The sequence below is a fragment of the Streptomyces sp. NPDC047000 genome (genome assembly GCF_040644295.1).
GTDB lineage: Bacteria > Actinomycetota > Actinomycetes > Streptomycetales > Streptomycetaceae > Streptomyces.
In genome coordinates this window covers 1-45,997 of record NZ_JBEYWE010000010.1, presented here as the reverse complement: position 1 = coordinate 45,997, position 45,997 = coordinate 1, and the positions used below count along the sequence as shown (strand labels likewise).

Annotated in this window: 42 protein-coding genes; 16 read left to right on the top strand and 26 right to left on the bottom strand. The window is 73.0% G+C overall.

Annotated features, from left to right (window positions below):
• Positions 1 to 111: 111 nt before the first annotated feature.
• The 8 genes from ABZ862_RS17895 to ABZ862_RS17860 all read right to left on the bottom strand — a co-directional run bounded on the left by ABZ862_RS17895 (position 112) and on the right by ABZ862_RS17860 (position 8,827).
• Positions 112 to 1,224: a low temperature requirement protein A gene (locus ABZ862_RS17895; RefSeq protein ID WP_360958947.1), complete on the bottom strand. Its 1,113-nt coding sequence runs from the start codon at positions 1,222 to 1,224 to the stop codon at positions 112 to 114.
• Positions 1,221 to 2,117 carry an AraC family transcriptional regulator gene (locus tag ABZ862_RS17890; protein WP_360958944.1) on the bottom strand — a complete coding sequence of 299 codons (897 nt, stop codon included), beginning with the start codon at positions 2,115 to 2,117 and terminating at the stop codon, positions 1,221 to 1,223. The genes ABZ862_RS17895 and ABZ862_RS17890 overlap by 4 nt, the downstream gene beginning before the upstream one ends.
• Before the next feature lie 406 nt (positions 2,118 to 2,523).
• Positions 2,524 to 3,498: an XdhC family protein gene (locus ABZ862_RS17885; protein WP_360958941.1), complete on the bottom strand. Its 975-nt coding sequence runs from the start codon at positions 3,496 to 3,498 to the stop codon at positions 2,524 to 2,526.
• The gene (locus ABZ862_RS17880) at positions 3,492 to 5,660 is read right to left on the bottom strand and encodes a xanthine dehydrogenase family protein molybdopterin-binding subunit (RefSeq protein WP_360958939.1); all 2,169 of its coding nucleotides are present in this window, start codon (positions 5,658 to 5,660) and stop codon (positions 3,492 to 3,494) included. The genes ABZ862_RS17885 and ABZ862_RS17880 overlap by 7 nt, the downstream gene beginning before the upstream one ends.
• Positions 5,657 to 6,640 (bottom strand): FAD binding domain-containing protein, encoded by a 984-nt coding sequence (locus ABZ862_RS17875; protein ID WP_360958936.1) that lies wholly within the window; start codon positions 6,638 to 6,640, stop codon positions 5,657 to 5,659. Before ABZ862_RS17875 ends, ABZ862_RS17880 begins: the two co-directional genes overlap by 4 nt.
• Complete coding sequence (locus tag ABZ862_RS17870; RefSeq protein WP_360958934.1) at positions 6,637 to 7,101, bottom strand: (2Fe-2S)-binding protein; 465 nt, start codon at positions 7,099 to 7,101, stop codon at positions 6,637 to 6,639. Before ABZ862_RS17870 ends, ABZ862_RS17875 begins: the two co-directional genes overlap by 4 nt.
• A gap of 140 nt (positions 7,102 to 7,241) precedes the next feature.
• Entirely contained in the window at positions 7,242 to 7,805 is a 564-nt protein-coding gene (locus ABZ862_RS17865) for a hypothetical protein (RefSeq protein WP_360958932.1), read from the bottom strand.
• 257 nt (positions 7,806 to 8,062) lie between these two features.
• On the bottom strand, positions 8,063 to 8,827 hold the full coding sequence (locus ABZ862_RS17860) for a DUF4239 domain-containing protein (RefSeq protein ID WP_360958928.1): 765 nt from the start codon (positions 8,825 to 8,827) through the stop codon (positions 8,063 to 8,065).
• Positions 8,828 to 9,864: 1,037 nt separating this feature from the next.
• On the opposite strand from ABZ862_RS17860, the gene ABZ862_RS17855 reads away from it, so the two are divergent.
• The 3 genes from ABZ862_RS17855 (at position 9,865) to ABZ862_RS17845 (ending at position 14,232) form a co-directional block, all read left to right on the top strand.
• A complete protein-coding gene (locus ABZ862_RS17855) occupies positions 9,865 to 10,818 on the top strand; it encodes an SCO0930 family lipoprotein (RefSeq protein WP_360958925.1) in 954 nt (317 codons plus the stop codon).
• 466 nt (positions 10,819 to 11,284) lie between these two features.
• Positions 11,285 to 12,097, top strand: coding sequence for an SAM-dependent methyltransferase (locus tag ABZ862_RS17850; protein ID WP_360958922.1), 813 nt, complete (start codon positions 11,285 to 11,287; stop codon positions 12,095 to 12,097).
• Positions 12,094 to 14,232, top strand: coding sequence for an EAL domain-containing protein (locus ABZ862_RS17845; RefSeq protein ID WP_360958919.1), 2,139 nt, complete (start codon positions 12,094 to 12,096; stop codon positions 14,230 to 14,232). The genes ABZ862_RS17850 and ABZ862_RS17845 overlap by 4 nt, the downstream gene beginning before the upstream one ends.
• Before the next feature lie 121 nt (positions 14,233 to 14,353).
• Here ABZ862_RS17845 and ABZ862_RS17840 read toward each other — a convergent pair whose 3' ends face one another.
• Complete coding sequence (locus ABZ862_RS17840; RefSeq protein WP_360958916.1) at positions 14,354 to 15,247, bottom strand: LysR substrate-binding domain-containing protein; 894 nt, start codon at positions 15,245 to 15,247, stop codon at positions 14,354 to 14,356.
• Positions 15,248 to 15,367: 120 nt separating this feature from the next.
• Here ABZ862_RS17840 and ABZ862_RS17835 point away from each other — a divergent pair, with 120 nt between their 5' ends.
• The 5 genes from ABZ862_RS17835 to ABZ862_RS17815 all read left to right on the top strand — a co-directional run bounded on the left by ABZ862_RS17835 (position 15,368) and on the right by ABZ862_RS17815 (position 21,112).
• The gene (locus ABZ862_RS17835) at positions 15,368 to 16,039 is read left to right on the top strand and encodes a succinate dehydrogenase (protein WP_360959364.1); all 672 of its coding nucleotides are present in this window, start codon (positions 15,368 to 15,370) and stop codon (positions 16,037 to 16,039) included.
• 86 nt (positions 16,040 to 16,125) lie between these two features.
• Positions 16,126 to 18,066: a fumarate reductase/succinate dehydrogenase flavoprotein subunit gene (locus ABZ862_RS17830; protein WP_360959362.1), complete on the top strand. Its 1,941-nt coding sequence runs from the start codon at positions 16,126 to 16,128 to the stop codon at positions 18,064 to 18,066.
• The gene (locus tag ABZ862_RS17825) at positions 18,063 to 18,812 is read left to right on the top strand and encodes a succinate dehydrogenase/fumarate reductase iron-sulfur subunit (protein ID WP_360958913.1); all 750 of its coding nucleotides are present in this window, start codon (positions 18,063 to 18,065) and stop codon (positions 18,810 to 18,812) included. The genes ABZ862_RS17830 and ABZ862_RS17825 overlap by 4 nt, the downstream gene beginning before the upstream one ends.
• A gap of 516 nt (positions 18,813 to 19,328) precedes the next feature.
• Complete coding sequence (locus ABZ862_RS17820) at positions 19,329 to 20,105, top strand: GNAT family N-acyltransferase (protein ID WP_360958910.1); 777 nt, start codon at positions 19,329 to 19,331, stop codon at positions 20,103 to 20,105.
• Positions 20,105 to 21,112, top strand: coding sequence for a lysophospholipid acyltransferase family protein (locus tag ABZ862_RS17815; protein ID WP_360958907.1), 1,008 nt, complete (start codon positions 20,105 to 20,107; stop codon positions 21,110 to 21,112). Before ABZ862_RS17820 ends, ABZ862_RS17815 begins: the two co-directional genes overlap by 1 nt.
• Here the strand turns inward: ABZ862_RS17815 and ABZ862_RS17810 are convergent.
• The 4 genes from ABZ862_RS17810 to ABZ862_RS17795 all read right to left on the bottom strand — a co-directional run bounded on the left by ABZ862_RS17810 (position 21,064) and on the right by ABZ862_RS17795 (position 24,276).
• Entirely contained in the window at positions 21,064 to 22,077 is a 1,014-nt protein-coding gene (locus tag ABZ862_RS17810) for an LLM class flavin-dependent oxidoreductase (RefSeq protein ID WP_360958904.1), read from the bottom strand. The two genes, ABZ862_RS17815 and ABZ862_RS17810, sit on opposite strands and share 49 nt — an antisense overlap.
• Positions 22,078 to 22,127: 50 nt before the next feature.
• A complete protein-coding gene (locus ABZ862_RS17805; RefSeq protein WP_360958901.1) occupies positions 22,128 to 22,601 on the bottom strand; it encodes a DsrE/DsrF/DrsH-like family protein in 474 nt (157 codons plus the stop codon).
• A 64-nt stretch (positions 22,602 to 22,665) separates the two neighbouring features.
• Entirely contained in the window at positions 22,666 to 22,983 is a 318-nt protein-coding gene (locus tag ABZ862_RS17800; RefSeq protein WP_360958898.1) for a TusE/DsrC/DsvC family sulfur relay protein, read from the bottom strand.
• Between the two features lie 51 nt (positions 22,984 to 23,034).
• The gene (locus ABZ862_RS17795; protein ID WP_360958895.1) at positions 23,035 to 24,276 is read right to left on the bottom strand and encodes an FAD/NAD(P)-binding oxidoreductase; all 1,242 of its coding nucleotides are present in this window, start codon (positions 24,274 to 24,276) and stop codon (positions 23,035 to 23,037) included.
• A gap of 323 nt (positions 24,277 to 24,599) precedes the next feature.
• Between ABZ862_RS17795 and ABZ862_RS17790 the strand changes: the two genes are divergently transcribed.
• Positions 24,600 to 25,010: a DUF302 domain-containing protein gene (locus tag ABZ862_RS17790; RefSeq protein WP_360958892.1), complete on the top strand. Its 411-nt coding sequence runs from the start codon at positions 24,600 to 24,602 to the stop codon at positions 25,008 to 25,010.
• Between the two features lie 6 nt (positions 25,011 to 25,016).
• Here the strand turns inward: ABZ862_RS17790 and ABZ862_RS17785 are convergent, their stop codons facing one another.
• Positions 25,017 to 25,718: a nucleotidyl transferase AbiEii/AbiGii toxin family protein gene (locus ABZ862_RS17785; protein WP_360958890.1), complete on the bottom strand. Its 702-nt coding sequence runs from the start codon at positions 25,716 to 25,718 to the stop codon at positions 25,017 to 25,019.
• 276 nt (positions 25,719 to 25,994) lie between these two features.
• Here ABZ862_RS17785 and ABZ862_RS17780 point away from each other — a divergent pair, with 276 nt between their 5' ends.
• Both ABZ862_RS17780 and ABZ862_RS17775 read left to right on the top strand, forming a co-directional pair.
• Positions 25,995 to 26,327, top strand: coding sequence for an SHOCT domain-containing protein (locus ABZ862_RS17780; protein ID WP_360958887.1), 333 nt, complete (start codon positions 25,995 to 25,997; stop codon positions 26,325 to 26,327).
• A gap of 113 nt (positions 26,328 to 26,440) precedes the next feature.
• Positions 26,441 to 26,704 carry a hypothetical protein gene (locus ABZ862_RS17775; protein ID WP_360958884.1) on the top strand — a complete coding sequence of 88 codons (264 nt, stop codon included), beginning with the start codon at positions 26,441 to 26,443 and terminating at the stop codon, positions 26,702 to 26,704.
• A gap of 27 nt (positions 26,705 to 26,731) precedes the next feature.
• On the opposite strand, the gene ABZ862_RS17770 is transcribed toward ABZ862_RS17775, so the two are convergent.
• The 3 genes from ABZ862_RS17770 to ABZ862_RS17760 all read right to left on the bottom strand — a co-directional run bounded on the left by ABZ862_RS17770 (position 26,732) and on the right by ABZ862_RS17760 (position 30,467).
• On the bottom strand, positions 26,732 to 26,947 hold the full coding sequence (locus tag ABZ862_RS17770; protein ID WP_360958881.1) for a dodecin: 216 nt from the start codon (positions 26,945 to 26,947) through the stop codon (positions 26,732 to 26,734).
• Between the two features lie 180 nt (positions 26,948 to 27,127).
• Positions 27,128 to 29,362 (bottom strand): glycoside hydrolase family 3 C-terminal domain-containing protein, encoded by a 2,235-nt coding sequence (locus ABZ862_RS17765; protein ID WP_360958877.1) that lies wholly within the window; start codon positions 29,360 to 29,362, stop codon positions 27,128 to 27,130.
• 163 nt (positions 29,363 to 29,525) lie between these two features.
• A complete protein-coding gene (locus ABZ862_RS17760) occupies positions 29,526 to 30,467 on the bottom strand; it encodes an AraC family transcriptional regulator (protein ID WP_360958874.1) in 942 nt (313 codons plus the stop codon).
• 328 nt (positions 30,468 to 30,795) lie between these two features.
• On the opposite strand from ABZ862_RS17760, the gene ABZ862_RS17755 reads away from it, so the two are divergent.
• Complete coding sequence (locus ABZ862_RS17755; protein WP_360958871.1) at positions 30,796 to 31,872, top strand: LacI family DNA-binding transcriptional regulator; 1,077 nt, start codon at positions 30,796 to 30,798, stop codon at positions 31,870 to 31,872.
• 39 nt (positions 31,873 to 31,911) lie between these two features.
• Here the strand turns inward: ABZ862_RS17755 and egtD are convergent, their stop codons facing one another.
• The 9 genes from egtD to ABZ862_RS17710 form a co-directional block, all read right to left on the bottom strand.
• A complete protein-coding gene (gene egtD, locus ABZ862_RS17750; RefSeq protein ID WP_360958869.1) occupies positions 31,912 to 32,874 on the bottom strand; it encodes an L-histidine N(alpha)-methyltransferase in 963 nt (320 codons plus the stop codon).
• Positions 32,871 to 33,749 (bottom strand): ergothioneine biosynthesis protein EgtC, encoded by an 879-nt coding sequence (egtC, locus tag ABZ862_RS17745; protein ID WP_360958866.1) that lies wholly within the window; start codon positions 33,747 to 33,749, stop codon positions 32,871 to 32,873. Before egtC ends, egtD begins: the two co-directional genes overlap by 4 nt.
• A complete protein-coding gene (gene egtB, locus ABZ862_RS17740) occupies positions 33,749 to 35,197 on the bottom strand; it encodes an ergothioneine biosynthesis protein EgtB (protein WP_360958863.1) in 1,449 nt (482 codons plus the stop codon). Before egtB ends, egtC begins: the two co-directional genes overlap by 1 nt.
• A complete protein-coding gene (gene egtA / locus ABZ862_RS17735) occupies positions 35,194 to 36,576 on the bottom strand; it encodes an ergothioneine biosynthesis glutamate--cysteine ligase EgtA (protein ID WP_360958860.1) in 1,383 nt (460 codons plus the stop codon). The genes egtB and egtA overlap by 4 nt, the downstream gene beginning before the upstream one ends.
• Positions 36,577 to 36,980: 404 nt before the next feature.
• Positions 36,981 to 37,436, bottom strand: a complete 456-nt coding sequence (locus ABZ862_RS17730) for a type II toxin-antitoxin system PemK/MazF family toxin (protein WP_360958858.1) — start codon at positions 37,434 to 37,436, stop codon at positions 36,981 to 36,983.
• A gap of 478 nt (positions 37,437 to 37,914) precedes the next feature.
• Positions 37,915 to 39,405 (bottom strand): SPFH domain-containing protein, encoded by a 1,491-nt coding sequence (locus ABZ862_RS17725; protein ID WP_360958856.1) that lies wholly within the window; start codon positions 39,403 to 39,405, stop codon positions 37,915 to 37,917.
• A 140-nt stretch (positions 39,406 to 39,545) separates the two neighbouring features.
• Entirely contained in the window at positions 39,546 to 39,764 is a 219-nt protein-coding gene (locus ABZ862_RS17720) for a hypothetical protein (protein ID WP_360958853.1), read from the bottom strand.
• Between the two features lie 2 nt (positions 39,765 to 39,766).
• The gene (locus tag ABZ862_RS17715) at positions 39,767 to 39,904 is read right to left on the bottom strand and encodes a hypothetical protein (RefSeq protein WP_360958850.1); all 138 of its coding nucleotides are present in this window, start codon (positions 39,902 to 39,904) and stop codon (positions 39,767 to 39,769) included.
• Positions 39,905 to 39,959: 55 nt separating this feature from the next.
• Positions 39,960 to 40,403, bottom strand: a complete 444-nt coding sequence (locus tag ABZ862_RS17710; RefSeq protein WP_360958848.1) for an ATP-binding protein — start codon at positions 40,401 to 40,403, stop codon at positions 39,960 to 39,962.
• A gap of 501 nt (positions 40,404 to 40,904) precedes the next feature.
• Here ABZ862_RS17710 and ABZ862_RS17705 point away from each other — a divergent pair.
• The 4 genes from ABZ862_RS17705 to ABZ862_RS17690 all read left to right on the top strand — a co-directional run.
• Positions 40,905 to 41,780: a helix-turn-helix transcriptional regulator gene (locus tag ABZ862_RS17705; protein WP_360958845.1), complete on the top strand. Its 876-nt coding sequence runs from the start codon at positions 40,905 to 40,907 to the stop codon at positions 41,778 to 41,780.
• 145 nt (positions 41,781 to 41,925) lie between these two features.
• Positions 41,926 to 42,741 (top strand): SAM-dependent methyltransferase, encoded by an 816-nt coding sequence (locus ABZ862_RS17700; protein WP_360958843.1) that lies wholly within the window; start codon positions 41,926 to 41,928, stop codon positions 42,739 to 42,741.
• A gap of 237 nt (positions 42,742 to 42,978) precedes the next feature.
• Positions 42,979 to 45,441 carry a GH92 family glycosyl hydrolase gene (locus ABZ862_RS17695; RefSeq protein WP_360958840.1) on the top strand — a complete coding sequence of 821 codons (2,463 nt, stop codon included), beginning with the start codon at positions 42,979 to 42,981 and terminating at the stop codon, positions 45,439 to 45,441.
• Between the two features lie 65 nt (positions 45,442 to 45,506).
• A partial coding sequence (locus tag ABZ862_RS17690; RefSeq protein WP_360958838.1) for a permease occupies positions 45,507 to 45,997 on the top strand: 491 nt, incomplete at its 3' end.

Below are 45,997 nucleotides of genomic sequence, written 5' to 3'. Positions count from 1 at the left end.
TCGGCCACACCGGTACCGCCGTCGCCGACGAACTCGCCCGCACCGCCGACCTGGTGATCGGCGTCGCCCGGATCCGGGCCGACGGCCTGTCACAGCGGCGTCGGCGGGGAGTCACCCGCCGAGCGCGTCGATTCCGGTATGGCCGGCACGCCGCGCCCGGGGCAGATCCTCGGCCATCGCCATCGCCGCCATGACCACCGGAAGAGCGACGAGCTGGGCGATCGCCGTCAGCGGGCCGAGCGCCGCCGTGGCCGTCACCAGCACCGCCGCGCCGAATCGGTACGGCGCGCCCGGCAGCCGGAACACCCTCAGGAGCACGCCGTGCCCGGCCAGGAAGAGCGCGGCGCCGACCGCCAGGGCGCCGGCGTCCGCCCGGGGCAACGGCTCGAACGGGTGCCCCACGGCCCGGTGCAGGCCGGCCGCCACCAGCACGATGCCGAACAGCAGGGGCAGATGGGCGAAACCGTAACCGGTCAACGCCAGCCGGGCCTGCCGGCCCGGGGCCGCGTCGGACAGCTCGCGCCGGACCCGCTCGTCGGAGCCGGAGAAATAGCACCACCACAGGTAGTAGGCGATGGCCAGGCCCAGCAGCGCGGCTCCGATCTCGCCGGGGCCCGGATGCGTGCCGGTCAGGCCGAGGCCGACGGCCACGACCGACTCGCCGAGCGCCACGATGACGATGACGCCGTGCCGTTCGGCGAAGTGGCCTGGCGCGATCGAATGCGGCCGGGCGCGGCGGCTGAACCCGGCCAGCAGGTGCAGCGGCAGAGCGGCGAGCCAGCACAGGGGCCGCCACGGGCCGGACAGGAAGCCCCCGGCGAGCACCGGCACCGCCGCCGCGAGGTTGAGCAAGGTGACCGTACGCATGGCCTCGACCCGGAACAGAGCCGCGTGCACCACCGCGACCACCGAGTAGCCCACGCCGAACAGCCGGCCGTCCTCGCCGAACGCTTCCGGGACCGCGACCGCCATCAGCAGGAAGCCCGCCATACCGGCGAGCAGCAGGGTACGGCTGCCGGTGCTGTTCGGCGGGATCGCGTTGGTCAGCCACGCGTATCCGGCGTACATCCACCAGACCAGGGCCAGGATCAGGGCGGCCCGGGCGATCTCGCCGGGTCGCAGGTCCTCGTGCAGGTGGTCCGACAGCTGGGCGACCGTGAGGACGAACACCACGTCGAGGAAGAGTTCCAGGGCCGAGACCCGGAAGTCTCCGACGAGCCTCATCGAGGGTCCGCCGGTCCGGGCGGTGACGCCGAAAGGCGCGCGTTGCGGGCGTCCTCGCCGGGCGGGACACCGAACAGGCGGCGGTATTCGCGACTGAACTGGGACAGGCTCTCGTACCCTACGGAATGGCCGGCCTCGGCGACGTCGTCGGGGGCGGCGATGAGGCGGATCCGGGCCCGTTGCAGGCGCAGTTGCTTCTGGTACTGCACCGGGCTCATCGTGGTGACCTCCCGGAAGTACCGGTTGAGGGTGGGCACGCTCACGCCGACGTGCTGGGCCAGGTCCTCCACCCGCATGGGCCGGTCGAAGTGGTCGTCGATCCAGCGGGCGGCGCGCCGGGCGGTCATGTAGCGGGTGTCGCTGCGGCCGACCTGGCGGACGAGGCCGCCGAGCGGGCCGGTCAGCAACAGCCAATGCAGTTCCCGCTCGATCCCGGCCGCCAGGATCGCGAAGTCGCGGGGCCTGTTGTTCAGGCGCAGCAGCCGCAACATCGCGCCGAGCAGGTCCCGGTCCGCCGGGGCCTGCCCGAGACCGAGACCGGACCCCGCGGGCACGGACAGATCCGGGGCCTCCAGCAGCAGTTCGGCGATCAGTTCGGGGCGCAGCAGCACACCGACGGCGATGAACGGGTCGGCGCGGGTGACCTGGGCCGTGACCATCAGCTCCAGGGAGTAGACGAGGTAGTCGCCGGGGCCGCAGACGAACTCGCGGCCCGGCAGCATGGTGCGCTTCTCGCCCGCGATCACCAGGGCGACCATCGGGTCGAACTCCGAGCAGTACGGCCTGCTCTCCTCGTTGCTCGTCACCACGATCGAGCCGGGCAACCGGCTGCCCGGCAAAGTCTCCTTGCACAGCCGGGGGACCAGGTCACGCAAATCGTCGAGGACATCCACGGCGCAGAGTGTGCCATGGTGATCGCGTCATTCTGACATGATGAGCGGATTCGGCATCCGGATGATCGAATCGGTCTGAGGCCGGGCCCCGTGGCGGGGCCAGGACCGCCCGCAGGACGGAAACCGGGCACGGGGTCGGGCCGCGACGGTCCTCACCGGGGCTCGGCAGCACCGAGGTGGTGCGCTCGGCGACCAGGGCCGCGCGGCGGACCACCTCGACCAGCGACGGACCGATGTCGCCGCCCGGCCCGGCGACCACCCCAACCGGCTGCCGAGGTGAAGCGCCGGACCAGGTGGTCCTCGATCTTTCCGGGCCGGGGGAACGTTGCGGTGGTCACCCGCGGGCCGGCGTATCCGTGCGAGACCACCCCGGGACACTGAGCCCCTGGACGAGCTCGACGCACGGTCAGGTCGTGTACCTGGCAGCCGTTCGGAGCGTCTGGCGGATCGGGGAACGGCTGTCGCGCAGTCTGCCACCGGGTCGACCGTGGACGACGGCCACGATCTCGGCGATCATGGACAGTGCCGTCTCGGCCAGGCTCGCCCCGCCCAGGTCCAGCCCCGCGGGCCCGGCAAGCCGCTCGTCCCGCACCGGTGCGAGGCGGCGCAGACGGGCCTCGTGAGTGGCGCGGCTGCCGAGCGCGCCCACGTATCCGGCCGCGCCGGTGAGGGCGGCGCGGATCGCGGGGTCGTCGATGCGGGGGTCGTGGCTGATCACCAGCACGGCGTCGGCGGCGGTGAGCGGGTTCGCGGCGAGCCACCGCTGCGGCCAGGCCATGACGACTTCGGCGTGCGGGACGCGTTCGGGGCGGGCGTAGTCGGGACGGGGGTCGAGCACGAGCACCCGCCGGCCGAGTGGCCGGGCCATCGCGGCCGTGACCGCGGCGAGGTCGGTGGCGCCGATGAGCACCAGCCGCGGGCGGGGTGTCAGCTCCTCGACGAACAGCGGCCCGTACAGCGTCGCGGGGTCGGTGGACCAGCGGTGCGGTGATTCGAGCTCGCACCCGACGGTCAGAGCCGTACCGCGGGTCAGCGCCTGCCCGATCCGGACGGCCACCTCGCCGCGCGGGGCCGGTGTGATGAGAATGCGCAGCGCGGACGAGCAGGCGGGGGCGGGTTCCCAGGGCAGCAGTTCGTCCCCGGGACGGACCGTGGTCAGGTGCGGTGGCTCGCCGTCGAGCACCTCCCGGGCCGCGCTCAGCAGAATCCCCTCCACACAGCCGCCGGACACCGAACCCGTCCAGTCGCCGTTCACGGCGACCGCCATGGTGGCGCCGAGCGGCCGTGACCCGGGGCCGTCGCGGTCCACGAGCCGGGCGAGGACCACGCGCTCGCCCGCGCCGTGGTGAGCTTCGACGAACGGCCATACCTCGTTCAGCACGCGAGCAGCTTGTCGAGGGTGACGGGCAGGGAACGCACCCGGATGCCGGTCGCGTGGAACACGGCGTTGGCGACAGCGGCGGCCACACCGACGACGCCGATCTCGCCGAGGCCCTTCACCCCGCCCGGGTTGAGCGGGTCGGGTGCACCGACGAACAGCACCTCGTGGTCGGGCACGTCGGCGTTGACCGGAACCAGGTAGTCGCCGAGTGTGCCGTTGGCCAGCCGCCCGGTGTCCCGGTCGTACGCGAGGTCCTCCAGCAGCGCCATGCCCAGGCCCATCACCACGCCGCCCTGGATCTGCGAGCGGGCGGTCTTCTCGTTCAGCAGCCGGCCCGCGTCGGCAGCGGTCACGAGCCGGCTGACCCGCACGGTGCCGAGCTGCTCGTCCACGCGCACCTCGGCGAAGTGCGCGGCGTAGGGGCCTGACGGAGTCAGCCCGCGGTCGGCGAGACCCGAGGCGGGGTCGCTGGCCGCCTCGACCGTCAGCTCCTCGAGGTCATGCCGGGCAAGAAGCTCCTGGTACGTCTCACCGACGCCCTTGCGCCACAGACCGCCGTCCGCGGCGACCAGGTCCTCGCGATCCTGCCCGTACAGCGGAGAACGCTCGTCGGTGACGGCCAGGTCGGCCAGTTTGTCCATCAGTTCGTCCGCCGCCGCGTCGACCGCGCCCGTCACCGACATCGCCAGGCCCGACCCGCCGGCCGGGGGAGACGCCGGCAGGTCGGAATCGCCCAGCAGGACCCGGATCCGCTCGGCCGGCAGGCCGAGCCGCTGTGCCGCCAGCACGGTCACGACGGTGGCGGTGCCCGTGCCGAGGTCGGGGGCGACGCTCGCGACGGTGGCGCAGCCCTGCGCGTCGAGGGTGATGCGGGCCGCGCACGGGCCCGCGAACCAGACGAAGCTGGCGCCGGCCATGCCCCACCCGACCAGGGTGTCGCCGTCACGGGTGGAACGCGGCCGGGGATCGCGGGCCCGCCAGCCGAACCGGTCGGCGCCGGCCCGGTAGCAGTCCCGCAACGCGTTGCTCGCCCACGGCAGGCCGGTGACCGGGTGCGCGGACCTGAAGTTGCGCAACCGCAGTTCGATCGGATCGAGCCCGAGCCGGTGCGCGAGCTCGTCCATCGCGGACTCGACGGCGAAGTTGAGCTCGGCGTGCCCCGGCGCACGAACCGGTCCGGGGTTGGGAATGCTCAGGCGCACCTGCCGGTCGTGGGTGGCGACATTCGGGCAGTCGTAGGCGTCTGCGGTGCCGGTGACGATGAAGCTCATGTTCGCCTCGTCGACACCGACGGTGGTGGTCACCCGGTGCTCGATGCCGGACAACCGGCCGTCGCGGCCGGCGGCGATCCGCAACCGCTGCCGGGACGCCGCGCGATGACCGAGGGAGGCGAACATCTGCGGCCGGTCCAGCACGATCCGGACCGGCCGGCCCACCGTCCGGGCGGCGAGAACGGCGAGCACGGTGTGCGGCCAGACCCGCAGACCGGCCCCGAACCCGCCGCCGAGATACCGGCAGTGCACGCGTACGTCCGACTCGGGCACCCCGAAGGCCGTGCTCAGCGCCGTACGCACAAAGAGCGGCCACTGGGTCGAATCGTGCACGGTCAGCCGGTCGCCGTCCCACCGCGCGACGGTGGCGAACAAACCCATCGGGCTGGGAGCCTGCGGGGCGGTGCCGTAGGTCTCGTCGAGCACCACCTCGGCAGTCGCGAACGCTTCCGCCACGTCACCGAGCGTGGACTCGAGGCCGAACGGGTTCGTCAGCACCTCCGCGTCCGGGTCGTCGAGGCCGACCACGGGACGGCCGGGCTCGTAGGCGATCTCCAGCAGGCGTCCCGCGTCGGCGGCCTGACGGCGGGTACCGGCTACCACCACGGCGACGTACTGGCCGTGATGCCGGACGGTCGCGTCCGCGAGAGGATTCCGGGGGGACGGGCCGAACGCGTACGGCGGAAGGTCGTTGATCTCCGGGGCGTTCTCGTGGGTGATCACGGCCAGCACGCCGGGGGCCCGGAGCGCGGCGGAGGTGTCGATGCCGGTGATGCGCCCGACCGGGACGGCCGCGGGCACGAGGACGGCGTGCACCAGGCCGGGGTGGGTCTCGTCGGCCGGGTAGCGGGCCGTGCCGCTGACCTTGGCGGGAGCGTCGACGCGGTTCAACGTGCCTCCTCGGCGGCGGTGCGCAGGGCGCGGACCAGGGTGCGCTTGGCGAGTTCCACCTTGAACCCGGTGCCGGGTGTGGTGAACGGATCGGCGACCGCGAGTTCGGCGGCGGCGCGGAAGGTCTCGGCGGTGGGTTCGCGGCCGATCAGGCTCGTCTCGGCCTCGGCGGACCACCAGGGCACCGTGCCGACGCCGCCGAGCCCCAGTCCCGCCGCGGCGATGACCCCGCCGTCGAGCCGCAGGACCGCGGCGGCGGAGGTGAGGGCGAATTCGTAGGACGCGCGGTCCCGGACCTTCAGATACGCCGAGCCTGTTCCGGCCGCCGGCAGCGGGATGTCCACGGCCGTGATCAGGTCACCGTGGGCCAGCACGGTCTCGATGTCCGGCCGCTGCCCCGGCCGGACATGCAGGTCGCGTACGGCGACGGTGTACGTGCCGTCGGCGCCCTCGACCCGTACGCTCGCCTCCAGCGCGACCAGAGCCACGCACAGGTCGGAGGCGTGCAACGCGATGCAGTCCGGGCCGGCGCCGAGGATCGCGTGCATGCGTGGCACCCCGGTGACCGCCGCGCACCCGGAACCGGGGGTGCGCTTGTTGCACGAGGTCACCTGCGGGTCCCGGAAATAGCGGCACCGGGTGCGCTGCATCAGGTTGCCGCCGATCGTGGCGAGGTTGCGCAGTTGCGTGGAGGCTCCCGCGAGCAGCGCCTGGCGTACCACGGCAGGGGCCTCGGCGGCCGTGGCCAGGGTCTCCATGGTGACCAGGGCGCCCACCGTGAGCCGGTCGGGCGCCCTGGTGAGCTGCCGCAACGGCAACCTGGCGATGTCCACCAGCCGGGTCGGCGCGACGACCCGGTCCTTGAGTTGAAGGTCGAGCTGGGTGGTGCCGCCGGCCAGGTAGGCCGCGTCCGGCTCGCCCCGCACCAACGCGACCGCGGCGGCCACCTCCGTGGGCCTGTGATAGTCGAAACCGGTCATCGGGCGGCGACCTCGCGGATCGCGGCGACGATGTTCGGGTAGGCGCCGCAGCGGCACAGGTTCCCGCTCATGAACTCCCGGATCTGCGCGTCGGAGCCGGCCCGCCCCTCGTGCAGCAGCGCGGTCGCCGACATGATCTGTCCCGGCGTGCAGGCCCCGCACTGCAGCGCGTCATGGCGCATGAACGCGTCGGTGACCTCCTGCTTGCGCGGGAAGTCCCCCTCGACGGTGGTGACCGCGCGTCCCTCGCACTGCACGGCCAGGACCAGGCAGGACACCACCCGCCGTCCGTCGAGCAGCACGGTACAGGCTCCGCAGGCCCCCTGGTCGCAGCCCTTCTTGGTGCCGGTCAGGCCTTGTTCGTCGCGCAGCGCGTCGAGGAGGGTCAGGCCCGCCTCCACCCGCATGGTGACGGGCTGCCCGTTCACCTCGAGCCGTACCTCATGGTTGGTTTCTGCCATGCGGAACATCTTTGGCCCCGCCCGGGGCTCGGTCCTAGATCGATTCGATCATCCGGATGCCGAATCTGATCATTGCCGGGAACGAAACGATCGCCTTGGCGCAGCTCTGCGCCGTGGACGTCATAGGCCGCAGCGGGCCGTCAGGCGCCGCCGTCCGCGGTGCGGCGGCGGAGAAGCCGGTACGCCGCCGCGGCCGACCCGGCGACCAGGGCCGTGCCGAGGCCGATCTCCCCGGCGTCGAACCCGCCCGCGCTGCCGCCCTCACCGGCACGGACGCCCCGCTCCGGCCGCACATGCCGCACCGGGTACGCCGGCTGGAGCGGCTCGGCCTGCCGGCGGGAGCCGCCGCCCGCGATCGTCAGCTGGGCGGAGCCGGCCGTCGTGGTGCAACTGAACGTCACCAGGTAGGTCGCGCCCGGGACGGCCCGCGGGTCGACCGTGGCCGTCGCGGTCGTCCCCCGCGGCGGAACCACCACCGTCGGGAACACGCCCGACGTCACCATGACCTTGTCCCGGCACACGCCGTCCCGGTCCACCCGGAGGGTGACCCGGCCGCCCGCCGCGACCACGGACGGCTGCACGGAGAAGCCGAACGGCGCGAGGCCCCGGCCGCCGTCGGCACCGTTCGCGTACATGCCGGTGGCGGAGCAGCCCGTGACGGTCACGGCCAGCAGTACGGCCGCGGCGGCGTGTATCGCGCGCATGGTGTTCCCTTCGGATTCCCGAGGACCGGCGGCGGACCCCTTCCGCCGCGCCGGAGAAGCACCTCGATGAGGAAAACGCTAGGAACGCGGCCGCGTCGCCGCGAACGCAGTCGTACGAACGGGGCACGCACGTGGGCCGGACAGGGGACGCTGTCACGGCAGTCGGGCGACCCGTACGGCGTGGCGGGCCGCCCCCCAGCGGCGAGGCGGGAGCCCGGGGCCGGGGAGCGCGGCTACGCGGACAGGGTGAGCCCCCGTCAGCCGCCCAGGTGCGGGAAGAGGCTGAGGAACGGTCCCGCCGAGGCGGTGACGCCCCGGCTGTAGGGCGAGTCGAAGTCCCAGATCAGGAACAGCAGGAAGGCGATCAGCGCGGAGAACAGCCCGGCGAGGACCAGCTCCCGCACCGTTCTGCGGATCTGCAGCGCGAGGACCATACCGACGGTGATGACGGCGCCGGCCACCAGACCGAACCACACCACGCCCGGCATGGTCGCCCCGGTGGAGTCCGCCCGCGCCTGCCGGGCCGCGTCCGCCGCGGCCACCTGGTCGACCAGCGGCTGGTACGCCTGCGCCTCGAAGTCCGTCGCGGGCCGGTAGTCGGTCACATCGGCGCGGACCCGCCGGAGGAGCGCGTCGCCCCGCGGGGTGAGGCGGTCGTGGTCGGCCATCGTCCGCCACTCCTGGTGCACGACCTGTCCGACATAGGCGTTGACATCGTCGCGGACACGGTCACGGACGGCGGGCGGATAGACCCGCACCCGCTCGGAGACCTCGTGCAGCGCCTGCGCCTCCGCCTGCACATGGTCCTGGGCGGCACCACGGGCCTCCCACACCCCGGCAATGGCCAGGCCCAGCACGATGGCGTAGACGACGCCGATCCACATGGTCATGTACTCGATGACGTCCGGGGTCTCGCTGGGGTCCTCGTCCACGGCCGCCGAGCGGTTGCGCAGCAGGGTGATGACGACGACCACGGCACAGGCGGCCAGCATCGCGAGGGTGAGAACGAGCCAATCCGACAACGGGAACCTCCAGGGAGCGGGCGTGACGGTGGGGCGGACCGGGCGGGTGCCGGGTTCCGGTGGCGGCCGTCGGCGGGTCGCCGGCCGTCGGCTCAGCGCGGGCGCAGCGCTGCCACGGCGACGATCGCGGGTGCGGTGATGAGCAGGACGTAGACGACGGGGGACGTGGTGCGGTGCGTCCGGTGCTTGACGGTGTGCGGCCGGTAGCGGGGGTAGGTGACCGGGGTCGCCGAGGGGCGCGGGGCGGCCGGACGAGGTGTCGGGGCCGGTCTGGGGGCCGGTCTCGGGGCAGGTCGTGCGGCCGGTTCCGGAACCGGCTTCGGGGACGGGGGCGGTGCCGGTGGCGCCGGGGCGGGCGGTGGCTCCGGCGTGCGGGGCGGCGGGGCCGGGCGTACGGGCGGTTCCGGGCGCGGCGGAGGTGCGGGCGGGGCAGGGGTGGGGGTGGGCTCCGGAGGTGGTGGCGGTGGTGGCGGGGGCGGGGGCGGCGTGGGGGTCGGCTTCTGGCACGGGGGCGGCAGCGGCGGTACGGACGGGAAGGGCGGGGCGGGCCAGGAGTCGCCGTAGCCGCCCGGCCCCGGTCCCGGCTCCGGTCCCGGCCCTGGTCCCGCGACGGCCACCGCCGTCGTACCGTCCGGGCCCGTGGAGGCGTACGCGCAGGCGTCCGCCGCGGCCGGCCCCGCCGGGACGCCGACGAGGAACCACCCCAGCGCCATCAGCGCCAACACCCGTACCGCCGGGGCGGATCGTGTTCGTTCGGATCGGTGCACGACGGAGATCATGGGCACCCGCCGGCCCCGGCACGCCGCTGCGGCGGGGGATTGGCCCGAACGAGGGAGCGGCACCGTACGGCGGTTTGAACCGTCGCCCTCCTGACCTGCCGGAAGCGCACGCGCGTACGAGTCCGGGGCGGCTCGGCACAGCGTGCGGAAAGAAATTTGTGCCGGCGTTGAACACTCCGGCCGTCCCCATGCGTACACAGGGCCGTGCGGCGGCACAGGACGGCGCTGCAACCAACAGGCGACAATGGGGAGTTGACGATGAAGGCCTCCTTGCGGAGTGCTTCGATGGTGGTCGGCGCCGCGGCCGTGCTGGCGCTGACGACGGCGTGCGGCCAGGGAAACACCACCACGCCGGCCGCTGCCGCGCAGAACGTGGGTGCGACGGCCGCGGTCGGCGACGGGAGCAACGGCGCGGGTGCGACCGCCAGCACCGGCGCGGGCAACGGCTACGGTGCCGACGGCCAGAGCACCGCCAGTCCGGCGGAGCCCGCCGGGGAACTGGCCGTGGTCGACAACCCCGACCTCGGCAAGGTGCTGACGGACGGCTCCGGGCTGACCCTCTACCGGTTCGACGCCGACACCGCGAACCCGCCGAAGTCCAACTGCGACGGTGACTGCGCCACGACCTGGCCGCCGGTCCCCGCGGACGACGCCACGGCGGGCGCCGGTATCGACAAGGCGCTGCTCGGCGAGGTCACCCGCGCCGACGGCACCAAGCAGCTGACGGTCGGCGGCTGGCCGGCGTACCGCTATGCGAAGGACGTCAACGCGGGTGACGTCAACGGGCAGGGCGTGGGCGGCAAGTGGTACGCGCTGGCGCCCACCGGCAAGAAGGCGACCCTCGCCTCGCTGCCCGGTCTGTCCACCCGCAAGGACCCGAAGCTGGGCGAGATCATCGTCGACAAGAACGGCATGACGGTCTACCGCTTCCTCAAGGACAAGGCATGGCCCAAGTCGGTGTCCAACTGCACGGGCGCCTGCCTGGAGAAGTGGCCGGCGGTCGGGCCGGTGGCCGAGAGCGACACCAAGGGTGTGAAGAAGAAGGGCCTGATGCCCTTCACCCGCCCCGACGGGGTGAAGCAGATGACGGTCAACTGCTGGCCGATCTACACCTTCTCCGGTGACAAGGCCGCCGGTGACACCAACGGCCAGGGCGTCGGCGGCACCTGGTACGCCGTCTCGCCCGAGGGCAAGCCGGTCGGCGCGTCGTAACAGGGACCGGCGAGGTACCGCACGGGTCCGCCCCCTCCGCACCGCGGGGAGGGGGCGGACCTTTTGCGTCCCGGACGCGCGGCTCCCGGACCCGCGCAGCCCGGACGCACGGCTCCCGGACGCGCGGCTTCCGGACCGGCGCCCGGCCGGCGCTCGCGGAATGGCCGTAAACCGCGCCCCGGACCGAAGGCCGGGAAAAACGCGACCCAGGACCGGGACAGGTCGACAGCAATGGCCCGGAACGGTCGCCGTCAAGGCACCGGTGGTCGTGTTCAGCCGCCCGAACGGTCACGATATGAACCCCGAAGCGGCCATGACCGCACAGTTTCTGACCGGGAACGGACGGTCAATTTCCGTTTCCGCTCGCTCTGTTGCCGGGCGATCAGTAGCCTCAGCGGGAACGTCCGCCCGACTACGCCGCCAGCACCGCCCAACCGCCTACGCCGCCTACGTCACGGAGAATGAGATGGAGCGACCCGCCTGGGCCCCCCGGAGCATCGACATCTCGGTGCCGAGCGTCTCCCGGATCTACGACTACTACCTGGGCGGTTCGCACAATTTCGAGGTCGACCGGGAAGCCGCCCGCAAGGCCATGGAGTTCATACCGGGGCTTCCCAAGATCAGTCAGGCGAATCGTGCCTTCATGCGGCGTGCGGTGCGTTTCGCGGCGTCCGAGGGCATCACGCAGTTCCTCGACATCGGCTCCGGCATTCCCACGTTCGGGAACGTCCACGAGGTCGCCCGGGCCGCCGTGCCGGGTGCCCGGGTCGTCTATGTCGACCACGACCCGGTGGCCGTGGCGCACAGCCAGGCGGTTCTCGCCGGCCACGACGAGGTGGACGTCGTGGCCGCCGATCTCCGCAAGCCCCATGAGATCCTGGCGAGTACCGAGGTCGACCGGCTCATCGACCTGAATCGTCCAGTGGCGTTGCTTCTCGTTGCCATACTTCACTTCGTGGCAGACTCGGAGGACCCGTACGGTGCGGTGGCACAGCTGAGGGACGCGCTCGCGCCCGGCAGCATGCTGATCCTCACGCACGCGGCGTACGAGGGCATCCCGTTGCCACGCGAGCGGGCCGCGGGCACGGTCGGTGTGTACGAGGACATCCGCAACCCGCTGATCATGCGCACGCGCGACGAGATCGCGCGGTTCTTCGAGGGGTACGACATGGTGGAACCGGGACTGGTGCCGATGCCGGAGTGGCGGCCGGAGTCGGGGTCGGAGGACGAGGATCCCTGGGCGTCCTCCGGTTTCGCCGGCGTGGGGCGTACGGCGTGATCGCGGAGCCGGACGGGCCGGAGGACAGACTGCGCCGGTTCGCGACCATCTGGAGCCGGGCCGTTTTCCCGGTGACCTCCACCTCGCTGACCCGCCCGGAGTTCGAGGAGCGGCTGCTGCCGCTGGCCCGGCGGCTGAGCCAGGCACTGCGGGCGCGTACGCACGCGGCCGACGAGGGGAAGGCGGTCGGCGCCGCCCTCGTCGCCGCGCACTGCACCGACCCCGAGGTGCTCAGCCGCACCCTGGACTGCGTCGACGCCTATCTGGTCCTCTACTGCGGTGGCGACGGCCCCCAGGACGACCTGCGCGCCCGCTCGGCCCGCCTCCAGCACGCCATGGCCGCCGGGTACGCCCAGGCGCTGCGCGAACGCACCCTGGGCGAACAGGAGTCCATCGCCCAGGCCGCCCTCCAGGCGCAGGGCGTGGTCGCCCAGGCGCTGCACGCCAGCGAGGCCCGCTTCCGCGCGGTGTTCGAAGGCGCGGCGATAGGCATCGGCATCGCCGACCTGGACGGCAACATACTCCAGGTCAACGGAGCCCTGGTCCGTATGTTCGGCGGCTCCGAGCACGCCGTGCGCACCCGCAACGCACGGGAGTGGACCCATCCCGAGGACGCCCCGCAGATCTGGAAGCTCTACGAGGAGCTGGTCGGCGGCGAACGCGAGCACTACCACGTGGAGAAGGCGTTCTACCGCCCCGACGGCACCGTCCTGTGGACCAATCTGACGGTGTCCCTGCTGCGGGACGCCGACGGCAGCCCGCAGTACCAGCTCGCGCTGATGGAGGACACCACCGAGCGCCGGCTGCTCAACCTCCGGCTGCGTTACGAGGCCACCCACGACGCCCTCACCGGCCTGCCGAACCGGACCCTGTTCTTCGAGCGTCTCGAGAAGGCCCTCTCGGCGGGGGAGGGACAGCGCTTCGGGCTGTGCTACCTCGACCTGGACGGCTTCAAGACCATCAACGACAGCCTCGGCCACGCCGCCGGCGACCGGCTGCTCGTCGAGGTCGCCGACCGGCTCCAGTCGTGCGCCACCGCGCCCGGCGAGATGGTCGCCCGGCTCGGCGGCGACGAGTTCGTCGCGCTGACCACCGGGCCCGACACCCAGCGCGAGGTCGACGAGCTCGCCGCCCGCATCATGAACGTCCTGCTCGCCCCCGTCCGCATCGACGGCCGCGAACTGACCGTCCGCGGCAGCATCGGCGTCGTCGAGGGGCCGGCCGGTGAGCGCGGTCCCGCGGAGGTGCTGCGCAGCGCCGACATCACCATGTACCGGGCCAAGTCGGCGGGCGGCAACCGCTTCGAACTCGCCGACGCGGAGGCCGACGCCCGTGCCATCACCCGGCACGGGCTCACCACGGCCCTGCCGACGGCCCTGGAGCGCGGCGAGTTCTTCATCGAGTACCAGCCCCTGGTCCATCTCGGCGACGGCAGTGTGCGCGGCGCCGAGGCGCTGGTGCGCTGGCTGCATCCGCAGCACGGGGTCCTCGGCCCCGACCGCTTCATCCCGCTCGCCGAACACACCGGGCTGATCGTGCCGCTCGGGCGCTGGGTCCTGGAGGAGTCGGTCCGGCAGGCCCGCGAGTGGCGCCGCGACCGGCACACCGGCACCGGTCCGCTGCGCATCAACGTCAACCTCTCGCCCTGCCAGCTCACCCATCCCGGCCTCGTCCAGGACACCGTCGAGATCCTCGAGCGGCTCGGTGTCGAACCGGCGGCCCTGTGCCTGGAGGTCACCGAGTCCGCCCTCATCGGTGCCGACGACGACCTCCTCAAACCCCTGCGCCGGCTGGCCGAGATGGGCGTCGACATCGCCCTCGACGACTTCGGCACCGGCTACTCCAACCTGGCCAACCTCCGCCGTCTGCCGGTCAGCGTCCTCAAGCTGGACCGCTCGTTCACCCGGAGCATGCAGCAGTTCCCGGCGGACCCGGTCGACCTCAAGATCGTGGAAGGCATCGTCACCCTGGCCCACGGCCTCGACCTCACGGTGACGGTGGAGGGCGTGGAGACCGGCGCCCAGGCGGAGCAGCTCCGCCTCCTGGGCTGCGACACGGCCCAGGGCTGGTACTACGCCCGCCCGGGCCCCCCGGACCGCCTCCACCACCTGGCCCTGGCAGACGCCACCACCTGACAACCCCACCCACCCCCCAGGGGCGCGGGGAACTGCGCGACCAACCCCCACCCACCCGCACGCCGCGAACAGGCAAGAGGCCCCCGGCGCGAAAACCCCGCCAACGCCCCGCAGGGCACCGTCAGCGAAGAGAGAACCGCTCGAACAGCATCTCCTGCAGTTCCCGCGCGGCCCGAGGCGGAGCCACATCGCTCCGGTGCGCCACGGCGACCGTCCGGTACAGCCCCGGCCGGGCCAGCGGCGTCACCCGGAGATCCCGCCCCGACCGCACGGCGACCATCCGCGGCACCACCGCCACCCCCAGCCCCGCCCGCACGAACCCCAGCACCGCGTCCATCTCCCCGCCCTCCACCGCGAACGACGGCTCGAACCCCTCCGCCCGGCATGCCGCCACGGTCAGCTCCCGCAGGTCGTACCCGTGCCGGAACATCACCAGGCGCTCCCCCTCCAGGTCCCCGACCCGCACCGCCGCCCCCCGCCCCGGGGCCGGCGCGTCCGGCGACGACACGACCACCAGGTCCTCCCGCAGCAGCTCCCGCGCCGTCAGCGCCGGTGCGGGAGCCGGCAGCGGCAGCACGACCAGCGCCAGATCCAGCGCCCCCCGCGCCAGCTCCCGTACGAGATCGTGCGAGCCGCCCTCCTCGATCAGCAGCCGCACTCCCGGGTACCGGTCGTGGAAGGCGCGCAGCACGTCCGGCAGCAGCCCCGTGCAGACGCTCGGCGTCGCCCCCAGCCGCACCCGCCCGCGCCGCAGCTGCGCCAGTTCCTGCACCTCGTAGCGGGCGGTCTCGGTGTCGGCCAGGATGCGCCGGGCCAGCGGCAGCAGCGCCTCCCCGGCGTCGGTGAGCGTGATGTTGCCGCGCGCCCGCTGGAAGAGGTCCGCGCCCAGCTCCCGCTCCAGCGCCCGGATCTGCTGGGACAGCGAGGGCTGGGCCACATGGACCTGTTCGGCGGCCCGGGTGAAGTGCCGGGTCTCGGCGACGGCCACGAAATACTGGAGCTGCTGGAACTGCATACAGCAACGATAGTCTCAGGCTATGGAAACGAGCCGGACCATGTCTTGGACCGATGGGGACGTTCGGCCCTAGCGTCAGGACCCATGGCACTGGCAACGCGGACGGACCGACGGCCGTCGATGGCGCGTACCGTGTGGGACTCCACCGTCGGCAAGAAGACCGTCATGGCGGTCAGCGGACTGATCATGCTGCTGTACCTGGTCGCCCATGTGATCGGCAACCTCAAGATCTTCTTCGGCGCGGGGGAGTTCAACCACTACGCGCACTGGCTGCGCACCGTGGGCGAACCGTTCATGCACTACGAGTGGACGCTCTGGCTGGTCCGCGTCGTCCTGGTCGTCGCGGTGGTCGCCCACGCGGTCTCCGCCTACCAGCTCAGCCGCCGCGACCTGCGGGCCCGCCCGCAGAAGTACGAGCACCGCAAGGCGGGCGGGAGCCACGCGACGCGCACCATGCGCTGGGGCGGGGTCATCCTCGGCCTGTTCATCGTCTGGCACATCCTCGACCTGACGACCGGCACCACGCACTCCGGCGGCTTCCAGCCCGGCCACCCCTACCAGAACGTCGTGGACACCTTCTCCACCTGGTACGGGAACGTCATCTACATCGCGGCGATGCTCGCGCTCGGCCTGCACATCCGGCACGGCTTCTGGAGCGCCGCCCAGACCCTCGGCGCCGGCAGCCGCGCCCGCGACCGTGCCCTGAAGATCTCCGCGAACGTCCTCGCGCTGCTGCTCACCGCGGGCTTCATCGCCGTACCGGTGGGCGTCATGACCGGAGTGGTGAGCTGACCATGACCGTGAACCCGAACCCTGCCGACGGCACCCCCGCCACCGGCGGCGCCCGCGACCTGACCCCCGAGGCCACCGTGCCGCACGTGGATTACACGCACTACACCACCGGCGATCCGGTCGCCGACACCAAGGCCCCCGCCGGCCCCGTCGCGGAACGCTGGGACAAGCGCCGTTTCGAGGCCAAGCTGGTCAACCCCGCCAACCGGCGCAAGCACACCGTCATCGTCGTGGGCACCGGTCTGGCCGGCGGCTCGGCGGGCGCCACGCTCGCCGAACAGGGCTACCGCGTCGTCCAGTTCTGCTACCAGGACTCCCCGCGCCGCGCCCACTCCATCGCCGCGCAGGGCGGCATCAACGCCGCGAAGAACTACCGCAACGACGGCGACTCGGTGCACCGCCTCTTCTACGACACCGTCAAGGGCGGCGACTTCAGGGCGCGCGAGTCCAACGTGCACCGCCTCGCGCAGATCTCCGTCGAGATCATCGACCAGTGCGTGGCGCAGGGCGTGCCGTTCGCCCGCGAGTACGGCGGTCTCCTCGACACCCGCTCCTTCGGCGGCGTCCAGGTCTCCCGCACCTTCTACGCCCGCGGCCAGACGGGCCAGCAGCTCCTCCTCGGCGCCTACCAGGCACTGTCGCGGCAGATCGCCGCCGGGAACGTCGAGATGCACCCGCGCACCGAGATGCTGGACCTGATCGTCGTGGACGGCCGGGCCCGCGGCATCGTGGCCCGGGACCTGATCACCGGGAAGATCGACACCTACTTCGCCGACGCCGTCGTCCTGGCCAGCGGAGGCTACGGCAACGTCTTCTACCTGTCGACGAACGCCATGAACTCCAACGCCACCGCGATCTGGCGGGCCCACCGGCGCGGCGCGTACTTCGCCAACCCCTGCTTCACCCAGATCCACCCCACCTGCATCCCGCGCACCGGCGACCACCAGTCCAAGCTCACCCTGATGAGCGAGTCGCTGCGCAACGACGGCCGCATCTGGGTGCCGAAGGCCAAGGGCGACACCCGCCCGCCGGACCGGATCCCCGAGGACGAGCGCGACTACTACCTGGAGCGCATCTACCCGTCCTTCGGCAACCTGGTGCCGCGCGACATCGCCTCCCGCGCCGCGAAGAACGTCTGCGACGAGGGCAGGGGAGTGGGCCCCGGCGGCCAGGGCGTCTACCTCGACTTCGCGGACGCGATCAAACGACTCGGCCGCAAAGCGGTCGAGGAGAAGTACGGCAACCTCTTCGACATGTACGAGCGGATCACCGCGGAGAACCCGTACGAGGTGCCGATGCGGATCTACCCCGCCGTGCACTACACGATGGGCGGCCTGTGGGTCGACTACGACCTCCAGACCACCGTTCCCGGCCTGTTCGCCATCGGCGAGGCCAACTTCTCCGACCACGGCGCCAACCGCCTCGGCGCCTCCGCGCTGATGCAGGGCCTGGCCGACGGCTACTTCGTCCTCCCGGCCACCCTCAACGACTACCTCGCCCGCAACCCCCACCAGGAGCCGGTGACACCCGGGCACCCCGCCGTGCGCGAGGTGCTGTCGGAGACCGAGAACCGCCTGCGGCGCCTGCTCTCCGTCGACGGCGACCGCACCCCCGACTCCTTCCACCGCGAAGTCGGCGAGCTGATGTGGGAGTTCTGCGGCATGGCCCGCACCGAAGCCGGACTGCGCAAGGCCCTCGAACGCATCCCGCAGATCCGGGAGGAGTTCTGGCGGCGCATCAAGGTGCCCGGCACCGGCGAGGAGTTCAACCAGTCGCTGGAGAAGGCCAACCGCATCGTCGACTACCTGGAACTGGCCGAACTGACCTGCCTCGACGCCCTGCACCGCGCCGAGTCCTGCGGCGGCCACTTCCGCGAGGAGTCCCAGACCCCCGACGGCGAGGCCGCCCGCCGGGACGACGAGTTCGGCTACGCGGCCGCCTGGGAGTTCACCGGCTCCGCTCCCGTCCTGCACAAGGAAGACCTGGTCTTCGAGTACGTCCACCCCACCCAGCGGAGCTATGCATGAAGCTCACCCTGCGCGTCTGGCGGCAGAAGAACGCCGACGCCGAAGGCGCCATGTCCACGTACGAGGTGGACGGCATCTCCTCCGACATGTCCTTCCTGGAGATGCTCGACACCCTCAACGAGGAACTCATCCTCAAGGGCGAGGACCCGGTCGCCTTCGACCACGACTGCCGCGAGGGCATCTGCGGCGCATGCAGCCTGGTCATCAACGGCGACGCGCACGGCCCCGAGCGCACCACCACCTGCCAGCTGCACATGCGGTCCTTCCACGACGGCGACACCATCGACGTCGAGCCCTGGCGGGCCTCCGCCTTCCCGGTCGTCAAGGACCTGGTGGTGGACCGCTCCGCCCTCGACCGGATCATCCAGGCCGGCGGCTACATCACCGCCCCCACCGGTGCCGCCCCCGAGGCGCACGCCGCCCCGGTGCCCAAGCCCGACGCCGACTTCGCCTTCGAGCACGCCGAGTGCATCGGCTGCGGAGCCTGCGTGGCGGCCTGCCCCAACGGCGCCGCGATGCTGTTCACCTCCGCGAAGATCAACCACCTCAACGTCCTGCCGCAGGGCGCCCCCGAGCGGGAGACCCGGGTACTGGACATGGTGGCCCAGATGGACGAGGAGGGCTTCGGCGGCTGCACCCTCACCGGCGCATGCGCCACCGCCTGCCCCAAGGGCATCCCGCTGATGTCCATCACCGGCATGAACAAGGAATGGCTGCGCGCCACCCGCAAGGTGGCCAGGCGCTAGCGCCGCGACAGGCGACGTTCGCTCCGTCGCGACGCCCGGCACGCTCCCCCAAGCTCTTCGAGCAGGGGGGACCCCCACTCGCCGCACCGGCCGAAAGCCCGAGTACATCCAGTACGAGGGCTTCCGGCCGGCACTCCCCCAAGCTCTTCGAGCAGGGGGGACCCCCAGAGAGCACGCACCGGACGCCGCTCCTTCATGGGCAAACGTCGCCTGCCGCGGCGCTAGCCCCTCGATCGTCCGCCAGCGAGGTGCGGACGGGCAGGGCCGGGAACGGTGCTCGTCCCGGCCCCGCCACTCCTCCCCGCGCTCGGTAGACTGATCCGTGATCTCCGGAGGCGTCCGCAGGAATCGCACCCGGCCGTCACGGCACGCCGCGCACGGCGTTCAGCATTCCCACATCCGCTCTCCTGGCGCAGGTAACGCGCTCGCAAACCGGTATCGGAAGAACAGGAGCGGGCCGCTCACCACGGGCCCGACCGAGTCCCCGCCGATCCGGCCCGCGACCAGGAGAGAGCCATGACCGGGGTTTCCACCCTCGACCGTGCCCCGCAGCCGACCGCACCCGCCCGCTACACCGTCGGCCTCGCCCGCGACGAAGCCGACGTACGCGCCGCCCAGCGGCTGCGGCACGACGTCTTCGCCGGCGAGATGGGCGCCCTGCTGGCCACCCCCCGGCCCGGGTACGACATCGACCCCTTCGACGCTCACTGCGACCACCTGCTCGTCCACGACACCCACACAGGGCAGGTCGTCGGCACCTACCGGCTGCTCCCGCCGGAGCGCGCCGCGATCGCCGGACGGCTCTACTCCGAGGGCGAGTTCGAGCTGACCGCGCTCGACGGCATCCGGTCCGGCCTGGTGGAGGTGGGCCGCTCCTGCGTCCACCCCGACCACCGCGACGGCGCGGTCATCGGCCTCATCTGGGCGGGCATAGCCCGCTACATGACCGACCGCGGCCACGAGTGGCTGGCCGGCTGCTGCTCCGTCCCGCTGGCCGACGGCGGCGCCCTCGCCTCCGCCACCTGGGAACGGGTCCGCGCCAAGCACCTGGCCCCCGAGGAGTTCCGGGTCCGCCCGCTGCTCCCCTGGATCCCGCCCGCGCCCGCGACCGCCCCGCCCGCGAACAGCGACCTCCCCGCCCTGCTGCGCGGCTACCTCCGCCTCGGCGCCTGGGTCTGCGGCGAGCCCGCCCACGACCCCGACTTCAAAGTCGCCGACCTGTACGTGCTGCTGCCCATGCGCCGGGTCAACCCGCGCTACCTGAAGCACTTCCTCTCCCTCGTCCCGGCCTGATGAGCGTCTGGCTGCCCACCGCCCCCTGCACCCCGGGGGCGTGCGTGGAGCGGGCGGGATCCCGGGCGGCCGTACCCCGTGCCGTCCTGCGCCTCACGGCCGTCGCGGTCCTGCTGCTCACCGGGATCGCGCTGTCGACGCCGGCCCGGCGGGGGATCCCCGCCTGGCTGGTCGGCCGCTGGTGCCGGGCGATCGTCCGGGCCGCCGGTGTCCGCGTCGTGACGACCGGCGGGGCCGCCCCCGCCGAGGGCGGCCTCCTCCTGGTCGCCAACCACATCTCCTGGCTGGACATCCCCCTGCTGGCCGCCGTGCGCCCCGCCCGGATGCTCGCCAAGACCGAGGTGGGCCACTGGCCCGTCGCCGGGCCGGTCGCCGTCCGGAGCGGGGCGGTCCTCTTCATCGAACGGGACCGGCTGCGCGCCCTGCCCGCCGCCGTCGCCCGGATCGCCGAGGCCCTGCGCGCGGGCGCGGCGGTCGCCGCGTTCCCCGAGGGCAGCACCTGGTGCGGCCGGGCCCGGGGCCGCTTCCACCACGCCGTCTTCCAGGCCGCCCTGGACGCCGGGGTCCCCGTCCAGCCGGTCCGCCTCCGTTACCGCCTCACCACGGGAGCCCCCACCTCGGTCCCCGCCTTCGTCGGCGAGGACACCCTGCCGGCCTCCCTCTGGCGCGTCACCACGACCCGTCACCTCCTGGCCGAGGTCGAGATCCTCCCCCTGATCCTCCCCGGCACCCACCCGGACCGCCGCACCCTGGCCCGAGCAGCCGCCCACGCGATCGACACGGCCCCCGGAACGGCTCCGCCGTCCGACGCCCCCGAACCACACCAGGACCGTCTGCCCGCCCACACCCCCGGCAGCGGCGTCCCCGCACCCCTCGTCGGGCCCCGCCCGGTCACGGCGCCCTGGGACGGGCCGGTTCCCGGTGTCGCGCCCGCACCGCCGTACCGAGGGGACGCGGATCACCCGCGGAGCGTTCCGTTCCCCACCACCCGCGCCAGCCGTCGGTAGGAGTCCAGCAGGGCTTCGCGGTCGTGCGTGCTCGTGGTCACCAGGATCTCCTGGGCGGCCGTCTCCCGCAGCAGGGTCTCCAGGGCATCGGCGATCTGCTCCTCGGTGCCCGCCAGGTGGCCGGTGAGGGCGGACTCGTAGAGGGTGCGCTCCCGGGCGGTCATGGCGGCGGGGTCGATCTGCTCGGCCCGGGGAAGCGGCGGGAAGGCGCCCCGGGTGCGGGCGCGGGCCATGGACCAGGCCTCGGGGAGCAGCAGGCGCCGGGCCTTCTCGGGGGTCGCGGCCACGGCGACCGTGCCGGAGACGACGACGTACGGTTCCGGTGCCCAGGGGGAGGGGCGGAAGGCGGAGCGGTAGCGGTCGATGCCGCGCAGCATCTTCTCGCGGTGCCGGAGGTCGCCGATGACCAGCGGGAGGCCGGCGCGGGCCGCGATGCCGGCGCTCTCGCCCATGGCCAGGACGAACGGCGGGACGGTGAGGCCCTCGGCGGGCCGGGCACGGACCCCCGTCGGATCGGTGCCGCGGAACCAGCCGAGGAGCTCGTGCAGCTGGGCCTCGAAGTCCTCGGCGGCCTCCTTCTCCCGGCCGAGGGCCCGGCGGACGCCGTCGGTGAAGCCGACCGAGCGGCCGAGCCCCATGTCGATCCGGCCGGGGAACAGCGACTCCAGGACCCCGAACTGCTCGGCGACCACCAGCGGGCGGTGGTTCGGCAGCATCACCCCGCCCGTGCCGACCCTGATGGTGCGGGTCGCCCCGGCCACGGCGGCCGCGAGCACGGTCGGCGCCGATCCCGCCACCCCCGGCACCCCGTGGTGCTCCGACACCCAGAACCGGTGGTATCCGAGGGCCTCCGCCTCCCGCGCCAGCCGTACCGTGTCCCGCAGAGCCTCGGCGGGAGGGTGGCCCTCGCGGATGCGGGAGCGGTCGAGCACGGAGACGCGGAGGGCGGGGAGCAGCGAGGTCACACGGGTGACAACGTCCGCGGCGGCGGGGGATTCCCGGGGCGGCGGGGTGGTCAGGTGAAGATGATCTGGCCGCCCGCGGCCTGCTCGTAGAACTCGCCGACCGTGATGACGCCCTGGACCTGCTCGATCAGGTCGTCCTTGCCGAGCTCGAAGAGGTCGACCGAGGCCTTGCAGGCGTAGATGCCGGCGCCGGTGTCGGAGATCATCTCGATGAACTCGGGGACGGGCGGGATGTCGAGCTTCTCCATCTTGCGGGACATGTAGCGGGTGAGCAGGCCGGGGACGCCCGGCAGACCGCCCAGCAGGGTGGGCAGGTGCAGCCCGGGGTTGCCGACGGTGGCCAGCTTGATGCCGTCCCAGCGCTTCTTCGTGACCGCGTCCAGGCCGAAGAAGGTGAAGAACAGGTCGGCCTCGATGCCCTCGGCGCGTGCGCCGTTGGCCATGATCAGGGCCGGGTAGATCCCTTCCAGGGATCCCTTGGAGACGATGATCGAGACCTTCTCGATCGTGCCGGTGGCGGCCATGACGGTGTGCCCTCCTCGGATGCCGGTACGTGTGCCGGTGCGGATGCCGTTGCGGACGGGGCGGTCAGATGCAGCCGCGCGGCTTGGGGATGCCGGCGATCTTCGCGGCGGTCTTGGCCGGGCCCTTGGGGAAGAGCTGGTAGAGCTCCTTGACGCTCACGCCGGAGGTCTTGCCGAGCGCCCGGACGGTGGGCCCGGTGCCCTTGGCGGTGTACTCGGCGCGCATGAAGCGGATGACGGTCCAGTGCCGGTCGGTCAGCTCCTCGATGCCCGCCTCACGGGCGAGCTGCCCGGCCATGGGCTCGGTCCACTGACCGGCGTCGGTGAAGAAGCCCTCGTCGTCGACCGTGACGGCCGTGTCGGCGTAGGTGGCGGTGGCCATGATGTCTTTCCTTTCCGGGGTGTGTCCGGATCACGTCCGCGGTGGTGCGGATCAGGCGGGGACCCGGGTCTTGCCGCGCTCCGGCATCGCCGAGCCGATCCCGGGCAGTTCGTGGCCGGGCAGCAGGCTGTGCCAGTACATCCACTCGAAGGCGAGCTTGCCGAGGTGGTTGGCGTGCGACTCCTTCAGGAGCGGCAGCCCCACCGGGCCGGGGAAGTGGCCGGGCAGCGGCTGGGTCTCGTAGTTGAAGTCGATCAGCAGGGCCTTGTGGTGGCCCGTCTCGACGAAACAGTTGGTGTGCCCGTCGAAGACGGCGTCCGGTTCCTGCCCGGCGACGAAGCGGCGGATGTTGTGCACCAGCACGTCGCCGGCGAAGTGGGCCACCGAACCGGCCTTGGAGGCGGGCAGCGCGGCCGCGTCGCCGATGGCGAACACCTCGGGGTGGTCCGGGTGCTGGAGGGTGCGCTGGTCCACGGGGACGAAGCCGAGCCCGTCGCCCAGTTCCGGCGACCGGGAGACGTACTCCGCGCCGCCGTGCAGCGGTACGACGACCGCCAGGTCGAACGGCACCTCGCGTCCGTCGTACGACACCAGCCGCCGGCCGGTGCCGTCGACCTCGCCGAGCGTGAACTCGGTGACCATCTCGATGCCCTTGCTCTCCAGCAGCCCGCCCAGCGCCCCGGCGGCCACCGGCTTGGTGAACGCGGCGTCCAGCGGCGTGGCGTAGGTCAGCCGTACCCGGTCGCGGATGCCGCGCCGGGTGAACCACCAGTCGGCGAGGAACGCGAACTCCAGCGGCGCGACAGGGCACTTGATCGGCAGATCGGCCACGTTCACGACCAGCCGGCCGCCCTCGAAGCGCTCCAGTGCCCGGTGCAGGGCCAGGGCGCCGGGGAGGTCGTAGAAGGTGAAGACGTTCTCGTTCCAGCCGGGGCCGGTGAGGCCCTCCGTCTCCTCGGGGAGGAGCGCGGCGCCGGTGGCGACCACGAGGACGTCGTACGTGACCTGGTCACCGGCCGTGAAGTGCACGGTCCGCGTCGTCAGGTCGACCCGGTCGATCGTCGACCGGCGGTAGTCGATCCCGCTGTGCAGCTGACGCGGTCGCGGGCGGACCAGGTGGTCGGGGCGGGCCGCCCCGAACGGCACGAAGAGCAGACCGGGCTGGTACACGTGGTCGTCGTCCTGGTCGACGACCGTGATGTGGCATTCCTTCTCCTCGTAGCTGCGGCGGAGCCGGTTGGCCGTGAGGGTTCCGGCGGTGCCGCTGCCGAGGATCACGATGTGTGTTCCCATGCCTTCACTGTCGTCCCGGAGGCGAGGGCGGGTGAGGGGCCGGAGGTCCCTGCGGAGGTACCCACCGGGGTATATCGGGAGGGGCTGATCCCGGCCGCTCCGCGGTCGCCCCTCACGGTGTTGCGGCTGGTCGAAATACCCTTCAGGGTATGAGAGGGCGGCCATTCCGGACGCGGGGCCGGACGGCCCGCGACGTGCCTCCCCGCCTCCGTGCGGGTGGCGGCCCCCGTCGGGACTGAGTACCCCCAGGGGTATATTGGGCGGTGGGTCCGTGACGACCGGGCCCCCGTGACCGGGAGCGCCGCACCGGAAGGGCACCAGCCATGCGATACGACCGCACCGTCCGCCTGGACGCCGACTTCGCCACCGCCGTGAGCCGCGTCCGCGACGCCCTCGCCGCGCAGGGCTTCGGCATCCTCACCGAGATCGACGTCACCGCCACCCTCAAGGCCAAACTCGATCACGACATGGAGGACTACGTCATCCTCGGCGCCTGCAACCCGCCGCTCGCGCACCGCTCACTGGAGCTGGACCGCACCATCGGGCTCCTGCTGCCCTGCAACGTGGTCGTCCGCGCCGGCACCGACGGCGGCGGCACCACCGTGCAGGTCCTCGACCCGGACACCATGGTCGCCCTCACCGGGCTGGAGGCCCTGCGCCCGGTCGCCGAGGAGGCCGGACGCCGCCTCGACGCCGCCCTCGCCTCGCTCACCGCACCGGCCCTGGACGGCTGAGGCGCGTCACTCCTCCTCGGGCGCCCCGCCCTCGACGAGGCGTTCCGCGATGTCGTCCGCCCACGCCTGGGCCCAGCGCCGCAGCCCGGCCACGGCGTCGTCGTCCAGGCCGTGAGCGGTGAACTCGGTGTCGTCGATCCAGTCGAGGCCGGTCAGCCGGGCCGCCAGATCGGCGAGGTCGAAGACGTCGGGGGCATGGCGGCGGCCCAGTTCCTCCAGTTCGGGCAGGGTCCAGCGGGCGGCGGCCGCGTGCACGTCGACCAGATCGCGGGCCAGACCCCGGTCGGCCAGCGCCCTGACCTTCGTCCCCACCACGTCCTCCAGGGCCAGCGCGGGCCCGAGACCGGTGGACACCGGGGGCCGCCACAGCGTCTCCTTGGCCACGGTGACCTCGCGCCTCTCCCCGGTGGCCGGGTCCGTGACCAGCAGCCCGGCCGCCAGCGGCGCCGTCTCCCGCACCCGTACCGACCAGCCGTACGCCGTCAGGCCCGCCCGCAGCGCGCCCGCGATCGAGGCCATGTCCGCCTGGCTCTCGGTCGCCACGTCCACATCACGGCTGACCCGCTCCACGAGCCCGTGCGCGCGCACCGCCTGACCGCCGGTGAGCGCCAGCGCGTACGGCGCGCCGACGACGAGCACGTCGGTCAGCAGGTCCCGCCGCCGGGCGGCCCGCGGCCCGGGCCCGGCGGCGGAGGGCGGTGCGGTCATACGCCGATTGTCCCCCCGGCCCCTCCCCGGTGGCCGGGCAGGGGCCCGTGCCCGACCGTACGGCTTTGCCGCAGGTCGCGGGCCCCGGCGGGCCGCTGCGCCCCGTGCTCCCGCAGACCCCTGGATACCCCCGCAGGGTAGAGGCCCAATGGGCCCGCGCGCCTGGCCCCACCGGCCCATGACGCCCGCCCGGGCCGGAGAGATGGTGAGCGTGAGGGGCCGGGAAGCCGTGGGTGTCAGGCCCGCGTCCGCCCGGCCGTGAGGGAAGTGACAGCGATGTTCTGGTACGGCCACGACCCCGGCGGATGGGGTTGGCTCGCGATGTCGGCCGGCATGATCCTCTTCTGGGCGGTGATCATCGCCATCGGCGTGCTGCTCTTCCGTGCCCTGTCCAGGCCGGGCGGCGGCCCCTCGGCGCCGCACGAGACCCCGCCGCAGCGTCCGCCGTACGACGCCCCGCCGCCACAGCATCCGCCGTACGGCACCGCACCCACCCCGGAACAGCTCCTCGCCGAGCGCTTCGCCCGGGGCGAGATCGACGAGGACGAGTACCGGAGACGCCTCGCGGTCCTGCGCGACGCCGGCGGTCCCCGTCTCACCAAACACTGAGGGAGCCGGAGGAACCGGCGGCGCCGGGAGAGCCTCGAGAACCACCGGCAGAACCTCGAGAACCTCGAGAACTGACAGAACCGACAGAACCGACCGGGCCCGGGAGACCGCCGATGACCGCGCTGATCGCCTTGCTGCTGGGGACGTTCATCCTGGCCGGTGCCGTCCGCGACACCGTCCGGCTGGTCTCCCCGCGTACCGTCCGGCCGGCCCGTACGAGCCGTGCGGCCCGCGAACGAGGTGCGCGCGCCGAACTCGAGGACACCGAGCAGCGCTGGACCGCGCAGCTGCTCGGGGGGCGGATCAGCCCGGCCGAGTACCGCTCCCGGATGAGCCGCCTCGCCCACAGCGAGCACGGCCGCCCCAGCGGGAACTGAACCCGGCCCGGGGACCGCGCGGCCGGCTCACTCGCCCTCGTCGAGCCGGAAGCCGACCTTCAGACAGACCTGCCAGTGCTCGACCTGCTGGTCCGTGATCTGCCCGCGCACCTGGCTCACCTCGAACCAGTCCAGATGCCGCAGGGTCTGCGAGGCGCGGGCGATGCCGTTGCGGACGGCCTGGTCGAGGCCCTCGTGCGAGGTGCCGACGATCTCGGTGACCCGGTACGTGTGCTCGGTCATACGGCTGTACTCCTCTCCGCGGTGACGCGATGACGCGGTGACGCCATGGGGGGCGTGTCCTGCGTCACTCCACCGTGCCCCATGCGCAGGCCGGGCGCGAGGCGTACCCGTCACGGGTGACCGCCCCGGCCCGGCCGCGTCGCCGTACGTACGCGGCCCGTGCCCGCGCCGCGTACGGCGTTACCGCAGTACCACCGTGTCCCTCAGCGGCAGGTCGGCGGACGAGGAGCCCACCGCCACGGAGTAGCTGCCGGACGGGGTGACCCAGGCGTCCCGGTCCGTGTCCCACACGGACAGCGGGTGGTCGGAGGCGTCGCGGGCGATCGTGACGTCGACCCGCTTGTGCTGCCCGGGCCGCAGCTCCACCTGGGTGAATCCGGCCAGCCGGCTCCCCGGCTCGCCCGCGGACCTCGGCAGGGTGACGTAGACCTGCCCGGTGTCGGTGCCGCTGCGGTCCCCGGTGTTGGTCACCGTGTACCGCACGTGCACGCCGTTCGCGTCGGCGTTCACATGGAGGCCGGAGTAGGCGAACGTGGTGTAGGACAGGCCGTGGCCGAAGGCGTAGAGCGGCGCGATGCCCTGCGACTCGTACCACTTGTAGCCGACGGCGAGACCCTCGCTGTAGTTCACCTGGCGGATGCTCGTGCGGTCACCGGCCGGGCGCGTGGTGCCGCCGCCGGCGAAGACGCCCGGGTACTGCGCGGCCGACCGGGTCGGCAGGTCGGCGAGGGACTTCGGGAAGGTCATCGGCAGCTTGCCGGACGGGTTGTCGTCGCCCCACAGCAGCCGGGCGAGCGCCGTGCCCTGCTGCTCACCGGGGTACCACGCCTCCAGGATCGCCCTGACGTCGTTCTGCCAGGGCATCAGCACGGCGCTGCCGGTCTCCAGGACGGCGACGGTACGGTGGTTGGCGGCGGCGACGGCCGAGATCAGGGCGTCCCCGTTGCCGTCCAGGCCGAGGTTCGTCCGGTCGGAGCCCTCGCCCGTCTTGCTGTAGCCGAACACCACGGCCACATCGGCACCGGCGGCGGCCGCGGCGGCGGAGGCGGTGTCCGAGCCGTCGTCGAAGGTGACCGTGGCGCCCGTCTCGGCGGCGCGGGCCCGGATGGCGTCCAGCGGGGCCACCGGGTCGCTGCAGGCACCCGCGCCGAAGCCGCTCATCCCGCAGACCGTGGCGGCGCTGACGCCGTTGGTGGGGGTGTTCGACGCCGTCGGGCCGATGACCGCGATCTTCTTCACCTTCGAGGACAGCGGCAGCACACCGCCCTGGTTCTTCAGGAGGACCGAACCCTCCGTCACGATCCGCCGGGCCAGCTCCTTGTGAGCTGCCGTCGACACATCGGCCTCGGGTGTCGTGGGCACCGGATGGTCGAACAGCCCGGCCGCGATGTAGGCCTTCACCACGCGGTACGCGGCCTCGTCGATCTGCCTGCGGGTGATCTGCCCGGCGTCCAGCGCCGCCTCGAGCTTGGCCGGGGTGAACCAGTTGGGCCGGTTGAGCTCCTGGTCGAGGCCGGCGGCGAGGGAGGCCGCCGTGGAGTGGACGGCGCCGAAGTCCGAGACGACATAGCCGTCGAAGCCGAGCCGCTTCTTCAGGTCGTCCCTCAGCAGCGGGTTCTCACAGGCGTAGACGCCGTTGATCTGGTTGTACGAGCACATGATGCCGCCGGGGCTGGAATCGCCCAGGGCCACCTCGAAGGGCAGCTCGTACACCTCGCGCAGGGTCCGCTCGTCGACGTTCGAGGAACTGGTCGTCCGGTCCAGCTCCTGCTCGTTGGCGACGTAGTGCTTCAGGACGGCCATGGTGGGCCGGTCGGGGTCGCCCTTCTGCAGCCCGTTCGTCTGCGCCGCCGCCAGCGTGCCGCCGAGCAGCGAGTCCTCGCCCAGATATTCCGGCGTACGGCCGGACAGCGGGGTGCGGCCGGACGCCACACCGGGGCCGAGGACGACGTTCTTGCCCTTGCGGAACGCCTCGTCGCCCTGCGCCTTGCCCTTGGCGTAGGCGAGACCGCTGTCCCAGCTGGCGGCCAGCCCGATCTGGGCGGGGAAGCCCGTCACACCGGTCGAACCGCGTACGGTGTCGGGGCCGTCGGTGTAGGTCACGTTCGGCGTGCAGGGCAGCTGCGCCGGGTACGTCACACCGCTGAACGCCGTGTTCGACGGCTGGTTGGCGGGCTGTTCCACCAGCCAGCGCAGCTCCTGGTCCAGGGTGCTCGCGCCCAGCAGGACACGGGCCCGCTCCCCGGCGCTCCTGGTGGTGTCCATCCACGGGCACCCGGCGGGGAAGCCCGCCGCGTCGGTCGTGGCGTCCGCCGAGGCGACGGGCGCCTGCAACAGGCCCCCGCACAGGGCGAACACCGCCGCGGGGAGGATCAGGCGGGCCCGTCTCGCGGCCGGCCCACGGGTGCGATGCATCTGCGGCTCCTTCGTACACAGAGCGGTACCGGCTCGTCGCCGGCTGGTGCTGCCTGGGATGGTGCAGTAGACCGATGCACAACGGTTAGCCCGGAGACAGCTCGATCTAGCAGAGAATTGACATGGATCGTGCGGCGACGGCCGAATCCGGTCAGGTAACGTTCTACGAAATCGACCCGCCCGGGCGGTCGTTCGGCGACGTCGCGGGCAACGGGTCGGCCGTGGAAGCCTTCTGACGGGAGCGGAGCCGGTAGGCGGTCGGTGTGACACCGAAGTGGGCCTTGAACCGGCGCGCGAAGTAGTTCTGGTCGCTCCAGCCCACCCGCTCCGCGACGGCCGCGACGGTGGCGTCCGTGTGCGCCAGCAGGTCGGCGGCGGTCTCGGTGCGGCGCCGGGCCAGATAGGCCATGGGCGGCGTCCCGGTGTGCCCCTTGAACAGGCGTGACAGATAACCGGGCGTCAGCCCGAGGACGTCGGCGAGCGCGGTGAGCGTCCACTCACGGGTGACCTGGGTGTCCAGGATGTGCAGCGCCTGGACGACCGCGGGGTGCGGCAGGTCCGCCGGCGGCGCGAGGGCGCCGGGGCCCGTGCCGCCGGCGGGCAGGGCGCGGGCCAGGATCCCGAGGAGGAGGGCCAGTCGGCCCACCAGGTCGGCGCGGTGCTCGGCGGCGGAGCGGTCCTGCAGGGCGGCGAGTTCGTCGAGGTGGCCGGTCGCCGCGCGCAGTCCGGGCTCCGGCAGCCGCAGCAGCCGGGCGCCGCCGCCCGCCCCGGCCGGCCGCCGCAGCAGCGGGCCGAGGAGCGGATCGCCGTACGCCCAGGCGAGTTCGCGGTCGAACACGGCCGGGCGGACGCAGCAGTGGAAGAGCTCCAGCGACGTGCAGCCGTCGGCCGCGTGCCGGGTCCCGGGGTGCAGCAGGACCACATCGCCGCGGCGCAGCCAGGCGGTGTTGTCCCGGGTGCGGTGACGGCCCTGGCCGCGCAGGGCGACCGCGATCTCGGCGAAGTCGTGGGCGCGCGGCGGCACCGAGCCGTCGTAGAGCCGGCGGCCCGCCCCGGCGCCGAACCCCGGGCGGGGCCACGGGAGAGCGGGGAACCGGTCGCTCATACGATGGCCTCCCCGGGAGCCGGACGGGGCGGGTCGACCGGCCGGGTGCGGGCTCTTCGCGGGGTGCTCACCGCAGACTCCCTGGACACGACGTTGTAAAACGTTCTCCATTGTCGAAGTGCGCACAACGATGCATGCAGCGGTCGGCAACGTCAAGACATCGGCAGGTAACGTCCAGCACGTCGGCGGCGGAACCGTCCGGTCCGGGTCTCGCCGTGATGTCCGGACGACTTGATGGCGCCATGCGTCTTTCGCATGCCTGCCGCATCGTGTAGACCGTTGTCTGCACTCTGCATCGTGATCAGCAGGAGAACCGGGAGCGCCGAGCATGGGGCAGGACTCGCAGCGGAAGAAGCGCGTCACCATCACGGATGTCGCGGAGCACGCGGGCGTGTCCACCGCCGCCGTCTCCAAGGTGCTCCGCAACGCCTACGGCGTCAGCGAGGCCATGCGCGAGAAGGTCCGCGCGGCCATGGCCGAGCTCGACTACCGGCCGCACGCCGCGGCACGCGGGATGCGCGGACGCACCTACACGATCGGTGTGCTGCTGGACAACATCCGCAACGCGTTCTTCGCCGACATCCTCGACGGCGTCCGCGACGCGCTGCGCGACAGCGAGTACACCGTCATGATCGGCGCGGCGGGCTTCGGCGTCGACGCGCAGAACAAGACCATCCGTTCCATGGTCGACCGGCAGATGGACGGCCTCATCCTGATCGCCCCCGGCATCCAGCGGTCCGAGGTCCTCACCACCGCGCAGACCACCCCCACCGTCGTCATCGGCCACCACGACGTCTCCGACCTGCACGACTCCGTCGTCGACGCCGACGCCGCCGGGGCCGCGCTGGTCGTCGACCATCTCGTGGCCCAGGGGCACCGCTCCATCGCGCTCGTCCCGTCCCCCGGCACCCGCAGCAGCAGGTGGGCCCGCACCCCGGAGATCGTGCTGACCAACGGCTACGTCGAGGCGATGAGCCGGCACGGCCTCGCCGACCATGTACGGGTCTGCCGCGCCGCCTACTCCGACGAGGGCGGCCACAAGGCGGGCATGAGCCTGCTCACCGGCGGCACCCCGCCCACCGCCATCATGACCGGCGCCGACGTCGCCGCCCTCGGCGTCTGGCGCGCCGCGCACGAACTGGGGCTGAGCATCCCCGGCGACCTGTCCCTGGCCGGCTACAACAACACGGCCATCGCCGACCTCGCCACCGTCCGGCTCACCAGCGTCGACCAGGCGGGGCACGACATGGGCGCCACGGCGGCGCGGCTGCTGATAGAGCGCGTCGAGGGCAGCCGCGAGCACGCCGTGCAGACCACCATGACCCCCCGGCTGGTCGTCCGGCACAGCACGGCCGCGCCGCCCGGCGACCGGGCGGCACGCCGCGGCCCCCTCACCGACGCGTGACGAAGGGGGCGAGGGGGCCGCGGCGGGGTCGGGGCGACGTCACCTCACGGTGCTCAGCGACAGCGCGAACCGGCCCTCGCGGTCCGTCCACCAGTGGGTCGTCCCGAAGCCCGCGGCGGACAGTTCGTCCCGGACGCCGTCCCTGCGGAACTTCGCCGACACCTCCGTGCGCAGTTCCTCGCCCGCCGCGAAGTCCACGGCGAGGTCGAGCGCGCGGATCTTCACGGTCTGCGCCCCGCGGGAGCGCAACCGCATCTCGATCCACTCGTTCTCCGCGTCCCACAGGGCCACATGGTCGAAGGCCGCGAGGTCGAAGTCGGCGCCCAGTTCCCGGTTGACGACGGCGAGGACGTTCTTGTCGAACGCGGCCGTCACCCCGGCCGCGTCGTCGTACGCCCTGACCAGGACCCCTTCGTCCTTGACCAGATCGGTGCCGAGGAGCAGCGCGTCACCCGGGGAGAGCTGGGCGCGCAGCCCGGCGAGGAACGCGGCGCGTTCGGCGGGGAGCAGATTGCCGATCGTGCCGCCGAGGAACGCCAGCAGTCTCGGTCCCGGGGTGTCCGGGAGGGCGAGCGGCCGGGTGAAGTCGGCGATCAGCGCGTGGACCCGCAGCCCGGGCCGCTCGGCGACGAGGGCCTGCCCGGCCCGGGTGAGGGCCGACTCGCTGACGTCGACGGGTACATAGGTGTGCAGGCCGGTCAGCGCGTCGAGCAGGTGGCGGGTCTTCTCGGAGGATCCCGAGCCCAGTTCGACGAGCGTACGGGCGCCGGAGGCGGCGGCGATCTCGTCCGCGCGGCCGACGAGGATCTCGCGCTCGGCACGGGTCGGGTAGTACTCGGGCAGCTCGGTGATCAGGTCGAACAGCTCGCTGCCGCGGGCGTCGTAGAACCACTTCGGCGGGAGCGTCTTGGGGGTGCCGGTCAGGCCGTCGCGGACGTCCGCGCGCAGCGCGGCGCCCGTGGCGTCCTCGGGCAGGGTGCGGGTGCTGTGGAAGAGGCTCACGTACAGGGCTCCTTGCGTGGTGCGGGTGCCGGGGCCTCGCCGACGTCGTCACCGGCCTCGCCGGTGACTTCGCCGGTGCCGGTGCCGTCTCCGGCGGTGCTCAGAGCGGCGAGGCCGTCGAGGCCGTCGAGGGCGTCGAGCGGGGTGAGCAGCACGTCGGTGCGGCTCGCCGTGAGCAGGGTGCGATCGGGGACCTCCTGCCAGCGCGGATCGTCGTCGTACGGCTCCGAGGCCACCACCGTGCGGCGGCCGGGCCCGGTCAGGAAGAAGAGGGTGTCGCCCCAGGCCGTCGCGGTGATGACGGCGCCGTCGGTGAGCAGCAGGTTGAGCCGGGAGCCGGGCGCGAGCGCGGCGGCCTCCAGCACCGTGTCGGCCAGCGCCCGTCCCGTCTCCTGCCCCGCCCGCAGCCGGGCGAGGACCAGGGCCCACAGCAGCGCCGAGTCGGTGCGGGCCTCCAGGGAGAGGAGGTCCGTGGCGGGGAGGGCGTGGGTCAGCGGGGCGAGGGTACCGGGCCAGCCGGTGACCGCGCCGTTGTGGCTGAACAGCCAGTGGTCCGCGGCGAACGGCGCCGCCGCGGCCTCCGCGTCGGCGCCCGCGAGGGTGGCGTCGCGCACCGCGGCGAGACAGGCACCGGAGCGGACCACCCGGGCGAGGTCGGCGAAGGACAGGTCGGCCCAGATGGGCCCGGCGCGCCGGTAGCGGGCCGGTACCGGGTCGTCCGCCGCGTACCAGCCCACCCCGAAACCGTCGGCGTTGACCGTCCCGTACCGCTGGCGCCGGGGCGCCCACGACTGGCGGTACAGGGCGTGCGGCGGTGCCGTGAGGAGCCGGCCGAGCGGCTCCTCCGGTCCCAGGTAGGCGAGGTGACGGCACATCAGACGGCCCCCGAGCGGGCCGTGCGGAACCCGCAGAAGATCTGCCGCCGGACCGGGTGGTCCCAGTTGCGGAACGTGCCGCGGCAGGCCACCGGGTCCACCGCGAACGAACCGCCGCGCAGCACCTTGTACTCCGGGCCGAAGAACACCTCCGAGTACTCCTTGTACGGGAACGCCCGGAAGCCCGGGTAGGGCAGCAGGTCGCTCGCCGTCCACTCCCAGACGTCGCCGATCAGCTGGCGTACGCCCAGCGGTGATTCCCCGGCCGGATAGCTGCCCGCCGGGGCCGGACGCAGATGCCGCTGGCCGAGGTTGGCGTGCTCGGGCGCCGGGTCGGCGTCGCCCCACGGGTAGCGCCGTGAGCGGCCGGACACCGGGTCGTGACGGGCGGCCTTCTCCCACTCCGCCTCGGTGGGCAGCCGCCGCCCGGCCCAGCGGGCGTAGGCGTCCGCCTCGTACCAGCACACGTGCAGCACCGGCTCGTCGGGCGGTACGGCCTCGGTGACACCGAACCGGCGGCGCAGCCACTGCTCTCCCTCACGCCGCCAGAACAGCGGGGCGGTGATGGAGTGGCGCCGGATGTGCGCCCAGCCCTCGGCCGTCCACCAACGGGGCTCGTCGTAGCCGCCGTCGGCGATGAACGCCTGGTAGGCGCCGTTGGTGACCGGCGCGGTGTCGATGTGGAACGGGGCCAGGTCACGCCGGTGCGCCGGGCGTTCGTTGTCCAGCGCCCACGGCTCGTCGGACGTGCCCATGGTGAACGGGCCGCCGGGGACGAGGACTTCGGCCGGACCGGTGTACGGCGGCGCGGGGTCGGGGTCCGGTGCCGTCAGGGCCTGCGGGCCGATGCGGAGCTGATGGGTGATCAGCATGGTCTCGTCGTGCTGCTGTTCGTGCTGCGCGATCATCCCGAAGGCGAAGCCCGCCTCGGTGAGCCGGGTGCCGTGCAGATCGGCGGACTCCAGGACGTCCAGCACCCGGCCGCGCACCTCGGCCGCGTAGGCACGGGCCTCGGCGGGCGGCAGCAGGGGCAGCCGCGGGCGCTCGGCGCGCGGGTGCTCGAAGGCGTCGTAGAGGCTGTCGATCTCGGGGCGCATCGCGTCCCGGCCGCCGACCGCCCGCAGGATCCACTGCTCCTCCTGGTTGCCGATGTGGGCGAGGTCCCACACCAGCGGGGACATCAGCGGGGAGTGCTGGGCGGTGAGGTCCGGCTCGTCGACACAGGTGGTGAGGAGGGTGGTGCGGTCGCGGGCGGCGGTGAGCGTGGTGAGCGCGCGCTCACGGATCGTCTCGGCGGACACGGCGGCGTCACCCGGCGCGGTGGTGCCGGCCCGGGCGGCCGCCGTGGACCCGGTCGGGGCGGCCGGTGCGGTGGTGGTCCCGGCGGTGCCGGCCGGCGCGGTGGTCCCGGCCGGTGCCGTCCCGGTGCCGGGTGCGGGGTCGGTCATGTGCGGCTGTCCTCTCCGTGGGCCGCGGGGGAGGTGACGCTCCCCCCGGTGGCGCGGGGGCGGGACCCGAGGAGGTCCGTGCCGCCGCGCAGGCGGTCGAGCAGATCGTCGGCGGGGCAGCGGCCCCGCAGCACATAGCGCTCCCGGAACGCCGCGACGGCGGCCGTGATCTCCCGGGTCGCCCCCAGCCGGGGCAGCGCGTCCAGTGCCGCCGCGAAGCAGACCTCGGCCGCCTCGCGCAGCTCGGGATCGGCGAGGCCGTGGCGGGCGGCGTCCAGCCACAGCGGATTGTGCGGCGCCGGACCGTCCCCGGCCCGCTCGGCGAGCGGCTTCACCGCCCGGTACGCCGTCTCGGCCGCCTGCGGGTCGTCGAACAGCGCCGCCGTCACGGCGAGCGGCACGATCCACCCGTCGTCGCCGGGCTGCGCGTCGATCATGCGCAGTTCGAGGTGGCCGCGCGGTCTGACCGGCGGGAACAGGGTGGTGATGTGATAGGCGAGGTCGTCCTCGGTGGGCGGCCGGCCGACCTCCGCGGGCGGCCGGGATCCGCCCGAACGGGTCCACTCCCGGAAGGTGAGCCCCTCGGGGACCTCCCAGGGGGCGTCGTCGCGCCGTACGCACATCACCGGCGCGTCCAGCACATGCCGGGCCCACGCGGCGCGAGGGTCGCCGTTCAGCGCGGGCGCGCCCGTCCGGCCCGCGTCGATCTCCATCCACAGCAGCTGCCGGGTGGAGACCCAGCCGGTCGGCTCGCGGCCGAGCAGCGGCGAGTTGGCGAAGGCCGCGACCAGGACCGCGCCCAGATGGTGGGCCAGCCACCAGCGCCGTCCGAGACCCAGCGGGCCGGGCTCCTCGTACCCGGCGTCCACGCACACCTGTACCGAGGCCGAGGTGCACATCATGCCGCGGCCGGCCGGGCCGCCGCGGTCGAGACAGAGCTCCATCGCGTCGTAGCGCGGGGAGTGCAGGAAGCGGCGGGGCGGATGCCAGGGATCGCTGCCGAAGCCCGCCAGAGCGAGACCGTTCTCGCGCAGGACGGTGCGGACGGCGTCCAGATCGGCACAGACGGTGCCGACGCACTCCAGGAGGGAGGCGGCAGGCGGCGAGCTGAGCTCCAGCTGGCCGCCGGGTTCGACGGTGAGCGCCGAGTTCAGGCGCAGGGGGCGCAGTGCGGCGTAGGCCGCGTCGAGCCGTTCGGGTGACACGGGGAGCCGCTGCGGTGCGTGCAGCTCGTGGACGAGCCATTCGACTTCGACGCCGAGTGCGGTGGGCGGTCCGGTCTTGAAGCAGATGCCCCGGACCAGGGCCTCCACCTCGGCTTCGGTGACGGCGGTACGGGGCTGCGTACAGTCGCCGCAGTCACGTTCCGAATCGGACATGTCAGGATCCTCTCCGAGGGTCCGCTGGCAGGACTCGTCCCACCCAAGACCCTCGCACGAAATCCCACAAGGGCGCACTTCGGGATGTCCGGGCCCGTCAGGGGTTCGTCATCTCCGTCCCGCCCGGTGTTTCCACGGGTTTCGGGGAAGTTTCGGGGGCCGGGAAAATCCGGTGCGGGGTCCGCGGACGCGGCGGAAGATCCGAAGAATCCGAATGTTTATTCGGTCGTGCGGCTCGGGGCGGGCCCTGGGGGCCTTCCGGGGACCGCTCGGCCCCGGCGGGCGGTGGTGGGGACTTCCGGGCACACGTGACGTCGTGGTGTCCGGGTCCCCGGCCGCGCGCCGGGGCCGTGCTGCGGGAGGCGTCGTCCGGAGGGTCGCCTCCGCGGGGGCGACCGGGAGCCTCAGCTCCAGCCGTAGCGCTCCCGGAGGCGGTTGCGTACCAGGTTGAAGCGGCCCCGGTCCAGGGCGCACGCCTCGCGGCGCATCCCGTCCTCGTGGATCCGTATCACCCGGTCCAGCAGCACCCACGAGTCGCGCCCGGAGCGGTCCCAGGGACCCGCGCCGATCGCCACCCAGTCGGAGGCGTCGTGCCGCTTGCTCGTCAGCTGCACCGCCAGCAGGGTCCCGGCGGCCTCTCGCGCCACGACCAGCACCGGCCGGTCCTTGCCGCGGCCGTCGTTCTCCTCGTACGGCACCCAGGTCCAGACGATCTCGCCGGGGTCGGGGTCGCCGTCGTGGGCGGGGGAGTACTCGGTGCGGGCCTGGCCCACCTCACGGGGGTCGGCCTCGGTGGTGGCGGTGGGGCCGAAGCGGCCCGGGACGTTCTCGTCCGCGTGGTCATCGGTAAACGCAGTCACGAGGTGCACCCTAGGGCCTTGCCGACCGTCACCATGGATCCGGGGCCGCCCCACCTGCCCCTGAACTGCCCGGCAGCGCACACCACGCGGCCCGGAGCACGCTCCTGGCAGGGGCTGAGTGCCGTCGGCCGCGGAGGGGCGGTGGCAGGGGCGGCGATCCTGCGACCGGCCCGGCAGCGGGCGGTCCGGGGCCGGGCCTCCGCGGCGATCGCGGGCCTCCCGGGGCGCGGCGCGCGTCGCGTCACCCTGCCTCCGGTGCCTCTTCGACCCGGCTCGGTCCTCGTGCCTGGCAGGCGGACGAGGGAGCGGTGGGTTCCCGGGTGGCGGCGTCCCGGAATCCTCGGGTCCCGCGCAGAGGGCCAAGGTGCGAGGGGCCGGGGCCGTCCGGACACGGCGGCGGGGGCGCCCCCATGGGAGCGCCCCCGCCGAGCGGTGACCGCGGATCGGTGGGTCACCGCCGGTTCGTCACCTCTCGTCCCTACCTCTCGTCCTTCTCCACCGGCACCTTCTGCGACGGCGGCGCCGTGACGCCGTTGAGCGCCGAAGCACCGTTCGCCGGCTGGCCGTTCTGGCCGCCCTGGTTCATCGACGCCAGCAGCTGGCGGGCCAGGCCGAGGCCCGTGCCGCCCATGGTGAGCGCCTTCGCGAACACGTCCGCCATGCCGTCGGCGCCGTTGAGCAGCACCATGTTGTCGACATTGCCGAAGGCGGACGCACCGGCCTTGACGATCTCGGGCCAGTTCTCGGCGAGTTGCTGGGCGACCACGGCCTCCTGGTTCTCGGCGAGGGCCGCGGCCCGCGCCTTGATGGCCTCCGCCTCGGCAAGGCCCTGGGCCCTGACCGCCTCGGCCTGCGCCAGACCCCTGGCCTGTGCCGCGGCAGCCTCGGCCTCACCGGTCGCCCGGGTCGCCGCCGCCGTGGCCGCGCCGCGCGACTTGGTGGCCTCCGCCTCGGCGCCCGCGGCCTGCTTGACCCGGGACGCCTCGGCCGTGGCCGCCAGTTCCGTCTCCCTGGCCTTGGCCTCGGCCGCGGAGATACGCGCGTCACGCTGGGCCTCGGCGAGCGTACGGGTCTCGTACGCCTTGGCGTCGGCCGGCTTGCGGACGTCCGCCTGGAGCTGCTGCTCCCGGCGGTGCGCCTCGAGCTCGGCGACCCGGGTCTCCTGGACGACGACCTCCTGACGGGCCGCCGCCGCGGCGAGCGGACCCGCCTGCTGCGCCTTCGCCGACGCGTTGTCACGCTCGGCCTGGTAGCCCGCCTGGAGGATCTCGCTGTCCCGGGTGGCCTCGGCCATCCGGGCGTACGACGCCTGCTCGGCCTCGGTGGCGAGACGATTCGCCTCCGCCTGCGCGATACGCGCGTCGCGCTGGACGGCCGCCGCGTGCGGCATGGCCAGGTTCTGGATGTACCCGGTCGGGTCCTCGATCTCGTGGATCTGCAGCGAGTCGACGATCAGGCCGAGCTTCTCCATCTCCGTGCCGCACGCGGCACGGGTCTGACCGGTGAGCTTGTCACGGTCGCGGATCATGTCCTCGACCGTCAGTCCGCCCACGATGGAACGGAGATGGCCGGCGAACACGTTGTGCACCCGCTCGGACATCAGCCGCTGCTGGTCCAGGAAGCGCCGTGCCGCGTTGGCGACGGACACGTAGTCGTCGCCGACCTTGAAGATGACCACGCCCCGCACCTTGAGCGGAATGCCCTGCTGGGTGACGCAGTCGACCTGCAGCTCGGTCTCGTTGAGGTCGAGGGACAGCTTGCGGACCGCCTGCACACCGGGCAGCACCAGAGTGCCGCGCCCGGTGACGATACGGAACCCCATGCCCTCTTCGACACCCTCGGTCCGGTGCCTGGAACCCGAGATGATGAGTGCCTCGTTCGGCTCGGCCACCCGCCACATCAGTTTGAACAGACCGATCAGTACGAGAACGGCAGCGACCGCCGCCCCCGCGATGACGCCGATGACCATCGGCAAACGCCCCCTTTGCACGGTGCCCTGTCGGCACCTGACGAACGTGAGTGTGCTCCCGCGCGAGGCCCGGGTGAAGCTGTCGGCCGGTCCTTGTTGCAATCTTGATGCCGGTCGTCCTCACCTGCGGTGGAGCATGCTCAGCTGTCGTACGCCGCGCTGACGTAGACCGTCCTCGGCGGCAGGTAGTCGACCACCATCACCACCGTCCCGCTCTCGATCCGCCCGGCCCCCGGGGCGGGATAGGCGAGGAAGTGTTCGGCACCTCCGCGCACGCGGACGATCACCTCGCCGACGAGCCCAGGTCCCACCGTCCCGGTGACTCGCCCCATCAGCCCGACCATCGACGCATCGCCCATGGTCACAGGGTACGGGCGGCTGCCGGACGGGCGTAGGGGCCGAAGGTCATGGCGATCATGACGGCCGCAGCCCGGGACACGGGCTGCGGGACGTGGAGGTGCGGGCGCGGGCGTACGGGAGACACGGCCGTACGGGACATCGCCGTACGGGACTTGGGCCGGGCCGCACGGGGAGCACCGGGTGCGGAACGGGTCTCAGGGCCTCTTCGGCGCCGTCAGTTCGGCCCAGACGACGCGTCCGGGACCGCCGTCCGGAGCCGGAGCGACCCCCCAGTCCCGGCTCAGCGTCCCGACCAGGAGAAGTCCGCGCCCGCTCTGTTCCTCCGGGCCCGGCCGGCGCGGAGCCGGGAGCCGGTGACCGCGGTTCTGGTCCTCGACCTCGACGCGGACCACGCCCCCCGTCCCGTACAGCCGGTACACGATCCGCTCGCTGCCCGAGTGGGTGACGGCGTTGGTCACGAGTTCCGAAGTGACGAGGACAACGCTGTCGGCGAGCTCGTCGGCGACGCCCCACGAGGCCAGCACCTCGCCCGCGGAGCCGCGGGCCGCGCGCACCGCCTCGGGGGTGGCGGGCAGTTCGAGGGTGTGGCTGCGCCCGTACGGTTCCGGCGGCACCGGAACCGGCAGCGGCAGCGGCACGACGGGGGCCGTCGGAGCGGCGGGTGGTACGGCCCCGGAGGCGAGCCGGTCGGGGCCCTGGGGCCCGGGGAGTCGACCGGGACGCTCGCCTCCGGGTGGTCTGGTGGAGTGCGCCGGTTCCGGGGCGGGAACCAGTGCGGGCCGGGGTCCGACGGCCCGGCTGCCGTCAGGCCGCCCGCCGGGTTGTCCGTCCGGCGGCTGCGGGAGAGCGGACGGAGCCATGGCCGTGCCTTTCCTCGCCGTCACACCGTGGGGGTGCGCCGGTTTCGTGACCCCGTCTCCCCCGACAGGGCCGTCCGGTCCCGTCCGTCGTGGCTGTGCCGGAACGGTGGGTCCACTGTGGCACCTGCCAACATCAGCCCGCAACCGACAAGTTGAAAATTGCAATCGGCCATATGCATGCTGCTTGCATCAAGAAATGATCGTTCCAGCCTGCCGAAGCGATCGGATCCGATCACATGAGACGGTGGCCCTGGAACAGCCGTTGTGAGGGGGCGGGGCGTGACCGCGGAGACCGACTGGGGCGGAGCACCTACCGTGCTGCGCATGATCCTCGGCAGACAGCTGGAGGACCTGCGCACCCGCGCCGGTCTCAGCTACGAGGAGGCCGGACGGGCCATCGGCGTCAGCCACTCCACGATCCGCCGCATGGAGGCCGCCAAGGTCGCCCGGCTCCGGCTCACGGACGCCGAGAAACTGCTCCAGGTCTACGGGGTGACGGACCAGCAGGAGATCGACACCTTCCTGAAGTCGGTCCGCGAGGCCAACAAACGCGGCTGGTGGCACACCTACCGCGATGTGCTGCCGGACTGGTTCGCCGCGTATCTCAGCCTGGAACAGGCGGCGTTGCAGATCCGCGCCTACGAGAACCAGGTCGTGCACGGTCTGCTGCAGACGGAGGCGTACGCCCGTGCCCTGCTGGGCGCGGGCAACCCGCACGCGGCGGCCGGGGCCACCGACCGCCGGGTCGCGTTGCGGATGCGCCGCCAGGAACTCCTCACCCGCGAGGCACCGCCGCGGCTGTGGGTCGTGATGGACGAGACGGTGCTGCGCTGGCCGGTCGGCGGCACGGACGTGATGCGCGCCCAGATCGACCATCTCATCGAACTGGGCCGGCTGCCGCAGGTGACCCTCCAGATCATGCCGTTCGCCAACGGCCCGCATCCGGCGATGAGCGCCGGATCCTTCCATCTCTTCCGCTTCCGGGCCCCCGAACTGCCCGACGTCGTCTACCTGAACGGCATGGTGGGCGCCGTCTACCTGGACAAGGGCGACGACGTCGTGGTCTACCGCGAGGCCCTGGACCGGCTGGGGGCGCAGGCGGCGCCCGCCCGCAAGACCGAGGCCGTCCTCGGCGCCCTGCGCAGGGAACTCTGACCTGCACCGCCTCGTGCCCGGCGGCGGCGCGCAGACCCCCGGGCGCGGACCGATACGGCCGACCACCTGATCTGGGCCGGGTTTGCTGGCAGCCTGGTCACCGCGGACCACACCCGCACCACCCGACCGGAGGGGAGAGACGGCGTTGCCCGACAACGGATGGCCGGCCGACCGTATCGACACCGATCACGCGCACTCCGCACGGATCTACGACTACATCCTGGGCGGCAAGGACTACTACCCGGCCGACCAGGAGGCCGGTGACGCCATGGCCCGGGAGTGGCCGGCGCTGCCGGTCCACATGCGGGCCAACCGCGACTGGATGAACCGCGCGGCCCGCTGGCTCGCCGAGGAGGCGGGGATGCGCCAGTTCCTCGACATCGGCACCGGCATCCCCACCTCCCCGAACCTCCACGAGATCGCCCAGGCGGTGTCCCCCGACGCCCGGGTCGTCTACGTGGACAACGACCCGATCGTCCTCACCCTGTCCCAGGGGCTGCTCTCCAGCACCCCCGAGGGCAGGACGTCGTACATCGAGGCCGACTTCCGCGACCCGGCGGCCATCCTGGACGCCCCCGAACTGCGCGAGACGCTCGACCTCACCCGGCCGGTCGCGCTCACCGTGATCGCGATCGTCCACTTCATGCTGGACGCGGACGACGCGGTCGGCGTGGTCCGCCGTCTCCTGGAGCCGCTGCCCCCGGGCAGTCACCTGGCGATGTCCATCGGCACGGCCGAGTTCGCGCCGGAGGAGGTGGGCCGCGTCGCCCGCGAGTACGCCGCCCGCGACATGCCGATGCGGCTGCGCACCATCGACGAGGCCCACGCGTTCTTCGAGGGCCTGGAACTGGTCGGGCCCGGCATCGTGCAGGTGCACAAGTGGCACCCGGACGGCACGGGGGAGAAGGGCATCCGGGACGAGGACATCGCGATGTACGGGGCGGTCGCGCGCAAGCCGTGATCCGGCCCGCCGCGACACCGGGCCCCGTGGTGCCGCACAGGCCACCACGATGCCCTGATGCCCTGATGCCCTGATGCCCCGGTGCCCGGTGCCCGGTGCCTCGGCGGTGCGGATCGGGAACTCCGTTGCCCGTCCGCACCGTTCACCTCGCCTTCACCACACGGGGACGTTGCCGCACGGCCGCCCTCGGGCAGGCTCTGTGCGGCAAACGCTGCCCAGAGAAAGGCGATCGACCTCATGCGCCCTCACCGGCTGCGCACGGCACGGCGGTTCGGGACCAGATCCGGGGTGGCCCTGGCCGCCACCGCCCTCTCCACCGCTCTCGCCGTCGCCGCTCCCTTCCCGTCCGCGGCCTCCGCGGCCTCCGCGGCCTCCGTGGGCATCCCGGCCGAGCGGCCCTCCTCGCTCGTGGACCCCCTGATCGGCTCCGCGAACGGCGGCAACACCTATCCCGGCGCCACCCTCCCCTACGGCATGATCGCCTGGTCCCCGACCAGCACGACCGGCGACCAGACCGGCACCGGCGCCGCCAACGGCTATCAGTACAACACCACCCGCATCCGCGGCCTGAGCCTCACGCACGTCAACGGAGCGGGCTGCAACCCCGGCGCCGCGGGCGACGTACCGATCATGCCGTTCACCGGGGACGTCACCTCCTCGCCGTCCGCCGACACCAAGGACGCCGTCTACGCCGCCGACTTCAGCCACGCCGACGAGAAGGCCGTCCCCGGCCGCTACACCCTCGGCCTCGCGTCCGGCGCCACCGCCGACCTGGCCGTGAGCGAACGCGCCGGCGTCGCCGACTTCACCTTCCCGAGCGACAAGCCCGCGAGCCTGCTCTTCCGCGTCTCCAACTCCCTCAACGGCAGCGAGGACGCGCACGTCGACATCGACACCGCGCACCGCAAGGTGACCGGCTGGGTGCTCACCGGCGCCTTCTGCGGCCGCCGTGCCAACGGCGGTGTCAACAACCGCAAGAGCTACTACCGGCTGTACTTCAGCGCCTCCTTCGACCGGGCCTTCTCCACCGTCGGCACCTGGCACGACGGCACCCTCTCCCCGGGGTCCACGACGGCCGGCGGCGGCGAGGGCTACGCGACCGGCGCCGACCGCGCGGGACGCGGCTCCGGGGGCTGGGTCGGCTTCGACACGAGCGCCGACAACGATGTCCACATGCGGATCGGCATCTCCTACGTCTCCCTCGCGGGCGCCGAGACCAATCTCCGCCACGAGATCCGGCCGCACGCGAGCGTCGCCCAGGTGGCCGGGGCCGGGGCACAGGCCTGGGACCGCGAACTGGACTCGGTCCGCGTACAGGGCGGTTCGGACGCCCGGCGCCGTACCTTCTACACCGCGCTCTATCACGCCCTGATGCAGCCGGACCTGATCAGCGACACCGACGGCCGCTACTGGGGCATGGACCAGGCCGTCCACCGGCTGGCGCGCGGCCAGCGGGCGCAGTACAGCAACTTCTCCGGCTGGGACCAGTACCGCGCCCAGATCCAGCTGCTCGCCCTCCTGAAGCCCACCGTGGCCGGGGACTTCGCCCAGTCGCTCTACAACTTCGCCCGCCAGAACGGCGGGGTCTGGGACCGCTGGGTGCACATCAGCGGCGCCACCCACGTCATGACCGGTGACCCGTCGGCGGCGACCCTCGCCACCTTCTACGCCATGGGCGTGCGCAACTTCGACTACCGGGGCGCCTTCGACTCCCTGGTCCGCCAGGCCACCGTGCCCACCGCCGACGAACTCTCGGACGCCGGCTGCCCCGGCCAGTGCACCGGCCAGCGCCCCAACCTCGCGCAGTACCTGAGCTCGCACTACGCCGCCCAGGACGTCTGCCACTGCTGGGGCGGCGCCGCCGAGACCCTGGAGGACGCCGTCGCCGACTCCGCCCTCGCCCGGTGGGCCACGCTGCTCGGCCGCGACACCGAGGCGCGGGTCTTCACCGAGCGCGCCGCCTACTGGCGCAACGTCTTCGACCCCGGCGCCACCGGCACGGGCGGCTACATCCGGGCCCGCAAGCTCGACGGCAGCTGGGTGACACCGTTCAGTCCCGGCAGCGACCTCGGCTTCGCCCAGGGCACCAGCGCCACCTACACCTGGATGGTGCCGCAGGACGTCCAGGGCCTCGCCGAGGCGATGGGCGGCCGGGAGACCGCCGCGGCCCGTCTCGACGGCTTCTTCCACAACGCCGACGGCTCCTGGTCGGTGCGCGGCGGCGACGCCCTCCGCTACGACCCCACCAACGAGCCCGGCATCCACGCCCCCTGGCTCTACAACGCGCTCGGACAGCCGTGGAAGACCCAGGCGACGGTCCGGCAGATCCTCGACACCGTCTACGGCACCGGTCCCTCGGGCCTGCCCGGCAACGACGACCTCGGCACCATGTCCGCCTGGTACGTCTTCTCCGCCCTCGGCATCTACCCGAGGACCCCTGGCAGCGCCGATCTCCTGCTCGGCGCCCCCGTGTTCACCTCGGCACTGATCGACCGTCCCGGCCGCAAAGACATCAGGATCGACGCCCCCGCCGCGGACGACACCCACTCCTACGTCACCGCCGCCACCCTGAACAGCCGCCCCCTGGAACGCTCCTGGACCGACGCCGCCCTCACACGCTCCGGCGGCACCCTCGCCTTCCGCCTCACCGACCGGCCCGACACCGCCTGGGCCACCGATCCGGAAGGCCTGCCGCGGTAGCGGTGGTGAAGCGCGCACTCCGGCGAACGGTATCTTCGGTCCGAACCTGGGCCACCGGAGTGCGCATGCGACACACAACTGACGAACGGGACGAACTGTCCCGCAGCGGGGCGAACGGTCCCGCGGCCGCCCGCGGGACCGGCTTCACGCCCGCACCCGCGCCGACGCCCGCGCCCGCAGCGGCACGGGCGTCGGCCGGGGAGGAGAGGGACGAAGCCGCCGGCTGGCCACGCTTCTGGCCCCTCCTGCTGCTGGCCGCCGCAGTCGTGCCCGGCGCCGCCGTCCTGGTGATCGGCCACTGGAGCGACGCCCCGGCCATGCGGGCCTGGCGTACCGTCTGTCTCGCGGTCACCGTGCAGGCCATGCCCTTCCTCCTGCTGGGCACGGCGCTGTCCGGCGCCATCAACGCCTTCGTCCCGGCACGGGTGTTCACCCGGGTGCTGCCCAGGCGGCCCGCGCTGGCCGTCCCGGTGGCCGGGGTTGCCGGAGTGGTGCTGCCGGGTTGCGAATGCGCGTCGGTGCCGGTGGCGGGCAGTCTGATCGGGCGGGGTGTGAC

Coding starts and splice junctions, on each gene's coding strand:
- ABZ862_RS17895 (WP_360958947.1), bottom strand. CDS start 1,224: ATGAGGCTCGTCGGAGACTTCCGGGTCTCGGCCCTGGAACTCTTCCTC.
- ABZ862_RS17875 (WP_360958936.1), bottom strand. CDS start 6,640: ATGACCGGTTTCGACTATCACAGGCCCACGGAGGTGGCCGCCGCGGTC.
- ABZ862_RS17870 (WP_360958934.1), bottom strand. CDS start 7,101: ATGGCAGAAACCAACCATGAGGTACGGCTCGAGGTGAACGGGCAGCCC.
- ABZ862_RS17865 (WP_360958932.1), bottom strand. CDS start 7,805: ATGCGCGCGATACACGCCGCCGCGGCCGTACTGCTGGCCGTGACCGTC.
- ABZ862_RS17855 (WP_360958925.1), top strand. CDS start 9,865: ATGAAGGCCTCCTTGCGGAGTGCTTCGATGGTGGTCGGCGCCGCGGCC.
- ABZ862_RS17850 (WP_360958922.1), top strand. CDS start 11,285: ATGGAGCGACCCGCCTGGGCCCCCCGGAGCATCGACATCTCGGTGCCG.
- ABZ862_RS17840 (WP_360958916.1), bottom strand. CDS start 15,247: ATGCAGTTCCAGCAGCTCCAGTATTTCGTGGCCGTCGCCGAGACCCGG.
- ABZ862_RS17835 (WP_360959364.1), top strand. CDS start 15,368: ATGGCGCGTACCGTGTGGGACTCCACCGTCGGCAAGAAGACCGTCATG.
- ABZ862_RS17825 (WP_360958913.1), top strand. CDS start 18,063: ATGAAGCTCACCCTGCGCGTCTGGCGGCAGAAGAACGCCGACGCCGAA.
- ABZ862_RS17820 (WP_360958910.1), top strand. CDS start 19,329: ATGACCGGGGTTTCCACCCTCGACCGTGCCCCGCAGCCGACCGCACCC.
- ABZ862_RS17815 (WP_360958907.1), top strand. CDS start 20,105: ATGAGCGTCTGGCTGCCCACCGCCCCCTGCACCCCGGGGGCGTGCGTG.
- ABZ862_RS17805 (WP_360958901.1), bottom strand. CDS start 22,601: ATGGCCGCCACCGGCACGATCGAGAAGGTCTCGATCATCGTCTCCAAG.
- ABZ862_RS17800 (WP_360958898.1), bottom strand. CDS start 22,983: ATGGCCACCGCCACCTACGCCGACACGGCCGTCACGGTCGACGACGAG.
- ABZ862_RS17795 (WP_360958895.1), bottom strand. CDS start 24,276: ATGGGAACACACATCGTGATCCTCGGCAGCGGCACCGCCGGAACCCTC.
- ABZ862_RS17790 (WP_360958892.1), top strand. CDS start 24,600: ATGCGATACGACCGCACCGTCCGCCTGGACGCCGACTTCGCCACCGCC.
- ABZ862_RS17785 (WP_360958890.1), bottom strand. CDS start 25,718: ATGACCGCACCGCCCTCCGCCGCCGGGCCCGGGCCGCGGGCCGCCCGG.
- ABZ862_RS17780 (WP_360958887.1), top strand. CDS start 25,995: ATGTTCTGGTACGGCCACGACCCCGGCGGATGGGGTTGGCTCGCGATG.
- ABZ862_RS17775 (WP_360958884.1), top strand. CDS start 26,441: ATGACCGCGCTGATCGCCTTGCTGCTGGGGACGTTCATCCTGGCCGGT.
- ABZ862_RS17770 (WP_360958881.1), bottom strand. CDS start 26,947: ATGACCGAGCACACGTACCGGGTCACCGAGATCGTCGGCACCTCGCAC.
- ABZ862_RS17765 (WP_360958877.1), bottom strand. CDS start 29,362: ATGCATCGCACCCGTGGGCCGGCCGCGAGACGGGCCCGCCTGATCCTC.
- ABZ862_RS17760 (WP_360958874.1), bottom strand. CDS start 30,467: ATGAGCGACCGGTTCCCCGCTCTCCCGTGGCCCCGCCCGGGGTTCGGC.
- ABZ862_RS17755 (WP_360958871.1), top strand. CDS start 30,796: ATGGGGCAGGACTCGCAGCGGAAGAAGCGCGTCACCATCACGGATGTC.
- egtC (WP_360958866.1), bottom strand. CDS start 33,749: ATGTGCCGTCACCTCGCCTACCTGGGACCGGAGGAGCCGCTCGGCCGG.
- egtB (WP_360958863.1), bottom strand. CDS start 35,197: ATGACCGACCCCGCACCCGGCACCGGGACGGCACCGGCCGGGACCACC.
- egtA (WP_360958860.1), bottom strand. CDS start 36,576: ATGTCCGATTCGGAACGTGACTGCGGCGACTGTACGCAGCCCCGTACC.
- ABZ862_RS17725 (WP_360958856.1), bottom strand. CDS start 39,405: ATGGTCATCGGCGTCATCGCGGGGGCGGCGGTCGCTGCCGTTCTCGTA.
- ABZ862_RS17720 (WP_360958853.1), bottom strand. CDS start 39,764: ATGGGCGATGCGTCGATGGTCGGGCTGATGGGGCGAGTCACCGGGACG.
- ABZ862_RS17715 (WP_360958850.1), bottom strand. CDS start 39,904: ATGTCCCGTACGGCCGTGTCTCCCGTACGCCCGCGCCCGCACCTCCAC.
- ABZ862_RS17695 (WP_360958840.1), top strand. CDS start 42,979: ATGCGCCCTCACCGGCTGCGCACGGCACGGCGGTTCGGGACCAGATCC.